Consider the following 57671-nt stretch of genomic DNA (forward strand, 5'->3'; position numbering starts at 1 on the left):
CATTCCATTACGACACCCTGCGATTCGATGCTAATCTTTTCTCAAGTTCCCCCCTCCGGAAACGAATAGCTATGTGGATTGTCATGTCGCGAGGGGAAGAACCGACCGGGAGTTGCGAGTCACATGAAATTCAGCGCCATCAAGCTCAAGTACCAGATGATGATCGTCCTCGGCGCGTTCAGCGTGGCGATCTTCGCCGGATTCATCGCCGTGAACATGAAGTACACGCGGCGGATCCTGCTCGAGGGCAGCTACGAGAAGGCCGTCGACCGCGTTAAGAGCACGTCGTACGCCATCGACGGCTTCTTCCAGGAGAAGGCCAAGGTGGCCTGGACGTTCGGCAAGGCGCCGTTCTTGCTCGAGTGGATGATCGACAACACCGAGCGCCGCATCGACCATACGCACGACGAGACGTACCAGGATCTGCTCGCCATGCTCCGCTGGCTCAAGGCCGCCGATCCGGAGCTCCAGTCGGTCTTCATGGCGTCGGGCATCACCGGGGAGTACTGGGACGAGCAGGAGCGGGATCCCGGCGACGACTACTACGTCTACAACCGGCCCTGGTACCAGTCGGTGATGGCGGCGGGAGAGCCGCTCTTCGACTTCAACATAGATCTGCTCGATCAGGTCATGTACATCTCGTACAACTACCCACTGTTCGCCCCCGACGGCGCCATGATCGGCGTGGCCGGCGTCGACATCAACCCCGCGGTCCTGCAGCAGCAGCTCAACAACCTCAAGATGTTCGACTCCAGCTCCGCCATGCTGGTACGCCATGACGGGATCATCCTCCACCATCCCGACATGACTAAGGCCCTCAACACCTCTATCACGGACGCGCCGGCGGTGGGCGAGACGCACGGTCTCGAAGAGGCGGCGCAACGCATGCTGGCCGGCGAGACGGGCATCGCGGACGTGGTCTACGGCGGCGAGGAACGGTTCTTCGTGTTCACGCCCATCGACCCGATCGACGCCATCCTGGTGCTGTCGGTCTCCAAGAAGGAGATCTTCGCCCAGTACAGCGACATCGTCACGCAGTCCCTGACCCTCATGGCCGTCGCCATCGGCCTGATGCTGATCGTCCAGTTCCTGTACACGCGCCGCACCACCAAGCCCATCGAGATGATGGCGGGTCTCTGCGAGTCGTTCGTCGGCGCCGGCAACGACAAGCGGTCCCGGAACGAGGATGAGATCTCGCTCCTGGGACGGACGCTGCGGGGCCTGAGCGATTACGTGGACGAGGTCACCGCTTCGTCCACGGACATCATGACCAACAGCCAGATGATCGCCTCGGACACACAGAAGCAGGAGTCGATGGTGCGCGAGGCCGCGGGCGCGCTGCAGCAGATGACCGCCCGGATCGACGTCTCCAGCGTGCAGGCCCGCGAAGCCGGCCAGACGACCCAGAAGGCCATGGCCTCGACCCAGTACGGCGTCGAGCAGATGAATCGCCTGGCGGAGGCCATGAACATGCTGCAGGGGTCGTCGAAGGAGATGATGGCGTTCATCGAGACAATCGAGGAGATCGCACTGCAGACCAACATGCTGGCCCTGAACGCGGCCATCGAGGCCGCCCATGCAGGCGACGTCGGCAAGGGCTTCGGCGTGGTGGCCGACGAGATACGTCAGCTCTCGCTGCGCAGTTCCGAGGCGGCAACCCGCATCGCCATGGTCCTCAACCGCACCGGAGAGGAGGTGCAACAGGGGGCGGGCATCTCCGGCGAGGTCATCGAGCAGTTCAACGATTTCTACCGGCAGGTCAACGAAGTGGGCAAGGTGATGCACAATATCGAGCACGTCACCCAGGAGCACACCGAGACCATCCACTCCGTGAACCTGATCATCGACGGCGTCTTCGAGATCACCCGCGGCAACGTGCAGAAGTCGGAAGAATCCGCGAGCGGCGCCACCCAGCTGGCCGACCGCGCCCTGACGATCCGGTCGATGCTGCCACGCTTCACCAACGCGAAGACGGCGCCGCAGAGGACGGGCTAGCCCGCGTTGTCCCGACGGGGCGCGGCCATCGCGGCGCAACGACGATGAGGGGCCGGCCGCGCCCGCTCAAACCATCTGCAACATTCCGACGTCTAATCGGGTAGTTACAACCTGCGCTCCCGGCCGGTTGTCCGAATTCCCCGTTAGATCGGATCCGATCATGCGAGTCCTCCTGATCCTGTCGCTGCTGGCCGGCGCGGCCGCACAATCCGCAGCCCGCAACGAGAACGCCCCGCCCCCCCCCCGCATCTATCGGACGGCCCGCGTGAACGGCGCGAAGCCGGTCCTGGACGGCCGCGTCGACGACCCCGCCTGGCATCACGTGGCGTGGTCGGGCGAGTTCGTCCAGCGCATGCCGGAGGATGGCGCAGCACCCGCGGCCCAGACCGAGTTCAAGATCCTCTACGACGACCAGGCCCTCTACTTCGGCTTCCGCATGCACGACGATCCGTCGCTGGTGCGCAGCCTGCTGGCCCGCCGCGACTGGTTTCCCGGCGATTGGATCGAGGTGAACATCGACAGCTACCACGACCAGAGGACGGCCTTCTCGTTCACGCTCAGCCTTTCCGGCACGCGCGGCGACGAGTTCGTCTCCAACGACGGCAACAACTGGGACGGCAGCTGGGACCCCGTATGGGAGGGCGCCACCCGCATCGACGAAGGGGGGTGGACGGCGGAGATGAGGATTCCCCTGAGCCAGCTGCGCTTCGACGGCGCGGAGGAGCAGGTCTGGGGCCTGCAGGTGCAGCGCCGCATCTTCCGCGAAGAGGAGCGATCGACCTGGCAACAGATCCCCAGGGACGTCTCCGGCTGGGTCAGCAACTTCGGCGAGATCCACGGCATCCGCAGCATCGAGCCGGCGCGGCGCATCGAGATCATGCCCTACTCCGTCGCCCGGACCGAGACCTTCGCGAAGATCGAGGGCGACCCCTACCGCGACGGCAACGCGTCGGACGTCGATATCGGCATGGACGGCAAGATCGGACTGAGCAGCGACCTCACCCTGGACTTCACCATCAATCCGGACTTCGGTCAGATCGAGGCGGATCCCTCCGAGGTTAACCTGACCGCCTTCGAGACATACTTCAGCGAGAAGCGGCCCTTCTTCATCGAGGGCGCGAACATCCTGGATCTGCCCCTGGCGCCGGCCATCACCGGCGGCCATTTCACGCGCGACCGGCTCTTCTACTCGCGGCGCATCGGCAAGCGTCCGGCCCACTCCCCTGACCTGGACGACGACGAGTACGCGAAGGCGCCCGGGAACACCTCGATCCTCGGCGCCGCCAAGCTGACGGGCAAAACAGCGGACGGCCTGTCCATCTGCATCCTCGAGAGCGCCACGGCCCTCGAAAGGGCCGCCGTGACCGGCCCCGCGGGCGAGAGCGAGACGGCCGTGGAACCGGGCACCAACTACTTCGTGGGACGCGCGATGCAGGACTTCCGCGACGGGGATACGGTGATCGGCGCCATGATAACCGCAGTCAACCGCGACATCGAGGATCCCCAGCTCGAGTTCCTGCGGCGCAGCGCCTACGCCGGAGGCGTGGACCTGCAACACTGCTTCCACGACCGCGACTTCCGTCTGGAGGCCCGTTTCTTCGGCAGTCGCCTGCGCGGCACCGCCGAGTCCATCGACGCGGCACAGACCGCCTCTGCCCGCTACTTCCAGCGTCCGGACAACGATCACACGGACTACGATCCTACCCGGACGACCCTGGGCGGCTCGGCCGGTTCGCTGCTGCTGACACGCACCGGCAACAACAGCAGCCTGATGTTCCAGACCGGCGCCGCCTTCCGCTCGCCGGGCTTCGAGATCAACGACATCGGCTACATGCGCCGCGCCGACGAGATCAACCAGTCGACCTGGGTGGGCTACACGCGGCGCAACCCCTTCTCGATCTTCAACTACTGGCAGCTCAACGGGAACCAGTGGCTGAACTGGGACTGGGGCGGCAACTTCCTCGGCGCCGCGGTCAACATGAATTCGAGCTGGGAGTTCAGGAACCGCTGGGGCGGCTACTGGGGCGTGTCCCGCACCTTCGCGCAGACGTCCAACACGGCCCTGCGCGGCGGGCCGTCGATGGAGTTGCCGGGCGACACGGAGGCGAGCTTCAACCTGTGGTCGGATTCCAGCAAGGACGTGCGCTCCAGCCTGGGCGGCTGGTTCGACAAGGGCGACGCGTCCTACTTCGACGTCTGGAACGGCTGGATCAGCCTCGCGGCGCGGCCGAGCAACGCGCTGCAGATCAGCCTCAACCCCGGCTTCACGCGCAACCTGCACGACATGCAGTACGTGGACACCGTCTCCCACGACGGCGAGGACCGCTACCTGTTCGGACACGTCGACCAGCGCACCTTCTCGCTGACCTTCCGGCTCGACTACTGCGTCACGCCCAACCTGACCGTGCAGTACTACGGCTCCCCGTTCGTCTCGTCCGGCAGCTTCGGCGCCTTCAAGCGCATCACCGACCCGCGGGCGGACGCGTACGCCGATCGTTCCCACGCCTTCGGCTCGGGCGAGATCGCCTACGACACCGTGGACGCCGTCTACGAGGTGGACGAGAACGGCGACGGCGCGGCCGACTACGAGATCGGCGATCCCGACTTCAACTTCCGGGACTTCAACTCGAACCTGGTGGTGAGATGGGAGTACGAGCCCGGTTCCACCCTGTTCGTGGTGTGGTCCCAGTCCCGCAGCGACTTCCTGTCCAGCGGGGCCTCCGACCTCGGGAACGATCTCGACGGGCTCTTCCGGGTGCACCCGCACGACGTGTTCCTGTTGAAGTTCAACCGGTGGTTCTCGCTGTAGGGACTGGCGTCCTCCCGTGCCCGGATAGTCCCGCGATCAGCCGCGCCGCTGCTCCTCGAGAAGCTGCTCGAAGCGGGTGAGCTGGTCCTGATAGCCCTGGTTTTCCGGCTGGAGCTCGACGGCCCGCTTGATGAAGTCGACGGCCTTGCCGCAATCTCCCATGGCGTTGCAGATCTCGGCCACGGTGTCGAGGATCTGGGCGCGGGACTCGTCGTCGGGCGCCAGTTCGACGCCCTTCAGGGCGAGCGCGAGCGCCTCCTCCAGGTCGACCCGGTTCTCGAAGCACCACCAGGCGAATCTGTTGAGCCGCCTCGGATCCTCCTGCCAGCCCTCGGGCATCGTGCCCCGCATCAGCTCGAGAGCTTTCTCGGGGTTCTCATCCACGATCAGGGCCGCGTCGACGGCCAGGTGCGCGCGCTGCCCGGTCAGGTCCTCGTCGGTCGCGTCCGCGCTCGCGGCCATGGCCGCCTGCAGGTACGGCGCGGCGCGCCCGGGCTCGCCGGCCGATTTGGCCACGTCGGTGATCATCGAGGCGAGGTTCAGCTTGTCCGCGACGTCCGTGTCCGCATGGTGGAAGGCGGGCTCCACCTCGGCCTCGATCTCGTCGAGGGTGAAGGCCTCGCTGTACGACCCGTAGTACATGTTCGTCAGGATGGACTCGGTGTACTCGGCGGCGTTGGCAGGATCCCTGGTGCGGGCGACCAGGAAGTAGTCCACGGCGCCCTCGAAGTCGTAGGACGTCGAGGCATGGTTGGCCAGCGAGAAGGCCAGGGCAGCCGTGGGCGCCTCGTCGTAGGCCGCGGTCTTGGCCGCGATGGTGCGACGGTCGGCGGCGCTGGACCTGGCGAACGAGGCCCAGGCCTCGGCCCCGCCGTAGCCGATGGTGCTGTCCGTGGTCTCGCCGGCGGCGTTGATCGCGATGAAGGTCGGATATCCTCTCACGCCGTACTTCTTGGCGATCTCGGGACCCTCTCCCTTCTCGCAGTCGATCTGCACCAGGACCACGTGGTTCAAGGCTTCCTTGATGACATCCGATCCGTTCACCTCACGGGCGAACACCTTGCAGCTGGGTCACCAATCCGTGTAGAAGTCGATGACCAGCGGCTTGTCCTCCTGCACCGCGCGGGCGAGCGACGACTTGAAGTCGCCGGGCTCCATGGCCGCCGCGGCGTGCGCGAGCACCAGCAGGACCAGCGTATGTGCCATCGACATGGCGCGGATTCGTTCGATGCGTTTCAAGTCGGACCTCCAGACGGGGGACATCGTGGCGGGAGTGAACGAGGGATAGTTTACAACATATCACGTATGATGTTCCCCGCCAAATGTCCGGCAAATGACAGGGGTCATTCCATCCGACCGCGGAAGCGATCCCGCAGAGAGCCGGCGTGGCGGGCGAAATCGGGCAGGGGGTCTTCCCAGCGGAAGAGCGACCACTCGGACCGCAGCACGTCCTTCAACCAGGAGCCGAGCCCCATCTCGCCCCTGCGCATCAGGGCGAGGCACGCCGACACGTCCTCCATCAGCAGCGCCGAGCCGCACCCCTCCCGGTAACGCAGGATCTCGGGCACCTCCTCGCCGAGGGCGTCGCGGTAGGCCATCATGGTCACGTCGACGCCGCAGCGCGCCGCGAACTCGTTGAAGGACCAGGGACGCGTGTTGACCTCGATGAGCCGGAAGTGGCCGTCACGCGGATCGCGCTTGAACTCCACCGAGAAGATGCCGCGGTATGGCATGTCCGCGAAGAGCTTGCGGATGGCGGCTGCGGCTTCCGCAACCGCCGCGAGGGGCTCGCTGATCATGTAGCTGCTGTCGCCGAAATCGGGCGGGTACATGCGTTTGCGTTGCCTGGCGAAGAGGGCCCGGATCCGTCCCCGCGCATCGATGAAACCGTCGACGAAGTGGTGCTGATCCGCCCCTCCGGGGACGTATTCCTGCAGCAGCACCTCGAGTCCGGCGTCGGCGATCTCCTCGAGCAGGCGGCTGGCCTCCGCCGCCGAACCGACGCGGAACGCCTTGCGCCCGAAGCGCAGGCGGAACGCCTGGCTGTCGCAGGGCTTCAGGAACCAGTCCCGGGGCTCGCCGCCCATGATGGATTCCAGGTCGCGCTCGCAGGCCACGGGCGAGGTGCTGGGCTGATGGATGCCGAGCCGGCCCAGGGTCGCGGACAGGGTCTTCTTGTCCGTGAGGATCGCGTGGGTCTCGCGTGAAGGGAGGCTGGTCAAGAAGCGCCTGCCGTTCGACTCGGCCCGGCCGACCACGGCGCGCGTCCAGTGATCGCTGCAGGGGATCAGGACCGCCTCGTCCAGGGGCAGCGCGCCCAGCAGGTCGTCCAGGCCGGCTGGCGAGGGGACTGGTATCGTGCCCGGGGGGAAATGGCGCGCCCAGCGCGACCTGGAAACGAAGTCCGGCTGTTCGGAGACCAGGCGCAGCGGGATCCCGTTGCGGCCGAGGCTGCGGACGACGCCCAGGGCGGTCAGGAATCCGCCGAACACGACGGCGGGAATGTCGGCCTTGCCAGTTCCGGACACCGGGATTCTCCCCCTTTTGTTCCGAGCCGATGCCGCCAATTGACACCTTAGCCGGCCATCGTGCAAGGTCTGATGCCACTTCGTCCCGCGAACACGGCTTGTGCTCGCGGAGCGCGACGCGATAAGGTAGCAAGGATCGCGCCGGACTCCTGTTCCCGTATCTGGAGGCATGAAATGAGCCGCATATGGGTGTTGACGGTCGTGCTGACGGTCGCCGCGTCGCTCGCCGCGGCCGCGGAGCCGCCCGAGGGCATGGTTTTGATACCAGGCGGCGCCTACGCCATGGGGATGCACGACGGCGAGGACAACCCCCTGCACGAGGTCGCCGTCTCGCCGTTCTACATGGACCGGACCGAGGTGACCAACGCCGGGTACCTGGCCTTCTGCGAGGAGACCGGGCGCGACCTGCCGGTCTTCTGGGGCATGGAGCTTTTCCGCTGCGGACCGGACTATCCGGACAACCCCATCGTGGGCGTCAGCCACTCCGATGCGATCGCCTACGCCGAGTGGGCCGGCAAGCGTCTGCCGACGGAGGCCGAGTGGGAGTTCGCCGCGCGCGGCGGGCTGGTGGGCAAGATGTTCCCCAACGGCGACGACGCCGATCCCCTCGCGGTCAATCACAAGGGGGCGGGATACGAAGGCACCCTGCCGGTCGGTTCGCTCCTGCCCAACGGCTACGGCCTGCACGACATGTCGGGAAACGTGCGCGAATGGGTGCTCGACCGCTACGACCCGGACTACTATCGCGAGTGCCCGGCCGAGAATCCCCAGGGGCCAGAGCAGGGACGCTTCCGTGTGATCCGGGGCGGCGGCTGGTACTCGGGGGCGTTCTGCAACCACATCGACCGCCGCAACGGCCTGCCGTCCAATTTCGGCGACTTCAACGTGGGCTTCCGGTGCGCGAAGGACGTGGAGACCGCGGCAGACTAGCCGGTACCGCCCAGCCGCGTCAGGAATCCAGCACCTCGCGCACCTTGCGCGCCAGGGTCTCCTTGGTGAAGGGCTTCTGGAGGAAATGGGTGCCGTCGTCCAGCACGCCGCGGTGCGCAATCACGTTCTCGGTATAGCCGGACATGTAGATGACCTTGAGATCCGGCATGTGAGCGCGCAGCTCGTCGAAGCAGGTCTTGCCGCTCATGCGCGGCAGGACCACGTCGGTGAGCAGCAGGTCCATCTCGGCGCCCTCCGCCCCGCCAAGACGGATCGCCTCGTCCGGGTGCGCCGCCTCGAGAACGGTGTACCCCAGGCGGGCGAGTATCCGGCGGGTGATGCGCCGCACCTCCTGTTCGTCCTCCAGCAACAGTATCGTCTCGCTGCCGGCGGGGGCCGTTCTTTCCCTCTTCGCGGCGGAGGCGCCCGCGGGCGTCTCGCTGGACGGCAACAGGATCTTGATCGTCGTCCCCCTGCCCAGCTCGGAGTACAACTCGATCGAGCCGCCGTGCTGCTTGACGATGCCGTAGACCGTGGAGAGCCCGAGACCCGTGCCCTGTCCTGTATCCTTGGTCGTGAAGAAGGGCTCGAAGACCAGCTTCTGGGTCTGCTCGTCCATGCCCTGGCCCGAGTCGCTGACCGCCAGCATCACGTAGCTGCCGGGCCGCGTCTGCAGGTGGTTGCGGTGGTAGGTTTCGTCCAGCTCCACGTTCTGCGTCTCGATGGTCAGCTTGCCGCCCGTGGGCATGGCGTCCCGCGCGTTGACGGCCAGGTTGAACAGGATCTGTTCGATCTGTCCGGGATCGAAGTTGGTGGGTTTCAGGTCGCGATCGGGCATCACGAGCAGGTCGATGTCCTCGCCGATCAGCCGGCGCAGCATGATCTCGGCCCTGGCCACGGCCTCGTTGATGTCGATGTCGCGGGGATCGATGATCTGCTTGCGGCTGAACGAGAGCAGCTGGCTGGTCAGGTCGGCCGCCCTGCGGGCCGCGCGTCCGATATCGGCGATGTCCCGACGCGCCGGATCCGACAGGGACACGGATTCGAGCAGCATGTCGCCGTTGTTGATGATCACCGTCAGCAGGTTGTTGAAGTCGTGCGCGATGCCGCCCGCCAGGCGGCCGATGGCCTCCATCTTCTGCGACTGCAGGAGCTGCTCGCGGAGAACCTCGCGTTCCCGCTCGGCCTCCCGTCGGTCCGTGATGTCCTCGCCCGAGCTCAACGTCCCGATGATCCTGCCCGCCGCGTCGCGCAGGTAGGTGTTGCGCCAGGCGATCAGCCGCATCCCGCCCGCGCGCGTCTGGACGTGGTTCTCGAACGCCTCGAGCGCCTCCAGTTCGCCGTTCATGATGCGCGAGAAGACCGTCTTCACTTCGGCGCGGCTTGCCGCGGGTATGCAGCACTCGAACCAGTTGCGGCCCAGCAGCTCATCCTCGCGGCAACCCAGGAGCGAGAGGGCTTTCCGGTTGGCGAGGGTCACCTCGCCCTCGCGATCCAGGGCCACGAGCATCACCGACGCGATGTCGAGGTACTGCTGCACCCTGTCCCTCTCCGCGCGCAGGGTGTCCTCGGCCCGGCGCAGTTCCGAGATGTCGACGAAGGTGATGATGACCTCGGCGGGTTTCCGGCCGTCCCCCTCGAAGACCGGCTCCGTGTTGACCAGCAACCAGCGGGTTCCGGCGGGGTCGTCGGCGAACAGGCCGCGGACCTGGTTGCGCAGGGGCTTGCCGGTCCGCAGGGTGATCATGGAAGGATGATCCTCGCCGGGCACGGGCGTGCCGTCCGCCAGGCTCATCCGCCACGCGGGATCGGTGCTTGACATCGCGACGGGATCGCCGGCGAGCGGCGGCAGGATCTCGGCGGCCATGCGGTTGGCGTACACGATCTCGCCGTCGGCCCTCTGAACGATTATCCCGGCCTGGACGGCGTCGAACATCCGGCGATAGCGGCTCTCATCCATCATTCCGATCACCGTTCCGGCGTCATTCGAGTGGGCGAGCTGCTGCCTGTCCAGGTGCAAGCCGCGGGTCGCGGGGCAGGTCGAGTGGAAACGCGAGCCGCGGGTCTGGACCGTCATCCAGTCTGCGCGATAATCATCTGGTTTACAAGTGGGTATCCCTGTGCGGATGATGGACTCCGGAGGTCCGCGATGTTCCGCGACCGTTGCTCTAAGATTCTCGCATACGCCATTCTACCGCTGTCGAGCCTGCTCAGCTACGGCCTGCTCGATCGCCGGATCGCGTATCTCTGCGCGGAGATCCCCGACTCCGTGATCGACGTGCTCGGTCCCATCACGGATTTCGGCAGGTCGCAGGGGTATCTGATAGGCGGCGCGCTGGCGGCGCTGGTCTTTCGCTTCGTTCTCAAGCAGCCCCGGTTGCTGACGGCCGCCGTGCTCCTGGTCTCGTCCGTCGCCCTGTCGGGGATCGCCACCAACGTCCTGAAGCTCCTGGTCGGGCGCAGCCGCCCCTACAACCTGCTGCGCCACGACGAGTACGGCTTCGTGCCTTTCAAGATCGACTACGCCTACAATGCGTTCCCGTCGGGCCACACGGCCACGGTCGTCGCCGTCGCGCTCAGCCTCTCGTTCGCCTTTCCCCGCTGGCGCATCCCCCTGTTCAGCGTCGGCGCGGTCGTGGCGTCGACGCGCATCCTCATGAACCACCACTTCCTGAGCGACGTGATCATGGGCATGGTGCTGGCGATCGCGATCACCTCGACGATGGCACGCTGGACGTCGTGCCGGACCTGGGGACTGGCCGGGATGATCACGGATCTCGACGAGTGGCCCGCCCGGTCCCTGCCGGGCTACCGGTCCGCGCGCGGTCCGGACTCTCGAGGACGGGGACGGCTCACCCGGCGCCCGGACCGTAGACCTGCCGCGGACAGAGCTGCTCGGGGAACCGGTCAAGCAGCCGGCAGCGCACCAGATAGCAGAGGTGGCAGTCGCTGACGTAGTCCTCGCCCTCCGGCAGGCCGTACCGCTCGGCCAGCGCGGCCGGGCCTCCCTGCAGCAACGGTCCCACGATGGGGTGGGCCGACGGGTCGTAGGCGGCCATCACCTCCGCCAGGGGCGTCCGCCAGATGTTGCCTATGGACACGCCCTGACAGACGAAGACGTTGCCGAAGGGATCGAGGTGCACGCGCGACGGGCTGGCCAGTTCCTCGCCCGTGCACTCGGTGAAGCAGGAGAAAGGCCGCCGCGGCAGGCCCGCGGCGAGCTTCTCCACAGCGCGGCCCTTGAGCAGGACGTCCCCGCCGACGACGGGCTCGCCCTTCGTCTGTCCCGGCCATGCGAGGGCCGCCGGAGCCTCGATGCAGATGCTGTCGGCGGCCAGGCCCAGGTTCCGCGCCGCCTCCCTCGCCCGGCGGGCGGGGCTCCGCCCGGGGTCCTCGCAGTGGAAGGCGTCGTCGGAGACCGAGAGCGAATCCAGCCCGGCCTCGCGCAGCGGCGCCAGCCACAGCTCGGCGTCGCGCACCGTGGTCGCCCAGTAGCAATTCGTCACGAGATGACAGGACAGGCCGCGACTCTTGCCCAGGCGCACGGACGCCTCGAGCAGCGGATAGTAGAGGAAGGGTTCGCCGCCCTCGAAGAACAGCTCCTCCACGCCCGCGCCGTCGGCCTGGGCGATGGCCGTCTCCACCTGCTCCAGCGTGAAGGTGCCCTCGGCGGAGGGGCCGCAGTACAGGAAGCAATGATCGCATTCGTAGAGGCAGGTGTAGGTCAGCAGGACGTGCAGGCCCTTCAGATCGCCCACGGCGCATGCCCCCGGATCATTGATAGACGGTCTTTACCGTTCCCCAGCTCGCCTTCTCCGTGGGAACGACCGTGAACGTGTGGGGGGACGGGCCGATCCCGCTGCCGAAGCTCACCAACACCCCCCAACTGTATGTCTCCACCACCCAGGTCCCTCCGGTCACGTTGATCCCCGTGCTGCCGAAGCACGTGTTCACGTAGGTATGGAGCGTGATCCCCCAGGTGCCGTGGGAATAGACGAAGGGGAAGTCGGGCGTGAAGGTCTGGCTGTTGCAGGGCAGATCGTCCCGGCAGAGTTCGTCTTCGTCGGGAGGGTCCAGACAGATCACCGGCCTGGCCGTTTCGGGAGCGTAGCTGCACGGATCGCCCCCGACGTAGCTCCACGCGATCTGAAAGGGATTGGGATCGGGATTCGTGATGATCTCGCCGTTCGCGGGCGACATGATCTCGGCCACCGGCGGGAAGTCATCCGCCTGGAAGGCCGTGAAGGTGATCTCCGCTACGGCTTCGAGCGGCAGGCCCTGGTCGAAGACCACCGTCCAGGGCGCCGACATCGCCGACTGGGCCGCGGCCAGGCCGATGCCCCAGTAGAGGGCGGCGAATTCCTCGTTCTCCTGGGCACTGAACCCGTCGCCCGACCAGGCCAGCTCGAAGGTCCTGTCGGGTGTCGTGAGATGGCAGGTGGTAGCGCCGACCTTGTTCGCGGCGAAGAAGAGCACGTATTCGTAGGCGCTTTCCGGCGACGGGCGGTAGCGCCCCGCGCCCATCTCCAGTTCGTTTCCGCCGGCACCCGCAGGCGACGGGCAGAAGGCCGCGATGGCGATCAAGACCCGCGATAGCATAGTGAGTCCCTGCTTCATCGGATGATCCCTCCTGTGGTGCCGGGCGACGGTATGCGAACGGAGTCGAACTAGGTCCGATGCGATCGGATAAGAACGCCCCCCTGCGCCCGGTCGGCCACACGACACTAGCATCACCGGTTGCGAGCGGTCAACCGCGTCGCCGGGCCGGTCCTCGGTCGCTGCGGGAATCGCGTCGTGGCTCCCATACGACGGCGCCCGGCTCGGGGGAGCCGGGCGCCGTCTCTCGTCCAATCCGGGCGTCGTCTAGCCGAGCTGGTCCGGCATCACGACCGCGCCGAACTTCTTCTTCAGCGCCTTCAGTCCCTTCTCCCACTCGGCGTAGACCTTGAACAGCTGCTTCGGCAGCTTCTCCTCCTTGCCGAAGGCCTCGCGCTGCAGGTCGATCCGCTTCAGGATCAGGTCCACGTAGATCGAGAACTGCTTGTCGTACAGATCCTTCGGGTACTTCTTGCCGATAGTCTCAGCGAAGGTCTCCTTGAGCTCCTCGTACCTGGGGATGAAGCCGATGGGCGTCTCGATCCCCTCGTAGTCGCCGTGAGCGAAGCGGGCCAGCCAGGTCAGCCAGGCCTTCACGTCGCGCTTCTCGCCCAGCAGCTTGGCGCCCTCGCCGCCGCGGGCCCTATGGGTCAGGAAGTAGTTCAGGCCGGCGAGGACCGGACGGCCCTTCTTGCTGTACTTGTCGCTGCCGAAGAACTTGAACTGGACGCGCATGTAGTCGGCCAGTGCGCCGGGGATGAAGGGGGCGTTGGCCCAGGGCTGCCGCTTCACGCCGCTGGCGCCCACCTCGGTCGCCGTGGCGGCCGAGACGATCGAGGCGCCGATCACCACGCCGTGATCCGAGTTCTTGCCGACCCAGACGGGAGGCATGGTGTCGGCGTCGCGGCCGGAGTAGGTAACGACCTTGACCGGCGCACCCTTGGGGGACTCGCCCACCTCGGGACTGTAGTTGCCGATGGCCTTGCCGCGCAGCGTGCAGCGCGCGTTCGGGTGGGAGATGGGGATCTCCTTGCCGTTCTTGTCGGTCTTGCCCTCGAACCACTCGCCCTGGAAGTTCACGCCCTTCTTGGGGTGTTTCTCGCCGTTTCCCATCCAGTGGGGCACGCCCTTGTCGTCGATCAGGACGTTGGACCAGATGACCTCGGTCCCCTTCTCGCGCAGGCACTTCATCAGGTAGGGATCGCCCTCGCGGTTCACGTCGGCGACGATGCCGAAGATGCCCTGCTCGGGGTTGATGGCGCGCATCGTGCCCCGGCCGTCGATCCACATCTGGGCCAGGTCGTCGCCGATGAACTCGGTGCCGGCCATGGCCGTGGTGGTCTTGCCGCAGCCGCTCGGGGCGGCGCCGGCGAACCAGGTGATCCGCCCGCTCTTCTCCTTCATGCCGGTGATGAACATGTGCTCGGAGAGCTCCTCGCCGCCCCCGTAGTATGTGGCCAGGTCCACGGCGAAGCGGTGGTTGCCCTTCTTGAGCAGCAGCGTGTTGCCGGCGTAGGTGCAGAAGGTGCTGAAGGTGGTCAGCCAACTGCGGTCCATGAAGACGCGGGCGTTGGGCAGATCCTCGGGTCGGTTCTGGCCCTCGCTGTGCACGTTGGTCAGCAGGTAGCCGGCCTTCTTGACCTGCGCGTCGAAGCGGTCGTAGCAGTGCCGGTAGAGCATGTCGCCGGAGTGCATGACGTAGGTCGAGGAGGTGATCTCCAGGGCGGGCAGCGCCATCTTGGCGCCGGCCGGGCCGCGGCTGAAGAAGCCGACGAACATGGTCTTGCCCTTCATGATGCCCGTCATGTGGGTCTTGACGTATGCCAGGGCATCCGCGCGGGACATCTTGTTGCCCAGGACGCTGACCGGCTCGCCCTCGTTGATGATGTAGTAGGTACGGTCGACGATGCGGCCCTGCTCCTCGGGCAGATCGTAGTGGATCGTGTGATCCTTCATGGCGAGGGGCTTCTCCTCGCCCTTCGCCAGGCTCATCTCCCGGACAGCCGCCATGTCCTTGGGCGACCCGGTGGTGATGAAGACCTTGTCCGGTTGGCACATCGCGATGGCGTTGGCGATCTTCAGGAGGGCCTCTTTGTTCTTGATCTTCTCGAGCCTCGCCAGGTGCTTCTTGTCGAGCTTCTCCTTGAACAGCCTTCTCGCCTCGTCGATCGACTGGATGCCGCCCACGTGCGCGAGGATGTCGACACCCTTCTTCAGCTTCAGCATCGCTGCCTCCTTAGACCTCTAAACCCATCCCCGCGGCCCGGCCGGACACGCCACGCTTCACCGAGCGGGGCCGGGCGGCGGAAACCTAATCGAAGACCGGAAATCAGGAAGCCAACGATAACAGCCGGGAGGCCGGGTCTCAAATCGATTCTGCGGTTTTCAGCCCACCTCCACCATCTCGATCTCGAAGCCGAGGGTCAGGCCGGCCAGCGGATGGTTGCCGTCGAGGGTCACCGCGTCGCCTTCGAGCGCGACCACCGAGACCATGTAGGTCTCGCCCTCGGGCGACTGAACCTGCAGGGGCATCCCGACCTCCAGCTCGATGTCCTCGGGGATCTGGGAGCGTTCGATGGGCTGCACCATGCTCTCGTCGCGCTCGCCGAAGGCCTTGTCCGGCCCGAGGGTGATCTCCTTGGTGTCGCCGGGCGCCATGCCGATGGCGGACTCCTCGAACCCCTCGATGGTCCTGCCCTCGCCGATCGTGAATTCCAGGGGGTTCCGTTCGCGGGAGGAGTCGAAAACCGTACCGTCCTCGTACCTGCCCGTGTAGTGGATCTTGACCGTGCTGCCGTTTTCCGCTCTCGCCATCGTTAGCTCCTTGATTGTGGCTGGCCGTCACGGGAGCCAACATAATAATCGAACAGCTCGTTGCACGGAATTTATCGGAGAATCGCCGCGTGTCGTCGGTGAGGGCCCGATGCGATCAACATCATCGGTGCAGCAAGGCTCAAGACTCCCCCCGAGCGGCCGATCTTGAAAAGGGTAGGTCCCTGACGGCTCCGGAGGTGTCCCGTGCTGCTGCAAAGACGATGGCCGGCTTGCGTCGCGCTCGCGATTATCGTTTCCCTCGCCCTCGTTTCCTGCTCGGGAAGCGGCGGTGGCGACGACGGGGGAAGCACGACCGGGCCGGGCGACGTCACGCCGCCCAGCGTGGTCTCGGTCAGCCCCGCGGCTGGAGCTGCCGACGTGGACGTCGGTACGACCCTCGTGGTGACCTTCTCGGAAGCGATCGACGCGTCCTCGGTCGGCGCCAATACGATCCAGCTGGCGCTCGGCGCGGCCAAGGACGCACCGGTCGCGGGAACGCCGGCGGTCGACAACGACCACCTCGTGTTCAGCCCGGACGCGGATCTGGCGCCGTCGGTGACCTACCTGGCGGAGATCGGCGTCGACGTCACGGACATCGCCGGGAACCACCTGGCGGATGCCTACGCGTGGACCTTCATGACGGCGGCCCCTCCCCAGGCGCCGCTCGACGTGCCGCTGGCCCAGGGCAACGCCTGGCTCTACCACGGGGAATCGTCCGCCTCGGTGTGGTCGCAGTACGGATACTCGTCGTCCAGCTCCGAGGAGCTGCGGGTGCTCTTCGTCGAGGGTCCCGTCTCCCACGCCGATCGCGACGGCTGGCTCGTGCGCAGCTACACGCTCGACCAGACCATGACCACGGAAATCGCCCTGCGGTCGGAGTTCTTCTACCTGTGCGGCGACGCGGACGGTCTGTACCGGGCGGAGCCGGACGATGGCGCCTGGCTGAACGTGATCCTCTTCACCTATCCCACGTTCGACGACAGCGCGTTCCTGCTGGCCGACGGGCCGGCCCATTCCGACGGCACCACGTTGTCGGCGAGTTCGATCCAGGTGCCCGCGGGCGCCTTCGAGACGCTGCGCATCGAGCACGCGTATTCGAGCACCGGGCCCTACGCGCCCGAGGACATCTTCGAGACGCGGCGCGAGCACTACGCCGACGGCGTGGGCCTCGTGCACGCGAGCTGGGACTACAGCTTCGACGACAGCGACCCGTCGGGCATCGACATCACCGCCCAGGGCTACGCCGAACTCCTCGACGTCCCGGGCGGTCCTGCGCTGCCGTATCTTGCCGCCGAGCAGGAGCCCAACGACGACCACGGCCCGACCGCGGCCCAGTCCCTGGGTCCCTTCGCCGTCGTCTCGGGGACCGTCCACCACGACGACCCGGGCGCCGTGATCGACGACGCCGACGTCTACTGCCAGCTCGCCGAATGCGTCCTGCCCGACGTCAACGGCGTCGCGAAGCTGGAGGACTGGTACCTCGTCGACGTGGCCCAGGCGGGGCAGTATCGCCTCGACCTCGTGTTCGAGCTCTACGACAGCGCCCACCAGGTCTGGAACGACCTGGACCTGTACGTCTTCCAGGATCTCGGGGACGGCACCGTGGCCTACGCCATCCGCGCCGACGACGAGGCGGGCAACCCCGAGTGGGTCGTCTTCACCTGGATGCCGGCGGGACGCTACTACGTGGCCGTACAGGCCTGGGACACGCCGGCCGGCGCCGTCCCCTACGCCCTGTCCATGAGCGAGCAGGCGGTGCCCGTGAAGCTCGGCAGAGCGGCGGGGGCGCGAGGCTCGGCCTCGTCGGGGAAGTGAGGTGCCGGCCGGGAGACGCACGGTTCCCGCCGACATGAAGAATGTTCCCTGCCCCGACGTCCGCGGGGCGGGGACTACCGCTCGAACACCCTCTTGATCCCGCCCCAGCTCATCTCGTCCGCCGACACGGGCGAGTGCGAGTAGATCTTCACGTAATCGACGTGCGTCAGGACGCCCGCCTGCGAACCCTCCAGGGTGAGGTAGCCGCCGCCGAAGAGCGTCGCCTCGGTCGCCTCGAGCAGGGGCGAGAGCGCTTCCTCGGTCGGGCCGACCTCGAGCGTGAGGTGCGCGCCCTCCTTGGTCAGGACCCAGACGTTCCAGACGCCGATCCCGAAGGCGTATTCCGTGCCGTCCAGGCCGGTCGGCACGCCGTCGAGGTACATGCGCAGGGACACCGAACCGTATCCTCCCCCGACGCCGTTGCCGTTGAGAAAGAGACCCAGGACGCGGGTGGGCGGAAAGACGCCCGCGTCCTCCGAGAGCAACACCTTGGTCCAGCCGCAGGTCTCGGCCTTGTCGAGGCGGACGACGATCCGGTAGTCGTCGGGCAGTTCCAGGCCGTACTGCACGTCGGTGGGGGCGGGCGAATCGTATCCGCACCCGCACTGCGACTTGAAGGTCAGCTGGTCGCCGCCGACGGACACGTAGCCGCAGGGATCGCCCGGCACGACCCATCCGGTCCAGTCGTCGCCCAGGTCTCCCCGGTCGAATTCATCGTAGACGTTCAGGTACCACTCCTGGGACCAGCCGCAGGTTGCCATTGCGAGGACGCAGATCATGATCAAGGTGCAGGTTTTCATTGTGACCCCCCAGGGACGACTGGAAATCTTTCCCGCCACACGTGCGGGCTCGGTTTATTACCATACCACAAATGAGAGATCCATGTCACCCCCCCCCTGCCGGCGACCCGCATCGATTGACCATCGCGCCGAGAAGTGAGATCGTGGGGAATGCCATCGTTGATCTCGCGCGGATCGAACGGACACCCGGGAAGGCTGCGGATCACATGCCGAAGACCGCCTACCTCATCGACACCATGGCCTACGTGTTCCGGAGCTACTACGGCATGCGCAGCATGTCGGCCCCGGACGGCACGCCCATCAACGCCGTCTTCGGCCTGGGCATGACGCTGCAGAAGCTGCTGCGCGACCACCGGCCAGAGCTGGCGGCCTGCTGCTTCGACGCGGGGGCCAGGACCTTCCGCAACGACCTGTTCCCCGCCTACAAGGCGAATCGCAGCAAACCTCCCGAGGATCTGATCCCCCAGTTCGACCTATGCCGCGAACTCGTCGCGCGCATGGGCTTCGCCGTCGCCATCACGCCGGGCTACGAGGCCGACGACCTGATCGCGACACTGTCGACACGCCTGCGCAGCCGGGGGTACGAGGTGGTCATCGTCACCGGCGACAAGGATCTGGCCCAGCTGCTGGAGCCCGGCGTGAGCATCTACAACCTGGCGAAGAACGACTGGTGGAACGCGGAGCGGATGCCCGGCAAGCTGGGCGTACGCGCCGACCAGGTGGCCGACCTGCTGGCGTTGACCGGGGACGTGGCGGACAACATACCCGGCGTGCGCGGCGTGGGGCCCAAGGCGGCCACGGCGCTGCTGTCCGAGTTCGGCGATCTCGGCGCCATCTTCGACGATCTCGATCGGGTGGAGACATTGCCGGTGCGCGGCGCAAAAGGCCTGCGCAGGAAGCTCGAGGTAGGACGCGAAGAGGCGCTGCTCAGCCGGCGGCTCGTGCAACTCGACCTCGACGCGCCCTGCGACCTGGTCCTCGACGACCTGCGATACCGCGGCGCGGTGTCCGCCGAGCTCGACACCTTCGCCGAGACCTGGGGCCTGCACCGAGTGGCCGACAAGACGCCGCGGATCGGAAGCGCCTGACCGCCGTCCGATCTACCGGTAGCCTTTGATGTCATCGTCGCGTGTACGTTGCGGTTACAATCACGGGCGACGCATCAACGAAGGTGAATCCACATGCGCATCTGCCTGCTGACCACCCAGGATCTCGACACCGAACCGTTCCCCAAAGACGACTGGCCCTGCGATCCGCGACCCTTCCTGCCGGACGACACCTGGCACGTGGCGACACTGAAGAAGAAGACCTCCGTCATGCAGGTCACGCGGCTGGTGCGGGACGGCTTCGACCTCTTCTTCAACCTGTGCGACGGGGCGGCCGACCAGGACGTACCGGGCATCAAGGTCGTCCGGGTCCTGGAGGAATATGGCGTCCCTTTCACGGGCGCCACCTCGGAGTTCTACGAGCCGTCGCGGGAGGACATGAAGCGGGCGTGCCGCGACCTGGGCCTCGACACGCCCTCCTACGTGCTCGCCCGCAGCGAGGCGGACGTGGCGCGCGCCGCCGCCGCGCTCCGCTTCCCCCTGTTCGTCAAGCACTACAGCAGCTACGCGAGCGTCGATCTGAGCCGCCACTCCCGCGTCCGGGGCCCCGCGGGCCTGCGGCGGCAGACCCGCAAGATGCTGACCCGCCACGGCGCCGCCCTGATCGAGGAGTTCATCGACGGGGTCGAATGCACGGTCCTCGTCGCCGAGAACCCCGACGACCCCCTGCACCCCAGGACCTACACCCCCATCCAGTACCGCTTCCCCGCGGGGGAGAGCTTCAAGCACGCCAAGCTGAAGTGGGTGGACTACGACAAGCTCTCCTCGTTCCCGGTCGCCGACCCGGCGCTGGCGGCGAGGCTCAGGGAGGCTTCGGCGCGCTTCTTCGTGGCGCTCGGCGGCGCCAGCTTCGGCCGCTGCGACTTCCGCGTGGACCGCGCCGGCACGCCGTACATGCTGGAGATCAATCCCAACTGCGGCGTCTACTACCCGCCGACCGATCCGGGCAGCGCCGACATATGTCTCGCCCACGACCCGGAGGGTCACGCGGGTTTCACGCGCCGGCTGGTGACCGCCGCGATGCGCCGGCACAAGTTGCGGACAAGATCGGCGGACAAGACGGGCGCTACGGGGGATCGAGCCGCCCAGGGTCCGGATCGACCGGCGTGACCGTCAGCGGAACATGGCCTTGACCGCGCCCCAGCTCGCCGCGTCCGCCTCCACCGGAAGCCGGGTGAGCACGAGGGTGTTCGTCTCCACCACGACGCCGAGGAGCGCCTCCCACTCCGGCGGGCAATCGTTCTCCCCGCAATCCATCCAGGCATAGGGGATCGATTCCTCCAGCATGTCCACCGGGCCTAGGCCCGGTACGTAGTGGACGTGGCCGACGGTCTCGCCGCGAACGGATCCGATCACGCCGCCGTACTCGTCCGTCGCGACCTGGATGCCGAAATCGATCAGGTAGTCCATCTTGAGCGCATCATCGAACGAGCCGGCCGGGGTCGCGACGGTGGCGTCGATCGCGGCCACCGTGCCGTGCAGGTAGATGTCGTCCGCCAGCTCCGGGACGAGCTGCATCGAGAACGTGGCGCCGACTGTGAGGTCGTCCTCCATGTACAGCCAGGTGCGATGGGGCCACTCGTCCTGCCACATCTCGATGTCGTCCGCGGTCTTCATGAAGTAGCCGCCGTGCAGGAACAGGGGCCACCACGCTGACCGTGACGCGCCGCCGTATCGCCTCTCGATCTCCTCGCGCAGATCCGGGCGCGCCCTCCAGATCCTCAACAACAGCGGCGGCAGGGCGGGCGGAGCGTTTCGTCCGGGCCGCGGCACGGAAGCGTGCTCCGCGAGCAGGACCTGGGCCTCCCCCCCGGGCGTCATGGCCGTCCCCGCTAGTTGCAGGTGCGCCGGCGACGTGAAATCGATGTCGCCGTCGTGGTCGAAGACATGGAACCGATACTCCCACCGCATGCCGTCCTCGTCGGGCCACAGTGAATCCATGGTCGGCTGGCCGAATGACGCCGCGGCCGCCATCAGGATCGCGGCGGCGGCGAGCGCCCTCGATAACCTCATGAGAAACCCCCCTCGTGAATCATCGACGCAGGTAGAACCGTCCGGTTATCATAGCATATCGGGAGGTTGGTGGACGTCGATTCTCCGCGGGTGTGTTTACACCCTCGGGCTTCACCCGCGCTCTGCGAGAATCCGGCTGACGGGCAGGAAAAGGGAAACGAGCAACCTTCAGCCGGCACTCGCGTATCGAGCCGAGCGCGATCCGCGATTTTCAGGGCAACGACAGGAACGTGACGGTGAAGGCTCTCTCGTACTCGAGCATGCCGGGAAGCGGTTTCCTGGGCGGCCTGACGTACGGACACTGGCTGGAAGAAGATCTGGCCCTGACGATCACTGTCGGGGCGATGGCTCTGGAAGCCGAAACCCGCGTGACCGTCTCCGGCACCTCGGCCCATGCCGCCGCGGTCGGCTCGTTCCTGCTGGGTCTCAGGCATTATTTCTCCTCATCAACCGGCAGATCGCCCGTCAGGCCGTATCTCGGTGGCGGTGTGGGCATCTATCGCGGGAGTCAGGATGACGTGATATCGGGAACGACGGTCCTGGCGACCTCCCGGCAGGAAACCGCTTTCGGTGGCCGACTCGCTGTCGGGAGCGACTTCCTCCTGAGCCGCCACTTCTTGACGGGGCTCGCGGCCGGCTACAACCTCATGACCGATTTCGAGGCGCCGATCGGCGGGAGCCGGAATTACGGCGGTCCGGAAATGAGCCTTGATCTCAGCTACCTGTTCGGAAGCGGCGCTGCGGACGAATAGAACGACTGGTTGCAGACAAACAGCTGCGGACATGATATCGTCCCGGCGCGTGGAGTGGGCTCGATGATGATCGGATGATCGTCACCGGACATCGAGAGAGGGAGTTGCGATATGACCCGGGCGCCCAGCCACACCTCCAGGAGCACCGTCAAGAGCATCTGGCAGGAATACCGCATCTATGACGACCGCGTCGAGTTCGACACGCATTTCGGGATGATGACCGTTCCGTTCGCCCATATCAAGCGCATCGACGTGTCCGAGTCCGAGGTCGAAGGGCTCCTCAAGGGCGACCTGCACCTGAAGGGGTTCCGGCCCGCGCTGAAGCTGGACTGGGCCAACTTCCTGGAACACGTCGTGCTCGACAAGAACAAGGGTCACATCCGACGCGTGCTCTTCACGCCGGAGGACCCCGAGACGTTCAAGGCGGCGCTCGACGCGGCGCTGGCGCTGTATCGGGAGCGGTAGTCGCCCCGTGTTCCCTGAATATGCCGCCCCCAACGAATTCCGATGAGCAGTGGCTCCTGTCGATCACCCGCTCAAGACGATCCGGTAGCGGGTCCGTCCGCTCCTCAGCCGCTCCAGGGCCTCGTTCACCTGATCAAAACGGTACGTCTCGATAACGGGCTCGATGTGGTGCCGGGCCGCGAACTCGAGCATCCGGGCGATGGTCGCCGGACTGCCGACCGGTGAGCCGGACACGGAGCGCTGCCCCACGATCAGGGGAAATACGCCGAGATCCAGCGGCTCGAGCGTCGCGCCGACGAAATGCAGGCGGCCCCGGGGACGCAGGGCCGCGACGTACGCGTTCCAGTCCAGCTTGACGTTGACTGTGGAGAGAACCAGGTCGAACCGGCCTGCCGACGCGCTTATCGCCTCCGCGTCGCGCGAGTCGACGGCATGATGGGCTCCCATCTCCAGGGCCTCCTCCCGCTTGGCGTCGGTCGAGGTGAAGGCCGTCACCTCGCAACCCCAGGCGCGCAGGAATTGGAGGGCCATGTGCCCCAGACCGCCGATCCCGATGACCCCGACCCTGGCGGTCGGCTTAACGTCGAACTGGATCAGGGGGTTGAAGACCGTGATCCCGCCGCAGAAGAGCGGCCCGGCGCTCCGGGCGTCGAGGCCCTCCGGCAGCGCGACCACGCTGGCGGCATGGGCGCGCACCCGCTCCGCGAAGCCACCGTGACGGCCGACGATCGTCCCCTGGGCCGCCGCACACATGTTGTGGTCGCCAGCGAGACAGGACGGGCAGGTCAGGCAATAGCCCGCATGCCAACCCAGTCCGACCCGGTCGCCGACGCGGACGCCGGTCGCCTCGTCTCCCGCCTTCGCGACGGTGCCGATCACCTCGTGACCCGGCACCAACGGGAACCGGGTCATCCCCCATTCGTTGTCGAGCATGCTCAGGTCGCTATGGCAGATGCCACAGTGTTCGACATCTATCTCCACCTCGTGTCGTCCCAGCGGTCCCGGATCGTATTCGTAAGGTTTCAGTTCGCCGCCGACCTCGGATGCCGCGTATGCCTTGATCACGCCGTTGCCTCCCTGTGTGATTGGCTTGTCTCGTCGATCGCACAATATCGCTGCATCTGGGAGGAACGGGTATACCTTGTCCCGTATCGGCCGGCGCGGAACACCCGGGAAACGGAGGCCGAGGCCCCTCGGTCGAGTTTCCCGCCGTGACCGCTTGCGGATCGGCGGCCCGGTGATACAATCTGCCCGCATTCCTCACCCCCAGCCGGGTGGTAACCATGAAGAAGCTGCTGAAGATCCTCGGCTGGACCGCCGGCTCGCTCGTGGCGCTGGTGATCCTGCTCGCCGTCGGCCTGCGGCTGTTTTTGCCCATGGAAAAGCTGCGGGATCTGGCTGTCGCGCGCGCCTCGGCCGCCCTGGGACGCGAGGTGACGGTCGAGGACGTGCGGGTGTCGCTGCGCGGCGGGCTCGGGATCCAGCTGACCGGCGTGAGCATCGGCAATCCCGCCGGTTTTCCCGAGGGACGCCTGCTGACGGCAGGGAACATGGATCTCAAGCTGCGGCTGCGGCCCTTGTTCTCGCGACAGGTGCACGCCGACAGGCTCGTGATCAACGCCCCGAACATCTCCCTGGTCAAGCTCGGCGACGGGCGGGACAACTTCACCTTCGCGCCGGCGGAATCCGGCGGCCCGGCGGCCGGCAGCGCCTCCCCCGGGAACACCGGTGCAACTCTCGACCTCGAACGGTTCGAATGCAACGGCGGAGCCTTGAGTTTCCGGGACGAGGCGGCCGGCACAGGATTTGCGCTCACCGGGCTGCGCCTGGACTGGTCCGTGACCGACGCCGGCGGCGGGCAGCTCGACTCCCGCGGCGGAACGAGCGCCGACAGCCTGATAATCACCGGGGAGCGGCCGCTCGCGATCGGACCGTTGACCCTGAACCACACGGCGCGCATCGATACGGGGCGCAAGCGGCTCATCCTGGCCAGGAGCGGGTTGGCCGTGGCCGGCCTGGATTTCGCAGTCACCGCCGAGATCGATTACGATCCGGGAGCCCCGGTCACCCGGGCCGAGATCGACGGCGGAGCCCTCGACCTTGCCGCCGTCCTGGCCCTGGCGCCCGCGGACAAGGCGGCGGCGCTGGACGGTGTCAAGGCGAACGGGATTCTCGATCTGCGGATGACCATCGCCTTCGACCAGGCGCTGGACGATCCCCTGAGCGCCGCAGGATCGCTCGAGCTCAGCGGCGGCCGACTGGAGTTGCCGGACATCCCCGAACCCATCACCGAACTGGCCGCCGCGGTCGCCTTCGACCTCGACACCCTGCACGTGACGACCTGCAAGGCGAGAACATCCGGGGCGGATCTTGCGTTCGCCGGGAAGGTGACGGGCCTGAGGCAGCCGGCCGAGGCGAAGATCGAGGGCACCGTCAAGGTGGTCGCCGACCTGGCCGGCCTGCAGGTCTATCTGCCCGCCGAGCGCAAAGCGACGCTGGCCGGCAGGGCCACCGGGTCGGTCACGCTGGCCGGCCGCCTGGACAGCCCGCGCGATCTGCCGGCCGGCGGCGAGATCACCGTCACCGATCTCAGCTACCGCGACGCCAACATCTTCGAGCCCGTGACAGACCTGGACGCCACCGTGACTTTCGGGCCCCGCGACGTGACCATCAAGAGCTGCCGGGTGCGGCTGCAGCCCAGCAACTTCACACTGAGCGGCGTGGTGCGGGGGCTCGTGCCCGCGCTGACGGCCGAAGCGGCCGCCAGACCGCATCTGGATTTCAGCCTGGACGCGCCGCTCCTCGACGTCGACAACCTGTTCCCCGCCGCCTGCCCCGGCGCCGCCCCCCGGGGAACGGCGGCCGAGGCTTCGCGCGCCCCCGTGATCCGGGAGTTCCCCGACTTCACGGGTTCGGGCACGGTCGCCATCGCCAACCTGATCTACGGAGGGGTGAACTTCACCGGCATCACCGGCAAGGTGGCCATCGCCGACCGCACCGTGACGGTCAGCGAGGCGACCGGTGCGGTCTTCTCCGGACGCGTCACCGGCCAGACGGCGGTCGACCTGCAGGACATGAAGACCCCCGGATACCGGGGGAGTTTCGCCGCCCGTGGCGTCCAGGCCGATTCGCTGCTCAGCCGGTTCACCCCGCTGAAGGGCCACGTCTTCGGCGCCCTGGATTTCAGCGGATCTTACGCGGCGGCGGGCAAGGATCCCGCGGCCTTCCGGCGCTCGCTGACCCTGGACGCCCGGAGCGCCATGACCCAGGGCCGGCTGGTGACCTCGGGCGTGATCCAGCAGGGGTTGAACACCCTGGCCGTGAAGCTCGGACGCACTTTCGACAAGGAGGAGAAGCTGAAGGATATGGCCGGCACGGTGAAGGTGGCCGGCGAGCGCGTCCACTTCGACCGGTTCACCAGCGAGATGCCGGGCCTGGGCGCATTGACCATCGGCGGCAGCTACGGCTTCGCCGGCGATCTGGATTTCCGGGGCGACCTGCTGCTGACCGAGGAGAACTCGCGCAAGCTGCTGCGATCCACGACAGGCGGCCTGCCCGGTGCGCTCGGCAACATCCTGGGCAAGAAGGACCAGGCCGTGCCGCGCCTGAGGCTGCCGGTGAAGATCGGCGGCGCCTTCACCCGGCCCGATGTCGCTTTGGACTTTTCGGCCCTGGCCGAGACCGCCGGTCAGGAGGTCGTCGATGAACTGAAGGGAAAACTGGAGGGGCTGTTCAGGAAGTGAAGGGAGGGCGACATGAGATTCCCGTTCGCAGTCCTGTTTGTCATGCTGGCCATCGCGACGACCGCGTGCGTTCGGGGCGCTCCCTGCCCCGAAGCCACCGAGCAACTCGCATCGGCCTCGGATGTCACGAGCTGGCCCCCGGCCCCATACCGCTGGCGCGATATCGCCACCAATCCCTACGCCCAGTCCTATCAGGGCGCGTATCTCTACGACGACGCGGCCGTCGCGGTCACCTACACGCCGTGCGAATGCATCACCTTCGCCGGGCATCTCTCGGCGGTCGATCTCAAGCCCAACTTCGCCTACCAGATCAAGCTGGTGGGCAAGCCCACCGGGCTCTGGGGGGACGAGGGGGACGACGTCGCCAACGAGATGATCGGCTTCACCGGGCGCTGGTGGCACAAGCAGCCCGATGCGGGCAACAGCAACGATGCCGATTACATCGCCAACCACGACGATCCCGACTACATCTTCGAGGGCTATCTGCTACTGGACTTCTTCATCACGAACCCGGACGGTACGGCCGAGGTGGATTTCGCGGTCGACAGCAGCTTCCACGTCCTCTGGTGGGAACATCAACGCACGCCCGGCGCCTGCGACAGTCCCGTCAAGCGGCGTACGGTGATCGGCAGCGCGACCGACCCGGCTTACGATACCGACGTCGGCCCCACCGATGTCGGCGTCTATGCCGAGATCGAAAGGCTCTGCTACGGTGAGTCCACCCTGCCCCCGGGAGCATACGACTGCCGCCTGCTGCTGACCGAGGAGAGCTTCCACCAGAGCGGCGACGGCGACGGCTACTGGGCGTCGGCCATGTCCTTCGACCATCTCCGCTTCGAGGTGGTCGAGACCCTGGTGGACGTGCCGGGTCGCCCGGCCGCCGTCCGCCTGGGATCGATCCACCCCAATCCGTTCAATCCGCTCACGACCATCCGGTACGAGCTGACGCGACCGACCGTGGTGCATATCGACGTGCTGGATGCCGCGGGTGCGCTGGTGCGTCGCCTGATCGCCGGCGCGCGGATGCCGGCGGGCAGTCACGCCGTGGACTGGCGCGGCCGCCACGACAACGGCCGGCGTGTGGCGGCGGGGGTCTACCTGGTGCGGATGCGCGCGGACGGGATCGAGCAGACGAAGGCGGTGACCCTGCTCAAGTAGCCCGCGGACCACCTCGATGTTTTCCGGCAAATCGCAGAGTGGCCGCGCCTTCGCCATGAAGCGAATGCATCCGATGGACGTATGATAGCGGCACCGACAGCCGTCGGTCGGCCATCACACATCTATGTGCCAGTGGGCTTCGGCTTGGGGATGACGGGCTTGCCCCCGATTGCCCAATCCCCCTGCTTGACCTCTTCGATGACGACCCACGTCAAATCGCGCATTCCCTCGCCCTCGACCTCGATCATCGCTTCGGTGATCTTTTCGATGAGCTGTGTCTTCTGTTCCTTCGAGAACACTCCCTCTATGACCTTCACGGTGGTGAATGGCATGGTAGCGCCACCTCCCTCTTCCTGGTTGGGTTCACGTGACTTCGCTCGGACGGTTGTCCGGAGCGCCCGACCGGCCCGTATCCAGACAATTACAGTAGTCTTTTAATCGATCCCCGCCACCGACGCGCGTTCGGCGTCCCGAACGGCATCGCCGGGCCCGCGGACCGGACGTCTTCGAGAAACGGGCTGCTGGCTGATTCGGGGGCGAGGCGCAAAGATGCGGTTCCGTTGACAGCGTCCTGCAGGATGAAGTATACATGCAGCACGCATCAACCAATCCGCACGGAGCCGCAAAGCAATCGACCGCCAGCGCCTGCCGGAAAGGTCACTCTCGTGAAACGCGCACCCATCATCGTCACTCTGCTGGTGGCGTTGTCGCTGGCCGGCGGCGCCTGCCTCCTGTATGCGAAACGGCAGCGCGCGCCGGTCTCCCCGGGCGCGGCCGGGCTTGCCGTCGCGCACGCATATGCCGATTGGGAGGAATATGCCGGGGACGTCGAGCGGCGGGACGGGCGGCGGCACAAGGTCGTCTTCATCGGGGTCGACGGCGCCGCGTGGAACATCCTCGATCCCATGATCGAGGAGGGGCTCCTGCCGACGTTCGCGAAACTCAAGCGGGAAGGAAGCCATGGCGTGCTCCGCTCCGTGGACGCCTACGTCTCCCCGCCCGCCTGGGTGACGATGATGACGGGGTACCTGCCCGAGAGGACCGGCATCTACACGTTCGGCCACTGGGACCGTGAATCCAGGACGTTCCTGCCCCTGGAGGCCGTGGACACGCGGACTCCATCGGTCTGGGACATCTCATCCTTCGCCGGCAGGCGCACCGCTGTCATCAATGTGCCGATGACGTATCCGGTGCGCGACGTCGACGGGATCATGGTCTCCGGTCTGATGACGCCGACGAAGCTGCACGACCGGCAGCATTTCGATCTGACCTTCACGGACTCCGGAGGCATGCCGGATGACGTCGACCCGCCGGAATCGTACTCCCCGGCCATGTCGGCCGTGCTGGAGCACTCCGCGAATCGATTCGAGTTCTATCTTTGCGACACGACAAACGACGGGTCCGTCGGATACGACAAGGTCTACCTGAAGAAACGAAGGCTAGAGAGCGGCCGGCTGGAAGCAGGCGACGCAACGTCCTGCGCTTTCCGCGTCGGCGAGTTCTCGCCCTGGCTCAAGGTCAACCATCTCGCCCCCGATAGGTCCGAGAAGGGGTGGTGCAGGCTCGTCGTCATCCCCGGCGGCCGGTCCCGATCAGACTACGTGCTGAGGTTCTCGCACACGCTCTTCGCCGCCGGTGACACCGACGTCGCCTTCACCTACCCGGGCTCGCTTGCGGATTCCCTGCAGGAGAGATTCGGATATTACTTTCCCTCCTCGTGGCTCGACAAACCGATCATACCGGAGTTCACGGCGGATGCCACGAGGTACGCGTCGTACTTCTACGAATACGAGGATTGGGACCTTTTCCTGTACGTCTTCACCCAGACGGACAACATCCAGCACCTGGACGGCGTCACGCCCATCACGAGGCAAGTATACCAGATCATCGATCGTCATCTCGCCCGGCTGCTGGACCGGCTTCCGGAAGACTCGACCCTGATCATCGCCTCCGATCACGGCTTCAAGGAGTACTCGATCAGCATCGACCTGAACCGCCTCTTCCAGCAGCTCGGCTTGCTGTCCTACGCATCCGGCCCGGAAATCGACTTCGAGAAGACACTGGTGTTCCACAACCTGTGGTGCGTGTACTTCAACCGCGACCTCCTCGATCTCGAGGAACTGAACAGGAGGGGGATCGAAACGCCCGCGGGGATGTCCGCGGACGAGTCGCTGATACGGTACCTGCGCCGGGCGGGAAGGGGCATCAAGGCCGGCGCCCGGGGCACGCCCTACCCCATCGAGTTCTGCGATGTCGCGCCCGGCGCGATCGGGCACGCCCCCGACCTGATCGTCAAGGGAACCTACGGCGACTATCACGTCGAGTTCTGGAACCTGAAGAGGCCGCGCGACGCCGTCCTGCGCGCACTGGGACCCGACGAGAAGTGGAACCACACGCGAGAGGGAATCGTCATGGCGTACGGCAAAGGCGTCCGCCGGGGCGTGGAATTGCCGGAGATGGAAATAGCCGACATCACGCCGACGATGTTGTATCTCCTCGGCCTGCCGACCCCGGCCGACATGGACGGGAGGATAATGGCCGAGGCTTTCGAGAGCCGTGCGTTGGCCCGGCGCCCGCATTATGTGATCGAAGATCTGGGTGTGCTCTCGAGAGGCGAATCCGTGTCCGACGAGGAACGCGAGACCCTGGAGCGGAGCCTGCGAAGCCTGGGGTATATCCGGTAGCGGCTCGCGGGCGACCGGCCAATCGACCTTGGATCCGCTGGTCGGGGACGCCTTTACATGGCAGGTGCGGCCCGGTCGCCGGCGGCCTCAGTAGGCCCACCTCACGATTCGAAAGCCGTGATGATCGGTGGTGTGATCAAGGAAAGTGGCGATGCGTTCGGCGGAGCGGCAATCCTGCGCGAAGGAGGCGTAACAGCCGCCCCGCATGCACCGGGTGGAGGCCAATTCGGGACCGGTGGGGTCGATCTGGTCATCCGCGTAATAATCGGGCAGATAATAATCCCAGCACCATTCGAACACGTTCCCGTGCATGTCATATAGGCCCCAGGCGTTCGGCGGGAAGTTTGCGACAGATATGGGAGCATATCGATGTATCCCCACGGGACAACCCGGGTAGGGATAGAAATCCCCCCGGAAGTTGGCCTCGGTAGGCAGGCGCCAGCCATCGGCTTCCTGGTGCCATGTCCCGAATATCCCCACCTCATAGGCGGGCGTCAGACCATCCTCGAGTGATTTCGCGTTGCAGTAAATGAGCGCGTCCTGCACGGTAACGCTGTCGACCGGACATTCCGGACCGCCCTGGTGGACGCTCGGATTGACGCCCATCAAGGCCACGTACTCGGCCTGGGTCACTTCCGTGGCCTGCATGAAAAAGCTTCTGGTCAGCGTGACCGTATGCTGGAGTTCATCCGCTTCACGTTCGACTTCCGTTTCGGGGCTGCCCATCTCGAAAGTACCGCGATGGATGTAGACGCAGCCCTCCGGTATCGGAAAACCATCCTCCGCCACGACCCTGATGACGCATTGCGTCTCGTAATATCCCAGATAATCTGCTCCGGCGTCCCATGTCATCGCCAGCCCGTCACCCGAAACCATGAAGGCGCCGGCGTCGCCGGTGACGGAAACGTACTCGATCGGGAATGTCGAACCGCCGTCCACGGACAGATAAGCCGTGACGAACATCAAGTCGCCGTCCGCATCGAACAAGTCGCATGAGATGTCCACCAGATATGTGCCGGGACGCTGGTTCTCCAGAACGTTCATGACTTCCGGCGGCATATCGGCGAGGGCTGCAACCGGGAAGACCAGGCAGCCAACAGCCAGCAGGAACAGCAATTCACGGTGCGGATGATTCTTCACGGCCTGCTCCCCCATCATGAACTTCACTATTCCACCAGGGCCATGGCCCGGAAAGCGGTAAAACCATCCGTTCGCAAGCGACAGATATTCACGCCACCTGAAACCCGCTGGCCTCGGTCATCACAACCGTTCCAGATCGCTTTCCGTCCGCCCGCCGGTTCGACGACTCCGTCGCGGAGGGTGCATACGACTCGACCCTTAAGGTCGAAAACAGTCAAATCCACGGTCGATGCATGGGGCAGGTCGTAGGTGATGGTCGTGGCGGGGTTGAAGGGATTCGGGCACACCTGCCGCGGGTGAAGCGCCAGGGGTGGTTCATGGCTGTCCGGTGTGCTGGTCGTGTCGTAGGTATCCAGCAAGAACAGGGGCGAGTCGCCGCTGCCGATCGCCGCCATCGCGCTACCGGCCAGGATGAACAGGGAAAGTCCGATCGAGGCCGTCAGGAGTCGGATTATTCCTGGTTTTGCCCGTTTCGACATGTCATGGATGATTTCTCCTTGTCAGTGCACAAGGTCCGCCTCACCGCACCAGCAGGATCTTGCGCGTCTGCGCCCCCGCCGGGCCCTCGAACCTGACGACGTATGCGCCCGATCCCACCGGCGCCCCGCTGGCCGAGACGCCGTTCCAGGTGACGGTCCGCCGTCCGGCGGGCTGCATCCCGTCCACCAGGGTCATCACCCTGTTTCCCCTCAGATCGAAGACAGCCAGCCGCATCGGTCCGGGCGCCGCCAGGGCGTAGGTGATCGCGACCTGCGGATTGAAGGGGTTGGGGTGGACGTCCTCCAGCCGCGTCACGAGCGGCGGCAGGCCGGGGGCCACCTCCTCCCGGTGCAGCAGCAGCCACCGGTCCTCTCCCTGGCGCAGGTGGAGCGAGTAGACGATCGCCCCGGGAGCGCCGTCCGGCGGCGACGGGTCCAGGGCCCGGTAACGCCCGCCGCCCTCCGACTCGTACGGCACGGTCCACTCCCGGTCGCCGCGGCGACCGGACAGACGGAAGACGGCCGGCTCGCCGGTCGCCTCCACCTGCCAGACGAACCGCACGGCCGTCCCGTCGGGTTGCGCCGAGAACACGGCCAGGTAGGTGGCGATGGGACTCATGCATCCGCACCCGTCGCACCCCTCGCCCAGCGCACCTACCAGATCCTCGCAGCCCCAGGGTCGCATGCCGGGCAGGCAGTAGGAATCGGCGCAGAGATGCAGATCGGCGTCCACCGAATCGGCGTTGCAGAAGCAGGGGTCTCCGGAGAAGTTCCCCTCGATCAGGACCTGGTCGGCGATGTCGCCGTTCCAGTCGCCCCCGCTGTTGCCGTACAGGTTGCTGCAGGAGAGCAGGACGGTAGTGCCCGGCTCGGTCGAGATCGCGCCGGCGTTGCCGCTGAAGGCGACGATGCAGTTGTTCATGGTCATCTGCGAGAAGTCGGTGACCGCGATTGCCGCGGCCGGCCCCTCCTCGGCGGCCGGGTCGCCCTGCTTGTTCGTCCTGATGTAGTTGCCGACGTAGGAGTTGTAGGCCGTGTACGGCGACGCATTGCCGGTGAGGTAGACCGCCGCCCCGGCATTCCGGGCCCAGTTGTACAAGACGGCACAGAAGCAGACACAGCTCGGGGCCGAGCCGCCGGTGAGGTAGATGGCGCCGCCGTTGTTGTCGGCTCCGTTGAGCAGGAACACGCCCTTGTAGATACCAGTGCCGACGTTGGAGCCCCAGAATCCCCCTCCGTCCGTGCTGGCCCGGTTGCCCACGAACGAGCAGAAATTCACGGCCGGGTTGCTGGTGCTGCTGAAGTTGCAGTACAGGCCGCCGCCGAGGACCGCGGAGCAGCTGTTGAACTCGCAGTCCACCACATCGGGATAGGCGGTCCCGTTGGCGTACACGCCGCCGCCGTTGCCCGTGGCCCGGCAGCTGTAGAAGGCGCAGTGGTGGATGGCGGGCGAGGCGTTGCTGCAGCGGATGCCGCCCCCGTCGACCGCCGTGCCGTCCTTGATCTTGATGCCCTTGACCACCGAGTCGTACCCCTCGCCGGTCTGGAAGTTGAAGCCCCGCCCCTGGCCCTGGCAGTCCATGACGCAGGTGCTCGGGTTCTCGCTCCAGGAGGTGACGGTGATCTTCTTGCCGTTGAAGTCGATGTCCCGGTTCGGGCTGCCGTAGTATGTGCCGTCCATCAGCTCGACGCACCAGTTGTCCGGAGCGGCGGCCACGGCCTGTCCGATGAACAGCCGCCCGTAGAGCGGGGCGGCGGGGTGGGCGATGAACCCGCAGACCATGTTGTAATAGGGGTCGCCGTAGTCGAACAGCGCGTACCGGCCCTCGTCCGTCGCGTACACCTGGTCGGCGTCGTGCTCGACGCCGCCCAGGATCGCGTACTCGTGGCAGATGGTCTCCTGCCGGGTGTCCACGTAGTAGTGCTTGAGGTACTTCATGAAGACCTGGCCGCGCTCGTACCTGTGGATCCCCTGTAGGTTGGCGGCGCAGGTCTGGTCCAGGCTCCCGTCCTCGACGTCCAGCTCGCCCATGAGGTACATGACCCGCCGGTCCCGGTAGTTGCTGCGGATGATGTCCGCGCTCAGCCGGTTCATGTAGGGGTTCCGGTTCTGGAGCCCGTACTTGTAGTGGTCGTAGTGCTGCTGGCCGGGCGTGCAGTCGTTTGCCGGGACGCCGAAGCTCGTGTAGGGATCGGGAGGTCCGGTCCAGCGCTCGTCATTGAGGTAAAGGTAGGTGCTCGGGTTGGCGATGACGTAGCGCACCCGGACCCCGTGCTCCTCGCGCAGGGTCTCGTCGACGTCGTTCCCCGCGGCGTAGCGGTTCGTGAACTGTCCGCCCGCGGAGTGCCCGGTGACGATGATGTCCCGGACGTTCTTCCCCTTCTCGGCGATGGTCTCGAGGATCTCGTCCATGGCGTCGAAGGAGCTGACGGAGTAGCCGCCGGGATTGGCCGATTCGTCCCCCTCCTTCCAGCCGCCCGACGTCCAGTAGACCAGGTCGAAGGGGTTGGTCACGGGCCAGGTGATCGCGTTGGGGTTCTCGAAGATATCCAGATAGGTCAGGAACTGGGGGGCGACGATCAGGGTGTGGCCCTGGGCGTTGCCCGCGTTGGTCGCGGCGATGAGGATGGTGTTGTAGTAGTCGTTCGCGTTGCGGTTGGTGCCGTGGACCACCACCACGGCCCGGGTGACGGTGTCCGGGATGTCGTACAGGGAGTGGTTGGCGTCGTAGGGGACGTAGCGGAGTTGGGGTCCGACGATCAGGTAGAGCAGCCTGGAGGGGATGTCGTCCACCAGCCGCGTGATGCTCAGGTTGACCGTGGCGATGTTGGAGTTGTTGAAACCGTCGTTGCAGTGGTAGGTGAAGCTGTCGTTGTTCCAGTTCGCACCGTCGTGGTCGTAGGTGAACGCGCCGTTGCTGCCGAAGTTCAGGGTGCCGTTGGCGGGCGGCGTGTTCGAGGAAGCCGTCAGGGGATCGCCGTCGGCGTCGGTGTCGTTCTGCAGCACGCCGTTGCCGGACGTGACGGTGAGCGTGGCCCCCTGCCACAGGCTGTAGCTGTCGTCGTTGGCGACGGGGACGGCGGCGGTGTCGGCCAGCGGGACGGGGCCCGCACCGGGCAGGGCGAGCAGGATCAGGCCGCTGGCTATGGAAACGATGAATCTGCGCGGTTTCATGTCGTCCTCCTGCCCTCTTCAAGCGTGTTTTCGATTATGTCATTTCAATGGGTGCGGTTCAAGGAAGCCCGGAGCCGTGGTATCGACGGGCCAGCGTCATCTTCATGGTACGGTTTACCCCTGTCCCGGGCGAATCCGTGTCCCGCCGCGCCCCTTGCGGTCACTACGAGGCGAGTATAGCACAAACGAACGTTCAATATCATCCTTGTCGCCGCGTTCTCTGCTCTTGCATCAAGACGCCAGCCCGAGTTTACCGTCGCTGTCGATGTCTCGACGCATATACGCACCCAATCCCGACAGGCGAGCGCGCCCTTAAGTTCCTGCGATTGGCTCGGATGGGATGAATGATGGGACGGGGGGCGGATGTGATTTTTCAGAAGCGATATGGGGGCGGCAATACTATACTAGTTAAAATTGGTCTTGTTTAGCTCTGGTGATCACCACCCTGCCGCGGCTTTATTCAAGGAGTTCGATCATGATCAGCGGACAGAATCCGATCGCAGCCGCCATATGCCGGATATCCGGGATCCTCTTCCTCATCGCCGCTGTCCTCTGCTCACCCGGCGATTCGGCCCGGGCCAGCGTCATCATCGCCTTCGACGGAGCCTCCGGGCCGGGCCTCGACAGCATGTCCTTCAACAGTGTCGTGACGCCGAACATTGGGAACGACGACGTCGTCGGCGCCTCGCCCAACTGGATCTCGATCAACCAGAAGGCCTTCGCTGTCGTCGACTACATCGACATGGTCTTCTCCGTGGAGGATTTCGGCGTGCCGGCGACCGAATACATCCTGACCGAGGGAGTCTTCAACGGCACCGCGGAGGATTGGATCGGCTATCAGGTCGTGCTCGGTTTCGGTACGGGCGCCGGATTCGTTCAATCGACCCTGGGGGATGGTCTCGGATTCGACAACCCCGACTACAACTCCCCCCTCGACTTAGCGCCTTTCGCCATCATGTTGCCGCTCGATGAGGACGTCATCAACGCCGTCGACAGCGTCGTCGCTTCCGGAAGCTTCAACGTGTTCGCTTTCCCGATCGACGTCCCGAACGACGTCACCGAGTTCACGATCCGGCAGTCGCCGAGAACCGTGCCCGTTTCCGACGCGTCCTCGTCCTGGAGCGAGGTGAAGGCGCTGTACCGGTAAAACGCCATTCTGCCATCCCTTCGTGCAAATCCGGCTGCGCTGCAACCCATGGAGTTGCGCGACAGGGCCGCCGAGCGCTCATTGGGCCCGATCTCGTCCCTCGGCTCCAGCTCACTGGATTCAGATCCCGCCAGCCCAAGCTGAAGAACTCAGAACGGTATACGGATCGAAATATACGGAAATGGATAGGGTATACAGGTGGGGCACCCCGGTAGTCCCATTGCAACGATTCGCCATCCGTGTCCGTATATCCTGTCGCCGCCGCACAGGAACCGGATCGATGCCGCTCGCGCCAACCCTTCAGCCTGGAGGACCGGAAGCCATGCCGTTCACAATCGAGAATCACGCACGGATGAACGACGTGCGGGGAGCATCGATCCGCGGGACCTCCGCGCTCGGCGCCACGGCCCTGTTGCTGTCGTTGCTGTCCCTCGCACCCGCCGCCGACGCCCAGTTCGCCCGTCCCGGCCAGCTCCCCGCCATGGATGCCGCGATCCGGGCGGCGGTCGTCGACAGCCTCACCGCAGTCATCGATTCGGTCTACGTCCTCGAGGCGCCGGCCGGCAGAATCGTCGCGGGGCTGAGGCAGAACCTGTCCGACGGCGCATACGCCGACATCACCGATCCGGCGGAGTTCGCGCAGAAACTTCAACAGGACGCCCAGCAGATCAACCACGACGGTCACTTCGGCATCGCGGCCCTGCTGCCGCTGGATCCGTCCGTCGTGGAGGCCGAGTTGGACGAGGATCCGGCGGATGCCGCACGCCAGCAGAGACTGGAGCGCGCGCAGAACTACGGTTTCAAGAAGGCCGAGATCCTGACCGGCGGCATCGGCTACCTCAGGTTCGATCGGTTCTCGCACGGCGACGAAGCCTTCGCCGCCGCCGTGGCGGCCATGAACTTCCTGGCCAACAGCAACGCCCTGATCATCGATCTCAGGTACAACTGCGGCGGGTCGGCGTCGATGATCCGCCTGATCTGCGGATACCTGTTCGCGGAGGATACGCACCTGGTCAACTGGGACATCCGCGCCGAGAAGAAGACGGTTCAGTCCTACAGTCCCGACTACGTGCCGGGTCGGCGCTTGACCGAGCAACCCGTCTATATCCTGACCAGCGGGAACACCTTCTCGGCCGCCGAGGAGTTCACCTTCGACCTGCGCAACCTCGAACGCGCAACGCTCGTGGGTGAAACCACGGGCGGCGGGGGCCATACGGTGTCTTCCCATATCTTCGATTTCGGCGATTTCCGCATGGGCATCCGCGTGCCCCGCGGCCGGGCCTACAACCCGGAGAACAACGAGGGCTGGGAGGGCGCAGGTGTCGCGCCACACATCGCCGTACCGCCGGAACGGGCCCTCGAGGCCGCCCACGCCGACGCGCTGCGCAGGCTCATCGAGGACGAGGCGGACGAGCGGTACAAGGCCAGACTCCAGTGGGCCCTGGTGGACGTGGACAGCCGGATCGATCCCATCGCGCTCACGGAGAAGCAGATGAAGGAGTATGCCGGGCAATACGGCCCCCGGCGCATCTTCATCGAAAACGGCGCCCTCCTGTACCAGCGCGAGGACCGGCCCCGTATGAAGCTGGAACCCATGGGGGAAGACCTGTTCCGCGTCGGGGACCTGGATTACTTCCGGGCCGCCTTCGCGCGCGATCCGCGGGGCAGGATCGTGAAGTTCATCGGCAGGTACGACGACGGCACGACCGACGAGCACCAGCGGGATGCAAGATGACAGGCCAGGTAGACCTCGGGGGTCCGCAGAGGTGCGAGAGCTGGAAAGGGGTTACCGCTCCGACCAGATAGGACACGGCCACCGTGTAGGTACCCGCCTCCAGGCAGCCGGTCGTGACATCCGGTGTATTGATCGGCGAGTGGGCGACACAGACGTTCCCGTCACGGCCCGCAAAGACGACCAGATCCACCATGCCCGGGGCGCCGCCGGCGATCTTCAAAGAGACGATGGACGGCGAGGGAGAGGTGAGCCCCATCCCATAGACTGGCCGTCGAGCTGTCCAAGGGATGGGGTCCACCTCTTCTTGAACTCGCGGCTGTAGCTGCTGTCCACAGGCCGTGGGGGACGGATGTCCCCGATCACCGTCGCTTCCTTCCCTGCTCCGGTTCTCTCGGCTAGCCTTCCGAAATCCGGATCACGACCCGACGGTTCTCCGCCCGCCCCGCGGCGGTGGTGTTGTCCGACACCGGCTCCGTCTCGCCCATGCCGAGCACCGCGATGCGGTCACCATCGATACCGTTCTCCTCGAGATACCGTTTGATCGTCTGGGCGCGGCGCTCGGAGAGGGCTTGATTGTACTCTTCCTCGCCAACGCTGTCGGTGTGCCCCTCGATGGTGATCTGCACGATCTCGGGATGGCTCTCGAGCATGGAGTGGATCTGCTCGAGCACGGGCGTCGACTCCGGACGGAGCTGGTCTTCGTTGAAGTCGAAGAGGATTCCGCGGGTGGTGAACGCTCCGGTCTCCATCAGCTTTTCGTACATGTCCTCTACGCCGACGGCGACCACGAAATCCTTCAGGTACGCCCGGCGGCGGTCGTTGGCCGACACGATGAAGTGGATCTTGCTCCCGGTGATGAAGTTCGCGTTCGGGATGTTGGCCGCCCGCTGCCCGCCCACGTATAGGATCGCGTAATCCCCGTCGACCTGGAGCTTGACCGGCGTGAGACCTTCCGGGAGGCTGCGGACGCCGCTGATGCTGGCCACGGGCTGACCCTGAAACGCGATACCCGGTCGCTGGTAGATGTGCAGGTACTGGCTCATGTATCGGTTCCACGCCGTCTCCCGCGGTGTGAACAGGACGAAGACGGCCAAGTTCGGCGCGCCGGTCTGGAGAGAGAACTCGAGGGAGAAGTCCCCGGGGAGCGCCTCGGGGAGACCGATGGCGAACTCGCTGTTCGCGGAGACCTCGAGGACCTTCTCCCCGTCCTTCGTGACGATCTCCATGTTGCCACCGAGGAACTCGAGCTGGCTGCCGGGGAAGCGACCCACCGGTTCATCCGTGAAGTCCGACGCAAACCACACCTGTGCGCCGGGCGTGAAGTCGTAGTTGCGCCAGACTCCCTCGCCGGGCTGCTCGGCGCCCTGCAGCTCCCGGGCGACAGCCGTGCCCACCAGGACGAGACTGACCGAGGCGAACAACGCGAATGCGGATCTGGCACGCGGCAGTATGAGATTGGCTGGTAGGCCTACGGTCGACTTGCTCACGGCGGCACCTCCCGGGCTCCTGGGATCGGACGGCTCAAGCAGAATCAGTTCGCGCGGCGATGCCGTCTGACTTAAATGTCCTGTCGGTCATATCAGATGAACTGTGGAACTCCGCTGGACTCCACCATGACGGATTGGCCCGGTCAAATTCCTCAAGGCGGCATCCCCCTGTAGATACCGTGCCCACCCGGCCGTCAAGGCGTGCTGGAGCAGCCGACCCAGGGTGTCCATCGGGTGTCCATCAATTCAGAACTCGATGCTGTCCTGACGTGGTTGGCATGATACAGCTTCCATGCGAAATACGGAACGAACCAATGCCGGTCCTGGCCGGGGCTCGAGCGTCACGAACCCATGAAAAGTGAAACGCCACGCAGACCGCCGCGACGCCGGGCATCCCGGCTCCTTGCGGTCCCGAAGCGGACAACCTTCCACCCTCCCTGGGATTTTCGTAAACAACTGTATGCTTATCCGTCGCGGAGCCGCCCTGTCGAAGCATTTGATGTCGATGATCCAGCCCGGCTCGTTAGCGGCAGAGCGACTTGACCGCTCCCCACCTCTGCGTCTCTCCAGCCACCGGATCACAATCGACGCATCCAGCATTCATCCCTACGCCAATGGGCGCTTGAGCGGTCGTGTTGCTGGCGATGATGAGTGTATAGGTGCCTGTGTCGAGACAGGCGGAGAAGCCGTGCATCCAGTCGGATGATGTATCTGAGGCGATGCACTGGGCAAGGTCGCAATGCTCGAAAAGCAAGAGGTGGTTGTCGGGGATCAAGGGGTCGAAGCCGCTGGTGTACGATGCGGGGGACGCGAGGCCCGGGGCTGTCAACTCAACATCGAAGACCTGGAAATCCCACCCGGTGTAATCAGTGCCGCAGGCAAACTCGCCGGGGACGGCGTCGATGCCGATGTAGTTGTAGCAGGCGTTGCCGCTGCAGAGAAACGTGTCCAGAGGCGTACAATCAAGCGCGACGGCAAATGCGGCACTCAGGGCCACGGTGACGACGAGGGCCAGAACGTGGAGCGGGAGACGAATCCGGATTCGCATAACATCCTCCAGGGGCTTGGGTGGGACGCACATGGGAAATGAGCCTGAGGATATACCGGGAACGGCCGGAACGTGTTATAATGGTCCAGAATTACACCTCCCATCCCGACGCCCCACTCAGCAGGTGAGCACGAACCATGAGCATAAGCTCGATGCGCAGACTCATCCTCGCGGCACTCGTCACGACGCTCGTCGTCGCCACCGCCGCCCAGGCCGTGCCGATCACCTTCAAGGTCCGCATGGCCCTGCAGGTCCAGCTCGGCAATTTCGATCCCGCCCAGGACTTCGTGGACATCGCCGGCACCTTCAACGGGTGGGGCTCCGATCCGCTGACGCCTCTCGCCGACGCCGACGGCGACTCCATCTACGAGGTCACCCTCGACGGCTTCACCCCGTCGGAGTTCATCGAATTCAAGTTCCGCTACAACGGCCAGTGGGACGGCACCGAGGAGTTCCCCGGCTACGGCTCCAACCGCGTCTACACGGTGCTGGAGAGCGACAACCTGATCGACGTCTGGTACAACGACTTCGCGCCGGGGGACGGCCAGGTCGAGATCGGCGAGCTCCACTGGTGGAACGACGCGGTATTCTACGAGATCCTCGTTCGCAGCTTCCACGACAGCGACGGCGACGGCATCGGCGACTTGCCGGGCCTGACCCAGAAGCTCGACTATCTCAACGACGGCGACCCCGCCACCGACGACGACCTGGGCGTCACCGGCCTCTGGCTCATGCCCATCAACGACTCGCCGAGCTACCACGGCTACGACGCGATCGACTACCGCGCCATCAATCCCGATTACGGCACCATGGCCGACTTCGAGGCCTTCCTCGCCGCCGCCCACGCCCGCGGCATCAAGGTCATCATCGACTACGTCATGAACCACTGCTCCGACCAGCATCCCTGGTTCGTGGCGTCCAGGCAGAACGACCCGGCCTACCGCGACTTCTTCCGCTGGTCGCCGAGCGATCCCGGCGAGACCGGTCCCTGGGGCCAGAACGTCTGGCACTGGAATTCTTCGGGCTGGTACTACGGTCTCTTCTGGAGCGGCATGCCGGACCTCAACTACGACGCCCCCGCCGTGAAGGACGCCATGTTCGAGACTGCGACATACTGGCTCGACACCATCGGCGTGGACGGCTTCCGTCTCGACGCCGTGCTCTACATCGACGAGGATCCCGGCCGGCTCCAGAGCACGCAGGGGACGCTGCAGTTCTGGCAGGAATACAACGCGCACGTCAAGTCGGTGGAGCCCGACGTCCTGTCGGTGGGCGAGGCCTGGACCGCCTCCACCACCGTGATCCAGTACGTGATCGACGACCGCCTCGATCTCTGCTTCGAGTTCGACCTGTCCTACGCCACCCTCGGCGCGGTCAACGACGCCGACGCCGGCAACCTTAAGGGCAAGGCCTCGCAGGTCTACAGCCTCTACCCGTACCTCCAGTACGCCACCTTCCTCACCAACCACGACCAGGACCGCTCGCTCAACGTCCTCGGCCACGACTTGGGCAAGGCCAAGGCGGCCGCGGGCCTCTACCTGACCCTGCCGGGCGTCCCGTTCGTCTATTACGGCGAGGAGATCGGCATGGTCGGCAGCGACGCCCACGAGTACATCCGCTCGCCCATGCAGTGGACCGACGGGCCCGACTCCGGCTTCACCACCGGCACGCCCTGGCAGGCGATCAACGGCAATTACGAGCAGTACAATGTCCTGGTTGAGGAATCGGACTCGGGATCGTTGCTGAACTGGTACAAGCAGTTGATCCGTGTCCGGAATCAGTCGTCGGCCCTGCGGCATGGCACCTATCAGCCGCTGACGAGCTCCGCGTCACCGGTGCTGGCCTTCGTGCGCAGCGACGAGCTGCAGACCGTGCTCTGCCTGGCCAACACGTCCGACATCGCCCAGGGCGGCGTCACGCTGACCGGTACCGAGACCAGTCTGGTGCCTGGCGATCATGAGATCGTCGATCTGCTCGATCCCGCCGACACCAGGACGATCACGATCACGCCCGGGTTCGAGATCTCGAACTTGAGTCTGGCGGGCCACGAGGTGAGGGCCTACGAGTTCGAGATCGTCACCGGCGCGGACCCGGGACTGGGCGACCTCCCGGAGACCGGTCTCCGACTCGATCAGAATCATCCCAACCCTTTCAATCCCTCGACGACCATCCGTTACGCGCTGCCGGCCCGATCCCACATCCGGATCGGCGTCTACGACGTCACGGGGCGTGAAGTGGCCGTACTCCAGGACGGCGTGCAGGGAGAGGGGGGGCAGGAGGTGCACTGGGACGGCGCGGATCGCAAGGGACAGGCGCTGGGTGCGGGGATGTACTTCGTGCGGTTGGAGGCCGGCGATGAAATCAGGTTCACCAAGATGATGATGGTTAGGTAAGGGCCGGGGGCAGGGCTCCCGGGAGCTGCGCCTTCTGTTCATGCATCAGCCCTGCGATCCAAGGATTTACGTTGTCAACCAATTCCGCCCGACGTCTCAGAATCTGAGAGTTGAGAGAATGGGCTGGTAAATCACCCGGGCTGGCTGATTCAGGTCATCGTCATCACCTATAGAGCATCTTGACTCGGCCCCAGCTCGAATCCTCGGCCGGAATCGGCCAGCCGACGATCAGATCATCGATCCCGTAGCCACCCTGGCCGGCGGCTTCTTCTCCGGTCAACACGACGTACTTGATTGCATCCGCGAGAACCTCCCATCTCAGGGCCAACCCCGAAGCACCCTGTTCGCCTGGTCTGGAATGCTGAGCGAGTTGGTTCCCGAGGACATCGTATGCAGTCAATTCAGCATGAGCGCCCGGTCCCGCTCCGTTTTCCAGCAGATCCACGGTCGTCAACCCGAATCCCCTGGTCTGCACGTCGAATGTGAAAGTGATGGGCTGGGCCGCGACGAAGAGTCCGGTGTGTTCCAGGGCGTTGACAGTGGAAATAAAGCGGTCGAAAGAAACCTGGCTCGGATCCAGCGGAGTATTGTACATGGTGTGTCCGGAGAATGCCACCCAATCCGATGATCCGTACGTCCTCAGTGTGAGTGGATTGCTGCTGGAATTGCTGATCGTCACCGTGACCCCGGCGATGATGCACGTACTGACCGGCGTCCCATCCGGATCAGACATGTCATCGAATCCATAGATCTCGGCGTTCGCCGACCCCATTCCCGCCAGCACAATCATGATGAGAACAAAAACAAACGACGCCATGATCCCTCCAGCCCTCAGGTCACCCTGCAGATCGGCCTGATCGAGTCGAACTGACACCCGCATTGCGGATTGCAAACGCCGGTCCAAGAGTGCGGCAGGAATCCGGTCATAAAGTGCGGCACCCGCGACAGTAGTAGTCCCTTCACGGGAGGGGCGTCAACACCTTCCTGTGCCTGCCGGTTAATCCATCCGAACCGAAATCTAGGGAGTTACAGGACCAGGCCGATACCCGGCCAACATGCTCAAATACATTGCGACATGCCTGTTAAATATTCCGTGGGAAAACGTCCGGCTCCCCGCGCAGGGCGCACATGGATTATCAATACGGAATGCGGGGAAATCACAGTTGAAAGAGACAGTATGAATAAAATATTATATGCATATCACATTAAGATCATCCTGAACGAAGAGGTGATATTACAACTGGGCGGCATTAAGGTCTATCTGGATAAAAAGAGAGAGAATACTCTATGGAGTGTAAGGGATGTGAGTATGACAAAGACTGCGTAGCTGTTATCGATAAGGAGGCAAGCGTAGTAATATCGCTTCATGCAGATATGTATGAACGCATAGAAGAAGTGGGCGTTGTGGTAAAAGATATAGTAAAGTGCAAATTCGGTGTGTATCGCATTGGACCATTGTATAGTCGAATGCAATGATGGGAGTGTGAGTCGTGTAACGTGACGGCACGACGGCGGCTCCCATCTGCCGGCAGGAGCCGCCGTCATCGTCCGGATCAGCCGGATCCTACCGGACCAGCACCATCCGCTGGATCGCCGTCCTGTCGCCCGACGTCAACCGCGCGAAGTACACACCCGAAGGCTGGCGCACCGGCCGCCATGTGACCTCGTGCCGGCCCGCCGGCATCTCACGGTCCAACAGGGCGCCCAGGCTGTGGCCCGCGGCGTCGAAGATCTCGAGCCTGGCGCGGCCGTCCCGCTCCAGGGAGAAGGCGATGACCGTTGACGGGTTGAACGGGTTGGGAACGTTGTGTTCGAAGGCGAAGACCCGCGACGCAACGTCCGTGGCCGAACTGACGACGATCAGGTCCAGCTGCATCGAGGTGTCCGTGCCGCAGCCGTTGGTCGCCGTCAGGGAGACGGTGTAGGTGCCGTCGGCGGCATACACGTGGGTCGGGTTCTGGACCGCGTCCGTCGCCGCATCGCCGAAGTCCCACAGCCAGGACGTGGGCGCACCGACGGACAGATTGGTGAAGTCCACGCTCAGCGGCGGGGCGCCGGTGGTCAGCGAGGCCGAGAAGGCCGCCGTCACCGGATCCTCCGCGGTCACGTAGGCCGCGAGGGACAGTGTGTCGGCGCCCGAGGGACCGGTGGCGATCAGCGTGACGTCGTAGACGCCCGCGTTCTGGAACACGTGGGTCGGGTGCTGCCCGGCGTCGCTGCCGCCGTCGCCGAAGTCCCAGGCCCAGGCCGTCACGGCGCCGGCGCTCGCATCGGTGAACGTCACGCCCAGGGGGGCGCAACCCGACAGGGGGTCGCCGGCGAAGTCCGCGACCGGAGCCGGCGGGTCGGTGACCGCGATCTGGGCCGGGAGGACGAACGTGTCCGGACCGCAGCCGTTCGCCGCCGTCAGCGAGATGGTATACGTGCCCGCGAGTGTGTACGTGTGGCTGGGGTTCTGGATCGTTCCGGCGGGCGAAGCGTCGCCGAAGTCCCACGACCACGACGTGGGAATGCCGACCGAGAGATCGGTGAAGTCGACGGTCAGGGGCGCCGTGCCGGACAGGATGCTGGCCGACGCGTCGGCCGTGACGGGGCCCTCGACGGTGACGTAGCCCGCCAGCAGGAGGGTGTCGGCGCCAGCCGGTCCCGTGACGATCAGGGTCACGTCGTACACGCCCGGCGCCGCGTACGTGTGCAGCGGATGCTGGGCCGTCGACTGGTTGCCGTCGCCGAAATCCCACTGCCACGAGGCGATGTCGCCGGTGGAGGCGTCGGTGAAGGTCACGTCGCCAGGGGCGCATAGCATCAGGGGGTCTCCGCTGAAGGCCGCGACCGGTGCGGTGGCGATCGTGACGACGATCATGTCGGCCACGATCATCGTGTCCGGTCCACAGGACCCCGTCGCGACCAGTGTGACGGCGAACGTGCCGCCGGTGGCGTAGGTGTGCTGCGGGCTCTGCAGGGTCGACGTGCCGCCGTCGCCGAAGGTCCAGGACCAGGACGTCGGTCCGCCCGCGGACAGGTCGGTGAAATCGACGGCGAGGGGCGCGAAGCCCGCGGTGACCGACGCCGTGAAGTCGGCCGCGACCAGCGGTGCGACGTCGATCAGGTTCGTCGCCGTCGCCGTGTCGCTGCCCCCGGGACCGATGACCGTCAGCGAGACGGTGAAGGTGCCCGCGGCCGCATAGGTGTGTATCGGGTTTGGCTGTGTCGAGGTGCCGCCGTCGCCGAAGTCCCAGTCCCAGGACGTGACGTCGCCGGTGGATTGGTCGGTGAACGAGACGTCGCCGCCGGCGCAGATCGCGGTCTGATCCTGGGTGAAGGCCGCGGTCGGCGGCGCGGCGTTGACAGTGATGTAGCCCGTCTTCGTGACCGGGTCGGAGCCGCAGGGATTGGTGGCGGTCAGCGTGACGTCGTAGACGCCGGGAGCCGTGTAGGTGTGTGACGGGCTCTGCAGGGTCGACGTGCCGCCGTCGCCGAAGGTCCAGGACCAGGACGTCGGTCCGCCCGCGGACAGGTCGGTGAAATCGACGGCGAGGGGCGCGAAGCCCGCGGTGACCGACGCCGTGAAGTCGGCCGCGGGGGCCGGGTCGACGGTCACGTAGTTGGTGCGGGTGAAGCCGTCCGAGCCGCCGGGACCGGTGGCTGTCAGGGTCACCGAGTAGGTGCCGGCGACCGTGTAGACGTGGGGCGGGTTCTGCTGAGTCGAGACACCGCCGTCGCCGAAGTTCCAGCTCCAGGAGGTCACGTCGCCGGTGGACTGGTCGGTGAAATCGACCGTCAGGGGCACGCAACCGCCGGTGGGCGAGCCGACGAAGTCGGCGGTCGGGGCCACTGGGCCGGCGCCAGCGGCGATGGCCGCCTCGGCGTCGATCATGCCGTAGCCCGAATAGCGGTCCCAGCCGCTGCCCGACTCCACGTTCACGATGTCGAGGGCGGTGCTGCGGATCCGCGTGCGGACCTGCGACGGCGTGAGGGTCGGTTCCGCCGACAGGATCAGGGCCGCCACGCCCGCCGCGTAGGGCGTGGCGCAGGACGTGCCGTTGAAGAAGGGTTCGTAGTCGTTGTTGGAGTAGCCTCCCCCGCCGGTGATGTCGGTGGTGGGCAGGATGGTCGGGGCGATGATGTCCACGGCCGATGCCGCGTCCTGGGTGTTGGTGCCGTAGTTGGAGCCCCACCAGCGCTCGCCGTCGCAGGTGTACCCGTTGGGATCGGTGTTGACGCCGGGGTTCACCTCGCCGCTGCTGCTGCTCGAACGCTTGCGGTCGCCGCAGGGCGAGGCGGCACCCACTGCGATCACGTTGCCGTTGATGGCCGGGTAGCTGATGGCGTTGTCGTTCTCGTTGCCCGTAGCGGCCAGGATGACGACGCCGGCGTTCCGGGCGTAGAGCAGGGCCGCGTCGGTGGACGGGTCGCCGCTGATGGCGGCGCCCAGGCTCATGCTGATCACGTCTGCGCCGTTGTCGGCCGCGTAGTATATCGCGTCGATGAGGTAGGAGAAATATATATCGCCCCAGCTGTCGGCGACCTTCAAGGGCATGATCGAACAGCCGCCGGCGATGCCGGCCACACCGAGGCCGTTGTTCGCCGTCGCGGCCGCCACGCCGGCGCAGGCGGTGCCGTGGCCGGGGACGGCGCTGTTGTCGTCGGGGTTGGAGTCGTTGTCGCCGAAGTCGTAGCCGGCCACGAGGTTCAGGTCGGGATGACCCGTGTCCACGCCGCTGTCGAGGATGGCGATCACCACGCCGGGGGCGCCGTAGCCCTGGGCGTAGTTCCAGGCGAGATCGGCGTTGGTGTCGAAACCGACCGTGCCGACGCCCCCGAGGGTGTGGTCCCACGAGCCGCCCCAGTCGTATCCGGGCAACTGGGCGGTGTTATGGTGGCCCCAGTTGTCGGCATACTGCGGATCGCTGGGGACGACGGCCGGGAAGGCCCGCCAGTCGGGGTTGGCGTGCTCCACGTCCGGATGAGCGGCGAGGCGAGCCGCGATGGCAACCACGTCCGCCTCCCCCGCGAGGTCCAGGCGGAACCAGCGGTCTACGCCCAGACGGTCGCGATCGGCGCTCCCGGCGGGGCCGCCGAGGGCCTTGGCCAAGCGCACCACGCCGGTCTCGGCCAGCATGGCGTCCATGTCGGCGAGACCCGTCTTCGCCCCCGGAACCGCCACGTTCTTGACCGAAGCGGCCGCGAGGTTGGAACGGCGGTAGGCATCCGCGGTGAACTGGACCAGCACGCGATCCGGCGCGTAGGGCAGGACGTCGTCCGCACTGCGGACGTAGCCCGACTGGACCGGCGCGTAGGGACGGGGAGCCGAGGCGTCGGCTGCGAAGGAAAGTCCGGCAACCGACAGGATCAGCAACAGGATCGTGGCGTGGCGGATAGTCATGGGGCCTCCGGATCTTGAGCGCGTCGGGTTCTGTGAGCGGATACGCGTCGCGATCGACGTGATCGGCGCCCTACGCACCGATGGGCGGTTTCAGTCGTGTCAGAGAATTTCGCACGGGCGGGCGGCTGTAGTTCCCTCACAGTAGGTCACATAATCATATACTAAATCACGGCCTGTTACAATAGTCGTCGGTTCGGAACGATGCGGATCTTCTCTTCTGAGGAGTACTTGCGGCGAGTGCGGCGCATGATCTCGCGGACGACTTTCTCGGGATCTCGTTGGTCTGACAAGGCGCACTCCTTCAGCGCGGAAGCAGGTGAAGGATCAACGGCCGGAGTGGTCACGTTCTCCTGGGCCGTGACACGAGCCGGGGTCGCCTCGCCGAGATCCGTCTCGATGAAGGCCCAGGTGTCCCCGATGAACATGGCACTGGTCGGGACCACGTATTGTGGTGTGGTGAGGATGTCCCAGCTCTGGATTCCGTAATCCCGGATCGCGTAGAGGCGGACCTTTGTTTTACATCCGAGATGTCGTCCAAAGCCAGTCAGGGACACACGGGGTCAGCGACAGAGCTCGGTCTCGCCGGAAGCCAGTTCGCGGACGAGGACGAGCCCCAGTCCGGCGACCTGCCGGATCCGTGGGAAAGAGAGCCGGTCGACTTCGTCGCTCGGTCGGTGCAGATCGGCATGGGCTCCACAGAACAGCCCCAAGGATGGAATGCCGGCATCGGCGAAGCTGCGACTGTCGCTCGCGCCGCCCTGGGAGACATCATAGTGCAACGGCAGCCGGCTCCCCTTCTCGTTCGCCCCGGCACAGACATCCCGCAACTCCGGGCACACCGACTCGCTGTCCATCACGGTGATGCCTCCCGGCTTGGGCCAATACGTGTCCTCGCGGCCGATCATGTCGATGTTGACGTTCACGAAGATGCGGCCGCGTTCGACCGGCCCGTGGTCGAGGAAGTGGCGCGAGCCCAACCGAGGATCCGCTTCGTAATCCTCGCCGGTGAAGAAGACGAAGAGCACGGCCCGCTCGAGGGGATCCTTCGCCACCAGGCGGGCGACCTCCAGGACCGCCGCACAGCCGCTGGCGTTGTCGTCCGCGCCGTTGCAGATCTGACCGTCGATCGGCGGGATGTGGTCAAGGTGGGCACAAACGAGAACGTACTCGCGGCCCAGATCCGGATCCGCGCCCGGGATGAAGCCGACGACGTTGTAACATGTGTCGGCGGCGGCACCGGAGCCGTCATCGGGGATCGGCGCAGGGACCGGGTGAAGGAAACCGCCCAGGTCCTCCCCGCCGGACGGGAATGGTTGCAGACCAGCCGCTGCGAGCTGACTCGAGACGTATTCGGCGGCGATCCTGTAACCCCGGGAGCCGATCACCCGTCCGCCGAGATAGTCGGAGGCCAAGAAGTACACGTGCCCCCGGAGCTGATCGATGGAAATTTCGTTCGTTTCGGTTCCGCAGACGCCAGAAGCGAGAACAGTGGCCATAAGACATACAGGCAGGAGAATCCGGGATCGCCATGCGGTCCGGCTCATGTGGTAGCTCCCTGTTCTTCTCGCGTACGAATGATGAATACTTCGCGATCCCATATACGACGGGCGACTTGTCGATGTTTCGCCAATACATGTCGGACAGACATGCGGAGGGATGGCGGAATTGCACCCAGGTCTCAACGGGACCCGATCTTCGTGAACCGGGCCCCGCCCTCTCTCCGCTTCCCAATGTACATCGCTAGACCTTATGGAGTGACCGGCCCCCGTGTCGTAACATCGTCATGTCACTAGAACTGGCGATGACGACCGGGTGGCAAGCACCGCAGTCGCGGGTTAACGCCCCAGGGCGTCAGAGCCGCATACGACGAAGGGAGCCGACCATGAGCAGTATAGCCCACGCAGGACTCGACGTGCACAAAGAAACCATCGCCATCGCCCTGCTGCCCGCGGGCAAGACCCGCCCGCTGGAATGACAGATCGCCAACGAGCCGACGGCCGTCCGCCGGTTGATCCGCAAGCTGAAAGCCTGCGGCCCTGTGGCTTGCGCCTACGAGGCCGGCCCCACCGGCTACGCCCTGCAGCGCCAACTCGAGGGCGCCGGGATCCCCTGTCTGGTCGCCACCCCCTCTCTGATCCCCGTGCGCTGCGGCGACCGGGTCAAGACCGACCATTGCGACGCCCGCAAGCTGGCCGAGCTGCTGCGGGCCGGGCTGTTGACCCCGGTGCACCCCCCGACCGAGGAGGAGGAAGCCGTGCGCGACCTGAGCCGATGCCGCGAGGACGCCCAGAAGGATCTGGTCCGCTCACGGCATCGTCTCAGCAAGTTCCTGCTGCGCCGCGGGCTGGTGTTCCGCGGCGGCCGCAACTGGTCCCAGCGCCACCGGACCTGGCTCAACGGCCTGAAGTTCGAGCGGCCGGCCGACCGGATCGTCTTCGAGGACTATCTGCTGGCGGTCGAGCAGCACGAAGCCCGGGTGGCGGCCCGGCTGGCCGAGGTCGCCGCTGCCGAGCCGTACCGCACGCCGGTAGCCCGTCTGCGCTGCTTCCGCGGCATCGACACCACCACGGCCTTGGCTCTGGTCGCCGAGCTGCACGATATCCGGCGCTTCGCCGGCGCTGCCCAGCTGATGGCCTACCTCGGCCTGGTGCCCAGCGAGCACAGCAGCGGCGGCAACAGACGACAGGGGGGCATCACCAAGACCGGCAACGGGCATGTTCGCCGCCTGCTTGTCGAAACCGCCTGGCACTACCGGCACAAGCCCTCGGTCGGGGTGAAGCTCCGCAAGAGGCGGTGCGGACAACCACCGCAGGTGATCGCCCGGGCCGACCGGGCGCAGCAGCGACTATGCAGGCAGTACCGCCGCATGACCGCCCGCGGCAAGCATCACAACACCATCGTCGCCGCCATCGCCCGCAGGCTGGTCGGATATCTGTGGGAAACGCTTCGAGAGGCGCAGCCGGTCATGGCCTGAGGGGAAGAACGTGCGCTACGGAAATCGGAAAGGGTGGATGAAGGCGGGCACGATCCCGGGAACCCGCGATACCGCTATGCGGCTGGGCGCCAAGACCCAGATCCGTGCCACTAGACTGCGGTACCCCACGACGGAGCACGGTCATGCGGCTCGGCGCCGGTTCGCCGGCGCAACCCACGCATATCAGAGTGACACGTCGTCGAAGCAGCCTGTCTCGTCCACCCTCTCCGACTGCCGAAAACAGGCACAGCAAAGGCCGCCTCCCCGAAGGAAGACGGCCCTTGACACAGGGTCACTCCATATCAGCGGTACATACTCTTCAAGGTCCCCCAGTCGGCGGTCTCGCTCGCGACGGTATCGAGGCACTCGGTGTCGAAGTTGTCGAGGTAGGCCACCGCGCCGGGGCCGACCACGAACGTGATGGTGTGCGTGCCGAAGCAGTCGGGCTCTCTCTCGGTATTGTCGCCCCAGGAGGTGCTGGGCGGGAAGCCGACGGGCGGCTCGAACAGGTCGTCGGGATTGGAGAAGGTGCCGTCATCATCGACGTACACCCCGATCCAGGACCCGATCAACCAGGCTTCGAAGAAGAAGTCGTACTCGATCTGACAGACGGCGTCGGGGTACGTACCATCGCAGTCGAAGGTGAAGGTCACGGTGACCACGCCGCTGCCATTGCGGTTGTCGATGCTCAGGACGTTGCCGGTGGCGCCGGGAGGCGTGGAGCCGCCGAGGCTGGCCGCGGGCACTACCGTCACGGTGCTGGGGTCGCCGGTGATGACGCCAGAACCGGAGTACGGGCCGGGCGGCATGCCGTCGAAGCCGGTGCCTTGGACGTCCGCCATCGCGACGGCGGGCAGGACCAGGGCGGTCAGCAGGATCAGTCGAATCAGGTTCGTTCTCTTCGTATTCATTGCTCTTCTCCTCGTCAAGGGCATCGGGGACTGGTCATGACGGGGGTGTTTACTGGATCGATAAAGCCTTACATCTTGGCGATGGAAATAACGGGGCCGTGAAGTAATCGATCGCGCCGATCAACTTGTGCTTCCAGAAAACTCGCCGACCGGATATCCAAGGACTCATGCGAGCAGCCCGATGGGTGGCCATGATGCCCAAATTCATCCTGCACACCCTGTTGCCACGATCAGATCCCACCGACTGCTCGCCCTGGAGACCCCCGCCCTCCGCCACCAGATCAAGGGTCTGGGCGAATAACTAAGCACCCCCGTGGGACGCGCATAGGAATGGTTGTGGATATGGTTGAGATCAATCATCGCCCTCTCCCCGGGCGCAATTCAGAGCAGCTTCGCGGATTCTTTGGCCACGCAGATGATGTCTTCGCCGAGTGCCTTGATGCGAGCTTGGAGTTTCGCAAGATTCTCGTTCAGGGCTTTCGACACTTTCACTGTCGCAACAAGGATCTTAAACGCATCAACATCCAATAGCTGAGGTTTTAGGGCTTCTAGGTCGACTATGTCGGCCTGCCGGATCTTCGCGAGGTCGGCCGCCAGATCCTGATCGGCGGCTTCAGTGCTCCGTCTCGAATCCCCGCGGAGTTTGGCCCTCAGATCTTCCCAGAAGCCCATTTTTCCTCCTCCTGATTGATATCGGATCTCGTCTCTGATCATCTGTAAGTCCTCAACGAGGTTCCCAGCCTCGAACGTCTTCCGATTGCCCCCTTCAACCATCCGGGAGGCTTGCCACAGCCCAACATTGATTTGCTCTGAGATCCCTCAGGCCCATGGTCTTCGAGACGTCATCCTGGCGTGCTGGACATTGCGAATACTGTTCAATCGGGCGGTGATCACAGCATTAGCTTTCGAAAGCACGTTGACGACCTGCAGCAGATCTCGCTTTTGAGCATCGAGAGAATCCAGGAGTTCGTGATGCTTCGCCTTGATCTCCTCGAGGGCGATCTCTGTCCGGGCCTGCAAGCCCGATAGCACCGGATTTGGCTCTGAGTGTGAGGCGAGGCCGACCAAACCTCCTTCCTGGATGGAAATCCTCAGGTAGACCGGCTGCCGGCAGTTGACTAGATAATCGCGTATCCGAGTGCGCAGATCGTCGAAATGCAATTCGATCAGGACAACTTACGACCGGTGGACCTCGATCTAGTACTTGCCCATAACGTAGAACAACTCGACAACCTCTTTGGGAACACGCGAGCACAGCCGGGTCAGAGGGATCACCAGGACGACAAACGACAGAGTGGGGATTAACGAGATTTTCATGGAAGGGACAGCAAGCGCGGCTCACTGGCAGATCTTCTTCGCCACCTGGTATCTCGCGGCTTCCCGGTGTCCCGGCGGCTTCCGAGTTTTCTTGCTATCAGGTTCTTGAGCGCGTTGTTCTCGAGTCTCAGGTCCGCGTATCCGCTTCAGCCTCGCGTTCTCAGCCTCGAGCACCTCGATACGTTCCAGCTTCTACGGCGACGGCCCACTGTACTTTGACTCCCACTCGTAGCAGGTCGCAGGGCTGATGCCGTGCTTGCGGCATACGTCCTGGGCCTTCAACCCGGAGTCGGCATCGCTGAGGATCTAGGCGGTCTGCATATCGGTGAACTGGGACATCTTCATCGGAACCTCTTTCTCTCAGCGGTCGGCGAAAACCGGATCGACTGTCACTCGCGCCAGCGGACCACCGCCAGCGCCAGCAGGAACAGTCCAGCTAGGCCGAGCCCATGAATCCAGCGCTGCGCCCAGCGCAGGCGGTGGGCGGCTACCTCGAAGGACGTCCCGGAACGGAACGCCACGCTGGTGCGTCCGGGCGGGAGCAGATCCACCGGCCGGGCCGACAGCACGGCCTTGTATGCGGCGCCTTCGGTCAGGCCGGCGTCTTCGGGCAGGTCGATCCGGTTGCGATCGGTGGTGCCGGTCCAGGTGAAGTCGCCGTCGCGATCGGTAATGCGCACCTCATATCGGGTGGCTCCGGGCACCTCGGTCCAGCTCAGGCAACACGCGCCGGCCGGAACGACCTGTCCTTCGACTGGTCGCGTGAAGCGGGCCTCTACTTCGCCGCGAACCGCCATGTCCGCGCCGACCGGGCGTGGCGGCAGGAAGAGGACCCCAACCAATGACGCCACGATGGCCAAAGTCGCTGCGATACCTGCCGCGCGCGCCAAACCCGAGGACCAGGACGCAGCAGCAGGCGTTGCGCCCAGATCGATCTCGCCGTCGCGAACCAGGCGTCTTGCGCAGGCGTCCAGATCACGGTGAAGCCGGCAGGCGTGACAGACCAACACGTGAGCCTCGAGCTCGCGCCGCAACACCGCGTCGAGGTTGGGGATGTCCAGCCGCCAGATCTCTTCTCCCACGTTCGGGTCGACGCATTCGTAGGAGGTGGCGGAGTGTTCCGTCGTCATCCTCGTCCTCCACTGATCGTGATCGGATTCATCGACGTGTCCTTCTGGTGTAACGACTACCGAACCGTCTTCGGTTGAAGAATTTCATGACTTTTTTCAGGCAGATGTTTTTACGGTGATAAATGCCCTGCACCGACGACAACCCGGCCTTCCGGCGCAAGATCTCGATGGAAGTCTCCTCTAGGTAGATGTCCCGCAGCAGCCTCCGGCAGTCCGGATCGAGGGACGCCAGGGCCTCGGCCAGCAGGTTGCGGGTCTCCTGGGCATCCAGCAGGTCGAGCGGGCTGGCGTCTGCGCACGGAATGCGCCCGGCCATCTCGTCGATATCGACACCTTGTCGCAGCCGGCGCCAGTGATAGAGGTTGCGGCAGCGGTTCAGGGCGCAAGTGACCGCAAAAGCCTCAGGGTTGTCGGGGCTCACCCCGGATGCCCGCAAGTACTGCAGTATGGCCAGCAGCGTGTCCTGGACGATATCATCCCGGTCGGGATCGTTGGCGGACAGAAAAGCATAGACGACCCCGCGCACCTCCACGTCAAGGGTTGCGCAGACCCCCCGGCCTGCCGCATCATCCCCCGAGACGTACGCCGCGATGTCGCGTTTCAAGGCCTTGCGGTCCAACGTCATCTCAGTCCGATGGTAAGACGTTCACGGCTGGCTCCCACTCCGGGGACTGCTGGTGTCGATGTGCGAACGGAGCCTGCATGCCCCACACGCGTCGAGGGTGTTCGAATTTTATTAGAATCATACTATGCAGTCGCGATCGCTGTCCAGCTTTGTGGATCGCGGCGCTGTTCGCGGCGGTCCTGGTGGCGATATCGGGAGGCTGCGGGGATGGCGGGACCGACGCCACGACGGACGGCGTGCCTCTCTCGCCTGGACTCCGCCCCCTCGTCGAGGCCGCTCTCGACGCCCTCGACGGTCCCGACCGGGGCCGCACCGACGTCGCACGGGACCTGGACCTCTATGCCGACCTGCAGCAGGCGCTCTGCGATCCGTACCGGTGCGGGGCCGCCGTGGACAGCCTATTCGCGGCGTGGACGTCGGCGCCAACAAATTTCCTGTGGCCGGAACTGGCCATGCGCAACCGGTCGTACCTGGGACGCCCCGATCGCCTGGCGGAGATCCTCGACCGCTACGACCTGTCAGACACGACGACAGCCGTCGGCGCCTACATTCGCGGCTGGCGTAATGTGGGCTACACCTCCGGCGGTGAGGAATTTCGCCGGGCCTGGGAGATGCGCGACCAGCTGGAGCCGCTGCAGGCCTTTTGGCTGATCCTGAAGCTGGCCTGGATCGAGCGGCTTGCGGGCGACGGCACGCGGGCCTTCTCGCTGGCCACGGACGCGCTGCCCCGGGCTCGGGAACTTGGCGGCCGCCGTGCGGAACTGGTGGTATGGACGGAGATCGCACGGGCCCTGAATAGGATGGACCGCCTGGACGACGCCCTGCACGCAGTGGGCGTTGCGGAACGTCTGGCCGGGGCCGTCGTGCGGGAGACCGGCAATGTCTTCCTGATGCAGAGCCAGCGCCTGCTGCGCGCCGACATCCTGGCGGCGCGGCGCGAAACCGAGGCGGCCCTCGCCCTGTACGAGGCTTGCGCCGATACCTGTCTAGACCACCGTCTGCTCACGCTGGCTGCCAAGAGCCTGAACCATGGCGGCATACTCACCGCCGGTACCGGCGACTACGAGGCGGGCCTGCGCCTGTACCACAAGAGCCTGCGGATCGCCCTCGCCGCCGAGGATTCCCTGAACGTCCCGCGGCACTTGATGAATATCGCCCGTAGGTACCGGCTTCTGGGAAATCTGGATTCCTGCCTGGTCTATCAACGCCGGGCCGAGGTCTGGGTCGAGGCCTACCCGGACCTGCGCAACCGCGCTCGCCTGCCCCTGATGCAGGCCGAGTACCACGCTCAGGTCGGCGATTACGCCACGGTCGATTCGCTACTCGCCGCTGCGGCCGCCATGACGCCCAACCTGACCACCGTGGAGGCGCTGGCGGAACTCCATCTCCAGATCATCAAAGACGGCCTGGAGCGCGGCTCTCCCGACGCAGCTTATCGCTCGATCGCCCTGCTCGATTCCCTGCGCGATCGCCTGGGCGACTCTCTCGCCGACCGCAACGTGATCGTGGATGTGGACCTGCACTCCGCCGAGTTCCTGACGCGGCAGGGACAGTTCGCCCGGGCCCTCGCGGCCCTCGACCAGGCGCGAGACGCCCTCGAGCACCGACCCGACCCCACCCGCTCCTGGCAGCTGGCGCGGACGCGCGGGACGTTAGCGCGCCGTCGCGGCGACCTAGCCGGGGCCGAGGTGTCGTACCGTGAATGCGTCGGCTTGGCCGAACGGATCGACGACCCAGACCTGCGCGCCACCGGCAGCCTGCTGCTCAGCGTCGTGCTCATGGACCAGGACCGGTTCGCCGAAGCCCGCTCCGTCCTCGGGGGCGACGGTGGCCGCTACCGCACGCGGCTGTCGGTGCGGCTCTTTCGCGGTATGGCCTACACGGGCGAGGGGCGGCACGACGACGCGCTGGCCGAGCTGGAGGCCGCGCGCGACCTATGCACTCCCTGGTCGCCGCGCGACCTGGTGGCAAGGATCGACCTGGAGACAGGCCGCGCCCAGGCTGACGCCGGAAGGGTCGAAGAGGCCGGCGAGGCCTACGCAAGGGTCAGGGACGAGCTTTCGAGGCACAGAACGACCCGGCTGTTCGGGACCGAGGCGGATTATTATGGCGATCTGAGACGCGAGCTGGTCGAGGCCGAGCTGAGCCTGACAACCCGTACCGGGCGGCACGTGTCGACGAGCGAGGAAGCGCGGCGGGCCCTGGAGCAGACGTGCGCCCTGCTGCCGGGCTGGCGGACTAGCGGCGACGCGGCCGGCGCATCCGGCGATTCCTGGCACACGCCGCAGATGGTCTTCTTCTGCGGGAAGCGAGCCTCCTTCCGCTGGGACATAGCCGCGGCGGGCCTGACGCTAAGCCGGCTGGCGGGGGAACGGGAACTGGCGATGCAGCTGGGCACGGTGCTGGCCGACCTTGGCCATCCCGGACGCGACACGGTCGTGGACGAGATGGTTGCGCTTGTCGCGGCGCTGGGCGGCACCCCGCCGGACTGGCACGACGGACAGACGCTTCTGGTG

The 57671-nt window shown here is 65.5% G+C and carries 43 protein-coding genes and 4 pseudogenes (1 of these 47 running past the window's edge); 17 read left to right on the plus strand and 30 right to left on the minus strand.

Translation table 11 applies throughout. The features are described from left to right. Window positions 1–123 precede the first annotated feature (123 nt). Both KJ554_06635 and KJ554_06640 read left to right on the plus strand, forming a co-directional pair. Entirely contained in the window at window positions 124–1995 is a 1872-nt protein-coding gene (locus KJ554_06635) for a hypothetical protein (protein MBU0742006.1), read from the plus strand. Window positions 1996–2155: 160 nt separating this feature from the next. Next, the gene (locus tag KJ554_06640) at window positions 2156–4804 is read left to right on the plus strand and encodes a carbohydrate binding family 9 domain-containing protein (protein ID MBU0742007.1); all 2649 of its coding nucleotides are present in this window, start codon (window positions 2156–2158) and stop codon (window positions 4802–4804) included. A 36-nt stretch (window positions 4805–4840) separates the two neighbouring features. On the opposite strand, the gene KJ554_06645 is transcribed toward KJ554_06640, so the two are convergent. The 3 genes from KJ554_06645 to KJ554_06655 form a co-directional block, all read right to left on the minus strand. Next, the gene (locus KJ554_06645; protein MBU0742008.1) at window positions 4841–5848 is read right to left on the minus strand and encodes a hypothetical protein; all 1008 of its coding nucleotides are present in this window, start codon (window positions 5846–5848) and stop codon (window positions 4841–4843) included. Window positions 5849–5875: 27 nt separating this feature from the next. Next, the gene (locus tag KJ554_06650) at window positions 5876–6043 is read right to left on the minus strand and encodes a hypothetical protein (GenBank protein MBU0742009.1); all 168 of its coding nucleotides are present in this window, start codon (window positions 6041–6043) and stop codon (window positions 5876–5878) included. Window positions 6044–6147: 104 nt separating this feature from the next. Next, the gene (locus KJ554_06655; protein ID MBU0742010.1) at window positions 6148–7332 is read right to left on the minus strand and encodes a hypothetical protein; all 1185 of its coding nucleotides are present in this window, start codon (window positions 7330–7332) and stop codon (window positions 6148–6150) included. 174 nt (window positions 7333–7506) lie between these two features. Here KJ554_06655 and KJ554_06660 point away from each other — a divergent pair, with 174 nt between their 5' ends. Next, window positions 7507–8262, plus strand: coding sequence for a formylglycine-generating enzyme family protein (locus KJ554_06660; GenBank protein MBU0742011.1), 756 nt, complete (start codon window positions 7507–7509; stop codon window positions 8260–8262). 19 nt (window positions 8263–8281) lie between these two features. Here KJ554_06660 and KJ554_06665 read toward each other — a convergent pair whose 3' ends face one another. Continuing rightward, window positions 8282–10339, minus strand: a complete 2058-nt coding sequence (locus tag KJ554_06665; GenBank protein MBU0742012.1) for a PAS domain S-box protein — start codon at window positions 10337–10339, stop codon at window positions 8282–8284. A gap of 72 nt (window positions 10340–10411) precedes the next feature. Here KJ554_06665 and KJ554_06670 point away from each other — a divergent pair, with 72 nt between their 5' ends. Then, window positions 10412–11215, plus strand: a complete 804-nt coding sequence (locus KJ554_06670) for a phosphatase PAP2 family protein (protein MBU0742013.1) — start codon at window positions 10412–10414, stop codon at window positions 11213–11215. On the opposite strand, the gene KJ554_06675 is transcribed toward KJ554_06670, so the two are convergent. From KJ554_06675 to KJ554_06690, 4 genes are all read right to left on the minus strand, one after another. Further along, window positions 11115–12020: a radical SAM protein gene (locus tag KJ554_06675; GenBank protein MBU0742014.1), complete on the minus strand. Its 906-nt coding sequence runs from the start codon at window positions 12018–12020 to the stop codon at window positions 11115–11117. The genes KJ554_06670 and KJ554_06675 overlap by 101 nt on opposite strands. A gap of 16 nt (window positions 12021–12036) precedes the next feature. Then, a complete protein-coding gene (locus KJ554_06680) occupies window positions 12037–12879 on the minus strand; it encodes a hypothetical protein (GenBank protein MBU0742015.1) in 843 nt (280 codons plus the stop codon). A gap of 246 nt (window positions 12880–13125) precedes the next feature. Then, window positions 13126–15084 (minus strand): phosphoenolpyruvate carboxykinase (GTP), encoded by a 1959-nt coding sequence (locus KJ554_06685; GenBank protein ID MBU0742016.1) that lies wholly within the window; start codon window positions 15082–15084, stop codon window positions 13126–13128. 159 nt (window positions 15085–15243) lie between these two features. Further along, window positions 15244–15672, minus strand: a complete 429-nt coding sequence (locus KJ554_06690; GenBank protein MBU0742017.1) for a peptidylprolyl isomerase — start codon at window positions 15670–15672, stop codon at window positions 15244–15246. A 204-nt stretch (window positions 15673–15876) separates the two neighbouring features. Between KJ554_06690 and KJ554_06695 the strand changes: the two genes are divergently transcribed. Further along, on the plus strand, window positions 15877–17487 hold the full coding sequence (locus KJ554_06695) for an Ig-like domain-containing protein (GenBank protein MBU0742018.1): 1611 nt from the start codon (window positions 15877–15879) through the stop codon (window positions 17485–17487). Window positions 17488–17561: 74 nt separating this feature from the next. Here the strand turns inward: KJ554_06695 and KJ554_06700 are convergent, their stop codons facing one another. Then, window positions 17562–18287, minus strand: coding sequence for a hypothetical protein (locus KJ554_06700; GenBank protein ID MBU0742019.1), 726 nt, complete (start codon window positions 18285–18287; stop codon window positions 17562–17564). Window positions 18288–18493: 206 nt separating this feature from the next. Here KJ554_06700 and KJ554_06705 point away from each other — a divergent pair, with 206 nt between their 5' ends. Further along, complete coding sequence (locus KJ554_06705) at window positions 18494–19375, plus strand: hypothetical protein (protein MBU0742020.1); 882 nt, start codon at window positions 18494–18496, stop codon at window positions 19373–19375. Between the two features lie 93 nt (window positions 19376–19468). Next, window positions 19469–20503, plus strand: a complete 1035-nt coding sequence (locus KJ554_06710) for a D-alanine--D-alanine ligase (protein MBU0742021.1) — start codon at window positions 19469–19471, stop codon at window positions 20501–20503. A gap of 3 nt (window positions 20504–20506) precedes the next feature. On the opposite strand, the gene KJ554_06715 is transcribed toward KJ554_06710, so the two are convergent. Beyond that, on the minus strand, window positions 20507–21406 hold the full coding sequence (locus KJ554_06715; protein ID MBU0742022.1) for a hypothetical protein: 900 nt from the start codon (window positions 21404–21406) through the stop codon (window positions 20507–20509). Window positions 21407–21642: 236 nt separating this feature from the next. On the opposite strand from KJ554_06715, the gene KJ554_06720 reads away from it, so the two are divergent. Beyond that, on the plus strand, window positions 21643–22158 hold the full coding sequence (locus tag KJ554_06720; protein MBU0742023.1) for a hypothetical protein: 516 nt from the start codon (window positions 21643–21645) through the stop codon (window positions 22156–22158). A 111-nt stretch (window positions 22159–22269) separates the two neighbouring features. Further along, the gene (locus KJ554_06725) at window positions 22270–22623 is read left to right on the plus strand and encodes a hypothetical protein (protein MBU0742024.1); all 354 of its coding nucleotides are present in this window, start codon (window positions 22270–22272) and stop codon (window positions 22621–22623) included. Between the two features lie 63 nt (window positions 22624–22686). Here the strand turns inward: KJ554_06725 and KJ554_06730 are convergent, their stop codons facing one another. Continuing rightward, window positions 22687–23880: an NAD(P)-dependent alcohol dehydrogenase gene (locus KJ554_06730; GenBank protein ID MBU0742025.1), complete on the minus strand. Its 1194-nt coding sequence runs from the start codon at window positions 23878–23880 to the stop codon at window positions 22687–22689. A gap of 26 nt (window positions 23881–23906) precedes the next feature. Between KJ554_06730 and KJ554_06735 the strand changes: the two genes are divergently transcribed. Both KJ554_06735 and KJ554_06740 read left to right on the plus strand, forming a co-directional pair. Continuing rightward, the gene (locus tag KJ554_06735; protein MBU0742026.1) at window positions 23907–26366 is read left to right on the plus strand and encodes an AsmA family protein; all 2460 of its coding nucleotides are present in this window, start codon (window positions 23907–23909) and stop codon (window positions 26364–26366) included. A gap of 12 nt (window positions 26367–26378) precedes the next feature. After that, on the plus strand, window positions 26379–27524 hold the full coding sequence (locus KJ554_06740) for a hypothetical protein (protein MBU0742027.1): 1146 nt from the start codon (window positions 26379–26381) through the stop codon (window positions 27522–27524). 122 nt (window positions 27525–27646) lie between these two features. On the opposite strand, the gene KJ554_06745 is transcribed toward KJ554_06740, so the two are convergent. Continuing rightward, window positions 27647–27856: a 4-oxalocrotonate tautomerase family protein gene (locus tag KJ554_06745; GenBank protein ID MBU0742028.1), complete on the minus strand. Its 210-nt coding sequence runs from the start codon at window positions 27854–27856 to the stop codon at window positions 27647–27649. Between the two features lie 333 nt (window positions 27857–28189). Here KJ554_06745 and KJ554_06750 point away from each other — a divergent pair, with 333 nt between their 5' ends. Continuing rightward, window positions 28190–30208 (plus strand): alkaline phosphatase family protein, encoded by a 2019-nt coding sequence (locus KJ554_06750; GenBank protein MBU0742029.1) that lies wholly within the window; start codon window positions 28190–28192, stop codon window positions 30206–30208. A gap of 87 nt (window positions 30209–30295) precedes the next feature. On the opposite strand, the gene KJ554_06755 is transcribed toward KJ554_06750, so the two are convergent. Genes KJ554_06755 through KJ554_06765 form a run of 3 tightly spaced genes read right to left on the minus strand, consistent with a single transcriptional unit; the run spans window position 30296 to window position 35002 of the window. Continuing rightward, complete coding sequence (locus tag KJ554_06755) at window positions 30296–31375, minus strand: formylglycine-generating enzyme family protein (protein ID MBU0742030.1); 1080 nt, start codon at window positions 31373–31375, stop codon at window positions 30296–30298. Continuing rightward, the gene (locus tag KJ554_06760; GenBank protein ID MBU0742031.1) at window positions 31375–31827 is read right to left on the minus strand and encodes a hypothetical protein; all 453 of its coding nucleotides are present in this window, start codon (window positions 31825–31827) and stop codon (window positions 31375–31377) included. The genes KJ554_06755 and KJ554_06760 overlap by 1 nt, the downstream gene beginning before the upstream one ends. A 40-nt stretch (window positions 31828–31867) precedes the next feature. Next, entirely contained in the window at window positions 31868–35002 is a 3135-nt protein-coding gene (locus KJ554_06765; GenBank protein MBU0742032.1) for a cadherin-like domain-containing protein, read from the minus strand. A gap of 475 nt (window positions 35003–35477) precedes the next feature. On the opposite strand from KJ554_06765, the gene KJ554_06770 reads away from it, so the two are divergent. Next, window positions 35478–36149 carry a hypothetical protein gene (locus KJ554_06770; protein MBU0742033.1) on the plus strand — a complete coding sequence of 224 codons (672 nt, stop codon included), beginning with the start codon at window positions 35478–35480 and terminating at the stop codon, window positions 36147–36149. Between the two features lie 322 nt (window positions 36150–36471). After that, on the plus strand, window positions 36472–37884 hold the full coding sequence (locus KJ554_06775) for a S41 family peptidase (protein MBU0742034.1): 1413 nt from the start codon (window positions 36472–36474) through the stop codon (window positions 37882–37884). A 395-nt stretch (window positions 37885–38279) separates the two neighbouring features. Here KJ554_06775 and KJ554_06780 read toward each other — a convergent pair whose 3' ends face one another. Both KJ554_06780 and KJ554_06785 read right to left on the minus strand, forming a co-directional pair. Beyond that, complete coding sequence (locus KJ554_06780; GenBank protein ID MBU0742035.1) at window positions 38280–39371, minus strand: OmpA family protein; 1092 nt, start codon at window positions 39369–39371, stop codon at window positions 38280–38282. A 523-nt stretch (window positions 39372–39894) separates the two neighbouring features. Beyond that, complete coding sequence (locus KJ554_06785) at window positions 39895–40419, minus strand: hypothetical protein (protein ID MBU0742036.1); 525 nt, start codon at window positions 40417–40419, stop codon at window positions 39895–39897. 152 nt (window positions 40420–40571) lie between these two features. Here KJ554_06785 and KJ554_06790 point away from each other — a divergent pair, with 152 nt between their 5' ends. Beyond that, complete coding sequence (locus KJ554_06790; GenBank protein MBU0742037.1) at window positions 40572–42812, plus strand: T9SS type A sorting domain-containing protein; 2241 nt, start codon at window positions 40572–40574, stop codon at window positions 42810–42812. A gap of 163 nt (window positions 42813–42975) precedes the next feature. Here KJ554_06790 and KJ554_06795 read toward each other — a convergent pair whose 3' ends face one another. The 8 genes and pseudogenes from KJ554_06795 to KJ554_06830 all read right to left on the minus strand — a co-directional run bounded on the left by KJ554_06795 (window position 42976) and on the right by KJ554_06830 (window position 49619). Beyond that, window positions 42976–43629: a hypothetical protein gene (locus tag KJ554_06795; protein MBU0742038.1), complete on the minus strand. Its 654-nt coding sequence runs from the start codon at window positions 43627–43629 to the stop codon at window positions 42976–42978. 747 nt (window positions 43630–44376) lie between these two features. Further along, complete coding sequence (locus KJ554_06800; GenBank protein ID MBU0742039.1) at window positions 44377–45003, minus strand: PKD domain-containing protein; 627 nt, start codon at window positions 45001–45003, stop codon at window positions 44377–44379. Window positions 45004–45198: 195 nt separating this feature from the next. Continuing rightward, window positions 45199–45510 (minus strand): annotated as a pseudogene (locus KJ554_06805) (PKD domain-containing protein). Between the two features lie 426 nt (window positions 45511–45936). Continuing rightward, window positions 45937–46269 (minus strand): annotated as a pseudogene (locus KJ554_06810) (PKD domain-containing protein). A gap of 189 nt (window positions 46270–46458) precedes the next feature. Beyond that, window positions 46459–46689, minus strand: a pseudogene (locus tag KJ554_06815) (PKD domain-containing protein). Next, window positions 46690–48198 (minus strand): annotated as a pseudogene (locus KJ554_06820) (S8 family serine peptidase). It lies immediately after the preceding pseudogene. A gap of 176 nt (window positions 48199–48374) precedes the next feature. Then, complete coding sequence (locus KJ554_06825; protein ID MBU0742040.1) at window positions 48375–48623, minus strand: hypothetical protein; 249 nt, start codon at window positions 48621–48623, stop codon at window positions 48375–48377. A gap of 135 nt (window positions 48624–48758) precedes the next feature. After that, window positions 48759–49619 (minus strand): M20/M25/M40 family metallo-hydrolase, encoded by an 861-nt coding sequence (locus KJ554_06830; GenBank protein MBU0742041.1) that lies wholly within the window; start codon window positions 49617–49619, stop codon window positions 48759–48761. Between the two features lie 587 nt (window positions 49620–50206). On the opposite strand from KJ554_06830, the gene KJ554_06835 reads away from it, so the two are divergent. Further along, window positions 50207–51172: an IS110 family transposase gene (locus KJ554_06835; protein MBU0742042.1), complete on the plus strand. Its 966-nt coding sequence runs from the start codon at window positions 50207–50209 to the stop codon at window positions 51170–51172. Between the two features lie 302 nt (window positions 51173–51474). Here the strand turns inward: KJ554_06835 and KJ554_06840 are convergent, their stop codons facing one another. From KJ554_06840 to KJ554_06860, 5 genes are all read right to left on the minus strand, one after another. Then, window positions 51475–52083 (minus strand): hypothetical protein, encoded by a 609-nt coding sequence (locus tag KJ554_06840; protein ID MBU0742043.1) that lies wholly within the window; start codon window positions 52081–52083, stop codon window positions 51475–51477. A 381-nt stretch (window positions 52084–52464) separates the two neighbouring features. Further along, a complete protein-coding gene (locus KJ554_06845; GenBank protein MBU0742044.1) occupies window positions 52465–52797 on the minus strand; it encodes a hypothetical protein in 333 nt (110 codons plus the stop codon). 795 nt (window positions 52798–53592) lie between these two features. After that, window positions 53593–53682, minus strand: a complete 90-nt coding sequence (locus KJ554_06850; protein ID MBU0742045.1) for a transposase — start codon at window positions 53680–53682, stop codon at window positions 53593–53595. Window positions 53683–53789: 107 nt separating this feature from the next. Then, a complete protein-coding gene (locus KJ554_06855) occupies window positions 53790–54530 on the minus strand; it encodes a hypothetical protein (protein ID MBU0742046.1) in 741 nt (246 codons plus the stop codon). A 28-nt stretch (window positions 54531–54558) separates the two neighbouring features. After that, window positions 54559–55149, minus strand: coding sequence for a sigma-70 family RNA polymerase sigma factor (locus tag KJ554_06860; protein ID MBU0742047.1), 591 nt, complete (start codon window positions 55147–55149; stop codon window positions 54559–54561). A 188-nt stretch (window positions 55150–55337) separates the two neighbouring features. Here KJ554_06860 and KJ554_06865 point away from each other — a divergent pair, with 188 nt between their 5' ends. Further along, a protein-coding gene (locus KJ554_06865; GenBank protein ID MBU0742048.1) for a CHAT domain-containing protein crosses the window boundary here: on the plus strand, window positions 55338–57671 show its 5' portion. 765 nt of this gene lie beyond the right edge of the window; only the first 2334 of its 3099 coding nucleotides appear in the window; it begins with the start codon at window positions 55338–55340; its stop codon lies beyond the right edge, outside the window.

The sequence above is a fragment of the bacterium genome, from assembly GCA_018814885.1.
Taxonomy (GTDB): domain Bacteria; phylum Krumholzibacteriota; class Krumholzibacteriia; order LZORAL124-64-63; family LZORAL124-64-63; genus JAHIYU01.

Excerpts from the sequence above, each read along its gene's own strand:
- KJ554_06730 (MBU0742025.1), bottom strand. The coding sequence starts at position 23,880 with ATGCGGGCAGATTGTATCACCGGGCCGCCGATCCGCAAGCGGTCACGG.
- KJ554_06700 (MBU0742019.1), bottom strand. The coding sequence starts at position 18,287 with ATGAAAACCTGCACCTTGATCATGATCTGCGTCCTCGCAATGGCAACC.
- KJ554_06735 (MBU0742026.1), top strand. The coding sequence starts at position 23,907 with ATGAAGAAGCTGCTGAAGATCCTCGGCTGGACCGCCGGCTCGCTCGTG.
- KJ554_06775 (MBU0742034.1), top strand. The coding sequence starts at position 36,472 with ATGCCGTTCACAATCGAGAATCACGCACGGATGAACGACGTGCGGGGA.
- KJ554_06670 (MBU0742013.1), top strand. The coding sequence starts at position 10,412 with ATGTTCCGCGACCGTTGCTCTAAGATTCTCGCATACGCCATTCTACCG.
- KJ554_06770 (MBU0742033.1), top strand. The coding sequence starts at position 35,478 with ATGATCAGCGGACAGAATCCGATCGCAGCCGCCATATGCCGGATATCC.
- KJ554_06685 (MBU0742016.1), bottom strand. The coding sequence starts at position 15,084 with ATGCTGAAGCTGAAGAAGGGTGTCGACATCCTCGCGCACGTGGGCGGC.
- KJ554_06765 (MBU0742032.1), bottom strand. The coding sequence starts at position 35,002 with ATGAAACCGCGCAGATTCATCGTTTCCATAGCCAGCGGCCTGATCCTG.
- KJ554_06710 (MBU0742021.1), top strand. The coding sequence starts at position 19,469 with ATGCGCATCTGCCTGCTGACCACCCAGGATCTCGACACCGAACCGTTC.
- KJ554_06840 (MBU0742043.1), bottom strand. The coding sequence starts at position 52,083 with ATGAATACGAAGAGAACGAACCTGATTCGACTGATCCTGCTGACCGCC.
- KJ554_06690 (MBU0742017.1), bottom strand. The coding sequence starts at position 15,672 with ATGGCGAGAGCGGAAAACGGCAGCACGGTCAAGATCCACTACACGGGC.
- KJ554_06725 (MBU0742024.1), top strand. The coding sequence starts at position 22,270 with ATGACCCGGGCGCCCAGCCACACCTCCAGGAGCACCGTCAAGAGCATC.
- KJ554_06785 (MBU0742036.1), bottom strand. The coding sequence starts at position 40,419 with ATGCGAATCCGGATTCGTCTCCCGCTCCACGTTCTGGCCCTCGTCGTC.
- KJ554_06825 (MBU0742040.1), bottom strand. The coding sequence starts at position 48,623 with ATGTTCATCGGGGACACCTGGGCCTTCATCGAGACGGATCTCGGCGAG.
- KJ554_06795 (MBU0742038.1), bottom strand. The coding sequence starts at position 43,629 with ATGGCGTCGTTTGTTTTTGTTCTCATCATGATTGTGCTGGCGGGAATG.
- KJ554_06855 (MBU0742046.1), bottom strand. The coding sequence starts at position 54,530 with ATGACGACGGAACACTCCGCCACCTCCTACGAATGCGTCGACCCGAAC.
- KJ554_06660 (MBU0742011.1), top strand. The coding sequence starts at position 7,507 with ATGAGCCGCATATGGGTGTTGACGGTCGTGCTGACGGTCGCCGCGTCG.
- KJ554_06705 (MBU0742020.1), top strand. The coding sequence starts at position 18,494 with ATGCCGAAGACCGCCTACCTCATCGACACCATGGCCTACGTGTTCCGG.
- KJ554_06665 (MBU0742012.1), bottom strand. The coding sequence starts at position 10,339 with ATGACGGTCCAGACCCGCGGCTCGCGTTTCCACTCGACCTGCCCCGCG.
- KJ554_06680 (MBU0742015.1), bottom strand. The coding sequence starts at position 12,879 with ATGAAGCAGGGACTCACTATGCTATCGCGGGTCTTGATCGCCATCGCG.
- KJ554_06640 (MBU0742007.1), top strand. The coding sequence starts at position 2,156 with ATGCGAGTCCTCCTGATCCTGTCGCTGCTGGCCGGCGCGGCCGCACAA.
- KJ554_06845 (MBU0742044.1), bottom strand. The coding sequence starts at position 52,797 with ATGATCAGAGACGAGATCCGATATCAATCAGGAGGAGGAAAAATGGGC.
- KJ554_06760 (MBU0742031.1), bottom strand. The coding sequence starts at position 31,827 with ATGTCGAAACGGGCAAAACCAGGAATAATCCGACTCCTGACGGCCTCG.
- KJ554_06790 (MBU0742037.1), top strand. The coding sequence starts at position 40,572 with ATGCGCAGACTCATCCTCGCGGCACTCGTCACGACGCTCGTCGTCGCC.
- KJ554_06715 (MBU0742022.1), bottom strand. The coding sequence starts at position 21,406 with ATGAGGTTATCGAGGGCGCTCGCCGCCGCCGCGATCCTGATGGCGGCC.
- KJ554_06745 (MBU0742028.1), bottom strand. The coding sequence starts at position 27,856 with ATGCCATTCACCACCGTGAAGGTCATAGAGGGAGTGTTCTCGAAGGAA.
- KJ554_06635 (MBU0742006.1), top strand. The coding sequence starts at position 124 with ATGAAATTCAGCGCCATCAAGCTCAAGTACCAGATGATGATCGTCCTC.
- KJ554_06740 (MBU0742027.1), top strand. The coding sequence starts at position 26,379 with ATGAGATTCCCGTTCGCAGTCCTGTTTGTCATGCTGGCCATCGCGACG.